This window comes from Zunongwangia mangrovi, from assembly GCF_900112105.1.
In the GTDB taxonomy this organism is placed as follows: Bacteria; Bacteroidota; Bacteroidia; order Flavobacteriales; family Flavobacteriaceae; genus Zunongwangia; species Zunongwangia mangrovi.
The window spans coordinates 115,343-173,013 of the sequence record NZ_FOKV01000007.1 but is presented as its reverse complement, the minus strand read 5'-3'; the positions used below and the strand labels follow the sequence as shown (position 1 = coordinate 173,013).

The following is a 57,671-nucleotide window of genomic DNA, read 5'->3' as shown; positions in this document are numbered from 1 at the left end:
GATAAATTGCTGAAGGAATTTGACTATTTAAAAGAAGTGAATTTCTACCAGATCGTTTATAAAAGTGATTCGTTGTTAATAAACGGTTTTATTGCTGAACCTAAAAAGAAAGGAAAGTTTCCCGTAATTATAGTAAACAGAGGTGGAAACAAAGAGGAAGGCGTTTCTTCACAAAGCAAAGGTTTTTATCCGCTTCTTCAATTTTCGAATTTAGTGAAAGAAGGTTATGTTTTAGTCGCCAGCTGCTATAGGGAAAATGATGAATTTGGCGGAAAAGACATCAACGATGTGCTTTATTTAACCCAAACAGTTAAGAAGATTGAAAAAGCCGACGCCAATAGAATTGGTATGATTGGTTGGTCACGAGGCGGGATAATGACTTACTTAGCGCTTAAGCATTCTAAAGACATCAAAACTGCTATTGTTGGAAACGGACCTTCAGATCTTTTTCCACTAATCGAAGAACATCCTGAAATGGAAAGCAGAGTTTGTGCAAAATTGATCCAAAATTATGAAGAAAGTAAACTATCTCGGGGCAAGCCCACGAGGCATTCACTAGAAACAATTTTTTAATTTCGAGGTAAGCCTAGGAGTATTATACCCTTTGGCGGCGCTAATAAAACTTCAGAATTAAAGAAACGTTCCGTTTATTATTGGCCTGAAGAATTAGATAAAAATGCCAGTCTTCTAATTTTATGCGGAACCAGAGACCAGCAGGTAAATCCTAACCAGGCTAAAAAAATTGCTCAGAAATTATCTAATATCGATTATGATTTTCAGCTAAAAGAATTTGATACAGATCATAGTTTCTCAGACAAGAAACAAGAATTACAGAAGCTTATGACCAAATGGTTTGATGATCGATTATAAGTCTATAATGCAGGGATATCTTATTGGTATCTGATATAAAAACTAAAAATCAAACTCTTATGTAACAAATCTTAGCTTTTTACGTCAGATAAATAACTAATCAAAAAAAATTATGGAAAACACATTTTTAATTTTCATTATTGGCTTTTTTGTAGGACTATTTGTGCTTCTCAAAATCTTTAAAAAGAAAGAGTAAAGATCTAAATTGCATAAGCTTTTCCAGATAACAAATTCGTACCATCAAGCCTTTAAACTAGATCGATATGTTAGAGTAAGATTCTACTTTGTAAGAAATTTGAAGCTTTTATAGATAATTTTTTCAGAATGGATTTTTTGTGTTTTAAGGCTTAACAAGTAAACTTACTCGGGACGTGCTCACAAAGATTGGTTGGAAAATAATTTTTAATTTCGAAGCAAGTTCCGGTGTACTATATCCTTTTGCGATACAAATAAAAATGTGAACCCTATGTAACGAATTTCAGTTATTTGCGTCTTACAATCAATCAATCAAGAAATTATGGATTATCAAACCAAGAAATGTCCCTATTGTGCAGAAACCATTAAATCTGAAGCGATTAAATGCTGGCATTGTGGTGAGCGTTTTGATGGCAGCCAAAACTATTCTTCACAACAGGCTCAGGCACCTGTAACCGTTATTAATAATTACCCAAAATGGAATGCAGGTTTGGCCATTTTACTTAGTGTATTTTTTCCTGGCGTTGGGCATATTTATAAAGGTGAAGTAGCTGCAGGAATTTTGTGGCTAATATTCGTTACTATAGGTTACTTTTTATTTATTTTCCCGGGACTTATTCTACACCTAATCTGCATTATTACTGCAGCCAGCGGCGATCCTTATAAATAAGGGTTTGTAATTAAGCAGCACAGAGTTTCAAAGAAAAATCTATCCAAAACCATCAAATTTCAGAATGAAAAATTTTTATTTTTTCTTCCTACTATTATTTGCTTTATCCAGCTGTCAATCGAACAAAAATGAACCAAAAACGATAAATCTGGAAGTTTCAAATTACGCTGAAAATTTTGCGTTATTATTGCAGTATACATCAGATTTCTCTCTAAACTCCAAATTAGATTCCATCAAAATACCGTCTGGAGAAAAGATTAGCTTAAACGAAGAACTTCTCGCGAATGCAAATTCAATTTTAAAATTTAAAGATGATGATCAATTTACTTTAGCATTTTCCAAATATATAAATCAACCTATTTCTATAAAATTAGATCTGCAAAAACCTGATTCTATAATTGTTGAAGGAAAACAGGCAAAATTTATCGAATATCAATTAGATCAAAATAAATATTGGTATAAAATATATTATGATTTCGATGAAAAATATTCAGGTCTCATGAAACTCGATAGCAAAGATTTTTTCTTAATTCAAGATTCCATAACGCAACTGAGATTACAGTTTTTAGATGATTATTTTAAAGACGCTGATCTTGAAAATCAAAAAGATTTTGTTGAGCTAGAAAGAAACAAGCTTATATATGTAAATTTATATGATAAAGTAAATACAGCGTCTCCTGAGTTTATAAAAAGGCTTGATATTTATGGGGATTCGCTTTCAGATACACCAATAACCTATTCAGAACATATAAATTTTTCAAATCCTATTTTATTTGAAAATGCTTATTACAACAAGTTTATCTACGCGTTTATTAAAAAGGATATCATGCTAACCAACCCAGATACAAAAATAACCTACGATTTCTTACTTAATAACGGCTTTCCAATAATAGATAAATGGTTTATTGATGCGGAAACCAATGCTATAGAAAAAACTATTTTCTTAAATACTTTGATAAACGATGCTAAGATTTTCAATGCAGAGATTGATGTTGAAGCCTTTAGAAACAAAATAGATGAGCTAGAAAAAAGTGAGTATTCTAAAGATTATGTTTCGATTTTAGATAAAAACTTAGATGATTTAGTTGAAATTTTATCGAAAGTAGCGGTTGGAAAAAGAGCTCCTGATTTCAGTTTAACAGATGAAAATGGTAAAATCTATAAGCTTTCCGAAATGCCTAACAAAACGATTGTTATTGATGTTTGGGCAAGTTGGTGCGCTCCCTGTATTGCTTCTTTCCCTAAGTGGAATGCATTAGCCGAAAAGTATAAGGATAATAAAAACTTTGAATTTTTGACGGTTTCTTTAGACAAGAAAACAGAATTATGGAAAAACGGACTCGAAAAACATCAATTAGAAGGTTTAAAATTATATGCAGGAGAGAAAGCTTTTAAAAGCGATTTTGCGGTTAATTATAATATTTCTGCTATTCCTTGTTACATCGTAATAGATGCAAATGGCAAGATTGCTTTATTAAATGCAAATTTTAAAGAGCTAGAAGAATATACAGAAAATCATCAGGTTAATAATTTGACATTTTTAAAGTAAAGGACTTCGGAATATTATAGCCTTTGGCGGTGCCAATAAAAAAACCCTGAAAATTGAATTTCAGGGCTCTTTCGTTCTCTAAGTTATTTTGGGATAGCTTAAATCTTTATATTTTTCAGGTTATTCTTTTTTGAATCGCTCTGTTCTTTTATCCTTTATCACTCCGTTCCAATCTAAACCGAAACCGAAATCATACGTATTTCCTTCTGAATCCTGATAAGGGATCATATCGAAAGGCACATCTTCCTGTTGTGCTTCAACTGTTTCCATATTTGCCGGCATTTGCAATGGCAATAACCCTGAAGGCTCTGCATTTCCTGAAACAATATCCATAACCGCCTGCGTTGAAACTCCGAAGTTGAGTACAATCCCATCAACTAGATTTTCAAATTCAGCAAAAATCATTGGTTTATCTGCCGTTACGGAAACGATCACTGGTTTATCTCCCATCAACATTTTAGTATCTTCAATGGTTCTTAAATCCATAATATTCGAAGCCGTTGAAGATTTCCCTTTATAGGAGCGATCTTTAATTTCAGGATCGATCACAGGATCTCCGGCCGCTATACTATGTTCTCTAGCCGTTGTAGCAGTATAAGTTTCATATTGAAGAGAAATTGGCACATAACCATTTCCGCCATTTTTACGATCTGTTTCACTGTAACCTGCTTCTTTAGACTGCGGATTTCTAACAAAAACCATCGCAAAATCTGCTTCAGCAGCATTATCAGTTACCTTGTAATATTTCTTGATCAATTCCAGATCTACCGGATATTCGAATTTCGCCGGAGTAGGAATTCCCCACCAGTCGGTTGAAACCGGTGTATAGATCTTCGGGATATAAACAGTTTTCTTTTCCTTGATTGGTAAAGCTGCTTCTTTATTTTTAAGCATCACCACAGATTTTACCTGTGCTTCATAACCCACTTTCATAAATTCAGCATTACCAACTATTTCTTTGGTTTTTTCAGTATCTAAATAAGGATTTTCGAATAATCCTGTTCTAAAGATGTTTTTAAGCAATCTTACTGCAGAACGCTCAAAACGCGCACGCATAAAATCCTCACCAAATTCTTCTACACCCATTTGGTAAGCTTCTAAAACTGGTGCTTTTTCATTATTCCCACCAAACTGATCTACACCAGCCATTAGCACTTTATAATGTCTTTCAGCAACACTCATAGCTTCAGTTCCCCAGGGTTTTCCGGCAAAAGTTCCCGGTGTTTCCCCTTCATCGGCAGTGATTAGCCAATCGGTGCACACCACACCATCATAACCATATTTATCGCGAAGCAGTTCAGTAATTATATATTTACTAAAACCATTACCAACATTTTCATTGTAAATATCATCACGATCAAAACTAATCGTGTAATAAGGCATTACCGCCGCTGCTTTTTTGGTTCCGCCATCTAATTTAAAAGCACCTTCTGTAAATGGTTTGATGTGATCTTTAAAATTATCACCCGGGTAAACTGCAAATTTCCCCATCGCCCAGTGTCCATCTCTTCCTCCTTCTTCAGGACCACCACCAGGCCAGTGTTTTACCATTGCATTTACACTTTCGTAACCCCATCCATCATTGATCTCGGCTTCTTTACCAGAGGTTTGGAAACCTTCAACATAGGCTTTACCCATCGCTTTTACCAATTCTGGAGATTCACTAAAAACATAAGCGATGCGGTACCATCGAGGTTCGGTTCCTAAATCTATTTGCGGTGAAAGTGCTGTAGTAATTCCCAAAGCGCGATATTCTTTAGCGGCCATTTCTCCAAATTGCTTTACCAATGCTGGATCGAAGGTTGCGCCCATTGCCAAACCATCTGGCCATAGAGAAATCGTCCCTCCTGCCCCGGCATTAAATTCTGAAGTTACCGTAGCGGTATTTCTAGGATCTGAACTATTATTTGCAGGAATTCCCAAACCTAAACCTTCTACATAAGCCTGGACGTTGTTATTCCATTTTGCGGCAACTTCAGGAGATTGTACCGCGGTTAATAGTACGTGACGAAGATCGTCTTCTTTTAAAAATTTCTTTTGCTGATCTGAAATTGCTGAAGCCTCTGCTCCACTTTCAGAAAAAGGTTTCTCATTGTAAGTCCCGGCGCCAAAACCAACTTCTCTAGCAGGAATAGATTGATGCTGACTATACAACATTAAACCTGCAATTTGCTCTACAGACATTTTAGAAGCCAGATCTTTTGCGCGCTCTTCTACCGGAAGTCTCCAATCTTCATAAGGATCTAGTTTTCCGTTTTGATTAAGATCTTTAAAAAAATGACCATCAACTTTTAAAATCTTAACTCCAGATTCTTTACTGTAACCAAGTATTGGTCCGTTTTCATTAGCAATATAATCCATATTTGTTTGCGCGGAAGATTGCAGGCCAAGCAGGCAAACCGAAAGTTTTAGAAAATTAGGAATATACTTTTTCATACCATTCTTCATCTTACATTTTGCCTTTCAAAAAAACGAAAGCTAAATGTTTAAGTATGAAGCAATGATAAATCTAAAAAATGAATTATGCAACTAATTTTTAATATTTAATAAAAATTAGCGCTAAATTTCGATAATATCGCAACTAAGCGAAACCTAGATTAAGATAAAATTAATGACAAGCTATTTGTAGAAATGAAATAAGAATTTTTTTATTGTTCTAAGGTTTGCACCTGGAAATCGGCTTCATAAGCAATCTCCCGAATTTCATCATTTCCAAGTTCTACATTCACATCTATATTCACATGATAAAGAGTCGAATTTAAACGTTCTCCAGATATCACTCCGTTCTCAATCGGGATAGCAACACGAGAAATCCATGCACTAACCGGCTTGAAATGCGCTTTTATTTCTGAAAGTTCTTCATCTTCATAACTAAACTCGTCGATTTCAGGATCAATTTGAAAAATCACATTTTCTCCATATTCATCGTCTGCAATATGATCACACTGCGCACCAATGAATGAATAAATAAATACAAGATCTTCCCCATCCTCTATAGCGTACTGCACAGGATCTGATTCTGAAACAGCGATGGAGCTATTTTCTAGGAAAAAACCAACATTCATTTCTGGATCGCAATCTTCGTTGCCGTTATCATCATCATTACTACAGGATAAAAAGCTAAGTAATAAAAATAAAATGTATAGTTTTTTCATTTGTTTATATTTACTGAATAATAGAAATTGAATGACTCATCCTCTTCTGAAATCGTTTATTCTTTAGATGTTATTTGTTCTAAAAGGTTGCGTAAAAAAGCATTCATTTTAATTATAAAAATTGCCATTATGAGCTTAAAATAATTTACATGAACCGAAAAAAGTTTTTAAAAGGATTAGCGGTGCTGGGCGGAATTTCTGCCATTCCCGGAATCTACGCCTGGCAGGTAGAGCCTTTTTGGTTAGAATTTGTAAAACATAAAATGTCCGTAAAAAATTTACCTAAACATCTAAATGGCAAAACCTTGATGCAAATAAGTGATGTGCATATAGGTGACTTTTTCGACTACCAGTACATTATCGATTCATTTTTAGAAGCGCAGGCATTTGATCCAGATTTTGTAGTCTACACCGGTGATTTTGTAACTTATCATGAACCAAAGAATCTGGAACAACTGGCTGAAGTTATTCCGCACTTCCCTACCGGAAAATTAGGCAGTGTAGGGATTTTAGGAAATCACGATTACGGTATTGGGTACAAAGAAGAACATGTAGCGCAAAATATCATAGATCAGTTAGCATCACGAGACATCAAAATTCTTCGGAATCAATCTCAGCAAATCGAAGGTTTAAACTTTTTAGGCATCGATGATTATTGGGGAATTAATTTTAATCCAGAAGAAGCCACAAAAAATTATGATCCAAAAATAGCGAATATCGCCCTATGCCATAATCCAGATGTTTGTGATCTTAATGTATGGAATGATTATAAAGGCTGGATCTTAAGTGGCCACACCCATGGCGGGCAATGTAAACCACCATTTTTAAGAGCTCCTATTTTACCGGTAGAAAATAAGCGTTACGATGCTGGGATTATCGATCTTTACGATGGTAGAATGCTTTACATAAATCGCGCTTTAGGTTGTTTGCGACAAATGCGTTTTAATGTGCGCCCAGAAATTACCATTTTCGAACTGGAATCGGTTTAACATGAAATCACCAAACCTAAGTCCCGTTAAAACAACAAACAGAATCGAAATTCTTGATATTTGGAGAGGTTTTGCGGTATTTGGGATCTTTATGGTGAATATCGAGATCATGAATTCGGTTTTTATCAACCAGGATTTGTATTACGAGGAAATGATAGGTCCTCTTGATTCTATAATTATACGACTTTCGCAGCTGTTTTTTTACAACAAATTCTTTCCCATTTTTTCCTTTTTGTTCGGGTTAGGAATTGCCATGCAGCTGGAAAAACTAAAATTAAAGAAAAAAAGCCGTTCTTTTATCCTTAAACGTATGCTTATTTTGTTCATTATTGGCATACTTCATATTACATTAATTTGGGGTGGCGATGTGATACATCTTTATGCAATTTTGGGTGTTTTAATAAGCATTTTATACAAGCTTTACAGTAGGTGTTTATTACTTTTAGCTTGTTATTTTTTGTTATTTCCTTTTTATGATATTGTTGCTGAATATATCTTTTCCTGGATAGGTTTCTCTCCTGAAAATATTTTGAAAACCTATAATTATGATACTGTAACTAAAGTTTTAAGAAATGGAAGTTATACTGAAGCTTTAAAATTTAGAATCCTGGAATATTTCTCTAATGTGCAGGTTTTATTTGTTTTTTTAGCACCAATGGCATTCTCTATGATGCTTTTGGGGACATCTTTCGTACGATCTGGAAAAATTTTAAAACTAAGAGAATTTATTCTAAAGAATAAAAATACATTTATCTGGTTAGCGATCATTACCAATGTATACCGAATAATTTTTCTCTTTATATTACCGAATTTCGATATTTATCGGGACGATTTTTTGGGTCCTATTTGGCTAAAATTAATGATAATCTGCGATACACTCTTTGGCTTATTTTATATGTGGTTTATTGCCTGGTTATGGTTTACGGGGAAACTAATCAAAGCTTTAAAACCATTGGCATCGGTGGGAAAAATGGCACTTAGCAATTACATCCTTCAAAGTTTTATTGGCGTGATCATTTTTAACGGAATTGGATTTTCGATGTATCAAAAACTGAATCTTGTACAATGTTTTTTTACAGTCATTAGTGTCTTTATATTTCAGTTGATCTTAAGCAAAATTTGGCTTCAGCATTTTAAATTTGGTCCGTTGGAATGGTGCTGGCGCTGTCTTAGCTACGGAAAACTATTCAGCATCAAAAAAGAAAAATCACAATGAAAATCGCTTTAGCACAACTAAAATCTGAATCGGGAAAAGTTGAAGTAAACATTCAAAAACACCTCAATTTTATTACAAAAGCGGCCAAAGCTAAAGCTAATATTGTCGTTTTTCCTGAGCTTTCTTTAACCAATTATGAACCTAGGCTAGCGAAAGAACTCGCATTTGAAAAAAATGATGCAAGGTTTGATATTTTTAAAGAATACAGCAAATAATATAAGTTGATGATCCTGCTAGGATTACCTTTAAAAATGGATCATGACCTACATATCGCGATGGCGATCTTTCAACCAGAAAAAGAAATTCAATATTACTGCAAACGGTATTTGCATGAAGATGAAGTTCCGTTTTTTCAGCCAAAAAAGAATGCTTCAATTATCCAATTTCAGCAAAAAACAATCAAACTGGCTGTTTGCTATGAAATTTCTGTAGATGAGCATTTAGAAGACCTTAATTCAGAAAAACCAGATCTTTTTATCGCTAGTGTAGCAAAGCATAAAAAAGGGATGAAAATTGCCGAAAATCGACTTCAGTATATTTCAAAAAACTATAAAATTCCGGTGCTGCTTGTTAACAATACAGGCTTGGCAGACGGTATGAATTGCTGCGGAAATAGTTTTGCATTTAATTCTTCCGCAAAAAAGATTGCGCAATTAAATACCGAAGAATCTCTTTTGATAATTAATCTCGAATAGTGGTAAGATGGATTAAATTTACTTACATTGCTTTTATTTTTATAACAGATGGAAGTACACATTAGGCAGGAAAAACCCGAGGATCACGAAGATGTCTTTAATCTTATTAAGGCAGCGTTTTTAAATGAATCAAATAGTGATCACCAGGAGCAGTTTCTTGTGGATCGACTTCGAAAATCCTATGCTTTTATTCCTGAACTTTCTATGGTTGCTGAAGTTGATCAAAAGCTCGTAGGTTATGTGCTGCTTAGTGAAATCACCATTCAAAACGATAAAAATAAATTCCCGGCGCTGGCTTTAGCTCCGGTTGCGGTTTTGCCCGAATTTCAATCAAATGGCATTGGCTCTCAGCTTTTAAATCGTGTACATCAAAAAGCTAAAGAAATGGGTTACGAACTTGTCGTTGTTTTAGGGCATGAAGAGTATTACCCAAGATTTGAATATGAGCCTGCAATTAATTTTGATATTCAGGCTCCTTTTGAAGTTCCGAAAAAGAATTTTATGCTGAAGGAATTAGTTCCTGATGCGGCAAAGCATATTTGTGGGATCGTGGTGTATCCTGAAGAATTTCACATTTAAAAAAGCCACCCAAAGTTGGATGGCTTTTGTAAAAAATCTAATTGAATTTTATCGAAAATCAGTTTTCTATTTTTCCGGGAAATTTGCGTCTTTCATTACCTCTTCGATCTGTAAAGTATGTCTTGCGGTATGACCGGCGATAAACAATAGTGATTGGTGAGCATCGACTGCACCAAATGGAGAATCTGAGATATAGTTGCGTAAATCCTCTTCAGAGGTGTCATCAATAAAGTCCATTATTTCCTCACGTTGCTCATCAAAAGCTTCTAAAGCGGCTTCAGGAGAATCATAGGTTCCGTTAGGCATTAAAGATTCGCTTGCCTGTGCTTTACTCGATCTATCGGTAATACCCGCGATAATATCTTCGTCGCTCATTTTCACTTCGTCTTTTCGCTCTGGATTAGGCTCACCTTCTAACGCAGTTTTGGTCATTCCAAACAACATTTCTTCGGTTTTAATGATGTGCTCTAAACACTGGCTAACCGACCAGACGTTTGGTGAAGGTTTAAAACTTAGCTGTTTATCAGAAAGTCCTTCGATATGATCTTCTAATGTTTCCCTGGTCTTTTTAAAATACTCTTTTAATTCTACCTTAATGGTTTCCTTAACGGATACTTCAGAAATCACTTCTTTAGAAACATCAGCTTCCGGAATAGTGGTAAAAGACATGGCGACCAAAGCACACATTGGTATAATCACTTTTTTCATAGTAGTAGTAGTTATTTATATAAATTTTAGTTTTTTATTATTCTGTCATATTTATTTTTTTCCGCAGAAAAAATTTAGCGATCTACAACATAAGAGGTCATTCGGCTGATCTTTAAATCTTCTGAATTTTCAAACTCATACACATCACAAAATGAAAAACTAATAGGATCACCCTTAGGACTCTTCATTTTCATATTTCCGTTTACACAACCTTTTTTACCATGTGTGATCACATCTACGATCTCGAGCTCGCTGGTTTCGTAACCTTCCATTTCCTTTAGTGTTTCAGCAAATTCCTCTTTACCTTTAACTTCTTTCTTCCCAATCATGATCCATTGAAAACTATCGGTCACCTGCTCTAGAATAAACTGACTATTACAATTGGCAAATGCTTTATTAAACTGTACTAAAAGTTTTTCCTTACTATTTTCCATCCTTTACTTTTTATGAGCATTCTTAAAAATAGTCATAATTTCTGAAAATACATTTGCTCGTGATCGCATAAAGCTTCACTATTATTAGTAAATTGCTAATCTAAGCATCGATCAATAAAATGGAAACAGCAAAAGTCGCGCCAGGAAGAAATTTAGATACCTATAGAATATTATTCATTATTAAAGGTGTTCTAAATTTACTTATTAGTTTATTTGGATTAGTGTATGTGGTAATGGGTTTTATAATTCCAGCTCCAACAATGACTGATTTTCCCGGCTATACGCCATTTAATATCATAAGCATTATATTGGTAATTTTTGGAAGTATATTTATACTCTTTGCCATTATTATGGCTGTACTTACGTTTTTAGCTGCTAAATATATTGGTGAACGTAGAAACGCTACTTTTATCATCGTAATATCGATAATAAATTGCTTAACCGGAGTGTTAGGGATCGTGCTTGGTATATTTGCGATCATTGAAATTCAGAAACCTGAAGTTAGGGCTCTTTTTGAGGCAAATAGAACTAAAAATAAATAAATGAAAAAATGGTTATTAATTAGCCTGGGAGTTATTTGTGTGCTTCTAATTCTGGTATTTTCTACCACAAATCTTGGTACACACATTTCAAATTTTACTGAAGTTTACGCCGATGATGCGTTGCATAAAGATGCTATTGCCTTAGCCAATAAAAATGAAGAGGTTTCTAATATCTTCGGAAAGATTAATTTGAAAGATAATTTATCACTGTTGAATGGAGACGTTCAGTATAGCGAAGATCACAAAAAGGTTGAGCTTACTTTTAAGTTTAAAGGTACAAAAGAAAATGGCGTTATGGATGTAATGGCGCATCGAAACGCTGAAATTTGGGAGTATGATCGAATTCATCTTAGAGGAAAGGATTCTTTAAGAATTGAAATTGAATAACGAACATTTCAAGATAAAAAAAGCCGGTTAAACCGGCTTTTTTATTCTATATTTTATTGAATTCTAAACACTATCGAGTTACAGAAACTTCAAGAAGTTCACAATCGTCAGAGCTAATTTCTACTTCTTTATTTTCAGCAGGAATTAGAAGAGTTTGCCCCTGCTCTATTTCTTCGGTATTACCAGCCACACCAACTGTAGCTTTACCGCTTACCGCCATATAAATAATAAAACTATCTATAGCCGAATAATCTTTGGTAATACTCCCTTTTACCGGTAAATAGTTGGTAGTAAAATATTCACAATCTGCAATATTTGAAGACTGATTTGGAGTTTTTTCATACTCCATTTTAAAATCATCTTTCTTCTCAAAATCTATTGCATCGATAGCGAGTGCGGTATGTAATTCACGTGAATTTCCCTGGTCGTCTACACGATCCCAGTCATAAATTCTATAGGTAATATCTGAAGTTTGCTGAATTTCAGCTAAAAGGACTCCGGCTCCAATGGCATGAACTTTCCCGGTATTGATAAAAAAGCTGTCGCCTTTTTTTACCTGCTCAAAATTTAAGACCTCAGTGATCTTGCCTTCTTCAAGGTGTTTTATATAATCTTCTTTGGTAATAGTCTCTTTAAAGCCAACATTGATGTCTGCATTTTCATCAGCTTGCATAATAAACCACATTTCAGTTTTCCCAAGGCTATTGTGGCGCTCTTTGGCAAGATCATCGTGAGGATGCAATTGTACAGAAAGTGCTGTTTTAGCATCGATATATTTTATAAGCAGTGGAAATTCAGCTCCAAAATCGGCATAGATCTTCTCTCCCAAAAACTTACCCTTATATTCTTCTAAAAGTTCGTTTAAGGTCTTTCCTTTAAGTGCTCCATTTTCTACAACAGAGATATCTCCTTTAACACCAGAGATTTCCCAGCTTTCGCCTAGATTTTTTGCATCTGATTCTTTATTTAAGATGCTTGCTAATTTTTCACCTCCCCAAATTTTTTCTTTTAGGATAGGTGTAAATTTGATTGGGTAATTGAGCATTTTAATTAATTGTTAGGATTAAAATTGAGGTTAAAAATAAGTAAAAACTTTAAGACGGCAGGTATCTCATGACTGCTGCTATTTATATTTTTTTTAAAGTTCAAAAAAACACTAAACTATTGCTTATCAGTATTTAAAAAATTAATAAAAAATAAAAACTCATTTTTCTTAAAAAAAGCCTTGTTTTAAAACAAAAAGAGATTATATTTGCAACCGCAAAAATGGTCGCGTAGCTCAGCTGGATAGAGCATCTGCCTTCTAAGCAGACGGTCACAGGTTCGAATCCTGTCGCGATCACAACATCAAACCTCGCTTTTAGCGGGGTTTTGTTGTTTTAGGGCCAAAATTAAAAAAGGGAAATCCAAAAAAGATTCCCCTAATCAAATTAACAAAAAACTAAGCGTATAAATTAATTATCGTTTCCTGTAAGAGCTTCAACCATTTCTGGATATAGAATTTCGCCAGTAGATCGCTCAAAAATGGCAAAACCGTTTTGTCCCTGATCTCCATTATCCCAATAAAAAGGTACTAGACCAGCAGACTGAGCAGATTCGGTTACATAATCTAAATAATATTCTCTATACTGCTCGTGCTCAGCTATGTTTGTTCTGGCTATTGCTCCATATTCTCCCAGAATAACAGCTATACCTTCATCTATAAAGTTGGTTTTCATTTTTTGAAATTGATCATCGACATAGCTTTCATTAGCCCAGTCTTCAGTTTTAGAAGGATCAGTAGCTATAGATCCCCATTGTGTTAGATCACTATCTGCATTTAGAGCGAAATTATAGGGGTCATAATAGTGAACTTCCATCATTAATCTTTGATCGACTACATCCTCGGGAATTTCAGCAAAATTTACAGTATGATTAATATTGGTATTAAAACCTTGAACAACTAAATATCTATAAACATTTTTTCCTCCTGTAGATCGAACAGCATCAACAAAAGTCTGATTAAAACTATTTTGAACACTATAGTACTCTTCTGTAGGCGTATCATAGTTACCTTCTACCATTACTTCGTTAGTCCCGGCAAATAATAATTTTGGGCCATAATCTCTAAAATTGGTAGCTATTTGAGTCCACATAGTATCTAAACGAGTATTAACTTCATCCTGCTCTTCATAAGTGGGTTGCATCCATCCACCATCCCAGTGAATGTTTACAATAGCATACATATCGTTCGACAAAACGTAGTTTACAACTTCTTCTACTCTATTTATCCAATCTTGCTGAATTACATAGTTTTCGGCGTCTGAAAATTTACTCCAGGCAACGGGAATTCTAATCGCATCGAAACCTGCTGCTTTAACCGAGTCTATTAATCGCTGAGTAACCATAGGATTACCCCATGCTGTTTCTCCACCGATAGCTTCAAGGGAATTTCCTAAATTCCAGCCTATATCCATTTGGGTTGCAAACTGCACCGCGCTTAGATCGCCCATATTTGTACTATCTGGCTCTATAGCAAATACAATTTCATCTGATGGTTCAGGAATCATTCCTGCCTGAGAAATGTTTACTTCATAAGATTGATCACCAGAATTTATTGTGATCGTAGTAGATCGAGCGATAGTATCCTGATTTGCTGAAGCCATAATATTCACCTTATCACTTCCTTCCGAGGCATTTTCAGAAAGATCGATCCAACCGCCTTCACCCTCGATAGTCCAGGGTTCACTGCTATTAACATTTAGAATATTATTTCCGCCTGAAGAACCGAAATCGATTTCGTTAGGATAGACAGAAAATTCTAAGTTTTTGGAAGCTATAACCTCCTCATCTTCTGAGCATGATATCGTCAAAAAAACGAAAAACATCATTAAAAAACTCAATGGTAATTTTAGTAATTGCATAAATAAAATTTTAGGTTTAGGTTAAAACCAATAACCAGATTTTAGTATCTGGTCATTGGTTTACTATTTATTAGTTCTCACTTGTAGTTATTTTTATTACCCACGCATTTTCATCAACAATTTCGGAGGGAGTTAAAATGCTTAAACCCTCAGCTTTTAACTCATAATTTGCTTTTTCATCACTCCCTAAAAACTCTACCTCAGTTATCGAAAATTGATTATTGGAAAAAGATTTTAGCAAAATCTCTTTACTCTCTCCGGGCCAACCAAGAAAAATAACGTAGATATTATTTCCTTTTTGCGTGTAACGAATATCCTGGGGCGTATAGGTTATTTTATCTAAAAACATCCCAGATTTTTCTTGTATCGTAGGGCCTTCTCCAAATACTTTCCAGGTATTTGTACCATAAATGGCTTCTCCATTAACTTCGAGCCACTTTCCTATTTCTAACAAAATCTTTTGCTGATCTTCAGGGATAATACCATTTGCTTTGGGAGAGACGTTGAGCATAAGAGCTCCATTTTTACTTACAATATCTACTAAAACATCTATAATTTCGTCGGCTGTTTTAAGTCCCAGATCATTTGTGTAACTCCAGCTACCTACAGATACTGTTTCATCAGTAAGCCAATATTCTTCGGTTTTGGTATTCATTCTTCCTTTTTCAAGATCTTCAAGACTAACAGATTTTGGTAGCTCACCTTCTTTATGGGTTATAACGACCTCTTTATCATTTTCTTCAGCATAATTAAAATAATCTGCTACAAATTTTGCTTTTATAGAATCTGGAATTTTATCCAGTTTACTGTCAAAATAAATAAGGTCTGGGCCATATTGATGTATTACTTCATGTAATTCTGAAAGCCAGTTTTCGTAAAATTTTTCCTTCGGAATATTACCATACAAAATACTTAATAAAGAGTCTGATGAGGAAGTTGGCATATCTGGATCATAAGGAAAATAAGAAGTATCATCCAACCATTTTGAAGAATCCTTTTGAAATACCTGTAATGTTCTTGCTTTATGAAATGAGGTTACAAATTTCATCCCTTTTTCATGAATAGCTTTTTCTAACTCGCCAACAATGTCACGATGGGGCCCCATATCTACAGAATTCCACGGGTTGGTTTTACTGTCCCAATTACTCCATCCATCATGATGCTCTGCAACGATACCCGCAAATTTTGCTCCCGATCGTTGAAATAAACTTGCCCAGTCCTCGGCATTGAATTTTTCAGCTTTAAACATTGGCACAAAATCGTGATAGCCAAATTCTGAAGGTTCACCATAAGTCTTTACATGATGCTGATATTCTTTACTGCCCTTTATATGCATATTTCTGGGATACCAGTCGTTGGCATAGGCAGGCACCGATAAAACACCCCAATGCGCATAGATACCAAACTTAGCTTCTTTAAACCAGTTTGCTGTTTCCTCGTATTTAGCAAGAGAATCCCAATTCGCTACATACTTTTGTTTTTTTGTTGTAGCCAAATCACTTTTTCCCTGTTGCTTACAGGATATCATAGAAACAAATAGAATAATTAAGAGATATGTAAGTTTATTAATTTTCATTATTCCTGAATTTGGATTTCTAGCTCGCTCATAATATTTCTAGAACTATTTCCTAATTTCAATTGGTATGTTCCGGGTTCTACCACCCATTGTTTAGAAGAAACCTTGTAATAAGCCAATTCTTTTATCGGTAATTCAATATCAACTGAAACAGATTCGCCTGTATTCACTTCAATCTTTTTAAAAGCTTTTAGTTCTTTATCAGCTCTTTCTACTTTACTATTAGGTTTGGATGCGTAGACTTGTATCACCTCTTTCCCTTCAAATTCACCGATATTGCTGACTTTCAGATTTAATTTTATAGTATCATTATCCGTAAAAGTTTTCTTATTCGTTTTTGCTTCAGAAATTGCAAAATCAGTGTAAGACAGGCCATAACCAAATGGATATAATGGTGCTATGTCTTTTGTATCAAACCATCGATATCCAACCAAAATTCCTTCATCATAACTAACCGTTTTGTCTCCTGGAAAGCTATTAGTCGCATGGGCGGGAGAATCTTCAAGTTTTTTAGGCATCGTCCAGGGAAGTTTTCCTGAAGGATTTACTTCACCTAAAAGAACATCTGCTAAAGCATTACCTCCTTCTGAGCCATTAAACCAACTCCATACTAAAGCAGAGGACTTCTCACTAATTTCATCTATTTCATAAGGAGCTCCCGCGATCATCACTACGATCGTATTAGGGTTCGCTTCTAATACTTTTTTGACAAGTTCTTCCTGGCCAAATGGTAATTCTAAACTTGCTCTATCTGATGCTTCAGTTTCATAATCTCGATTAGATCCTGCAAAAATAATTGCCGCATCTGCATTTTTCGCAGCTTCAACAGCTTCTTCAACTAGTTTTGGGTCTAACTCATCTATAGTAACAGGACCATTTAGAGTAACATCTCCTAGTTTGGCTTTTTCAGTCTTAGAATATTTTTCTTCGTAACCTTGAGCAAATTTGATATTTACAGATTCTGGAAGTCTGTTTTTTAAACCTTCAAGCGGAGTGATCTCTCGCTTCGTTTTAACTCCCGCGCCAAATCCACCGAGTGCATTTTTCTTAGTGGCATTATCGCCAATTACAGCAAGACTTTTTATTTCGCTGGGATCCAAAGGCAGTAAATTTTTATCATTCTTTAGCAACACTACAGATTCTGCTGCAATATTATAAGCATCTTTAAAATGTGCTTCAGTGCTAATACTTCCCTCCTTACGATCGCCTGGACCCATACTTTTTACAGAATACATCACTCGCAAAACTCGTTTTACGTGCTTATCAATTTCTGTTTCTGAAATTTTTCCTGCTTTAGCTGAATCAATAAGTGGCTGTGCCAAAAAGTATTCATCAAAATCTTTAGGAGTTCCCATTTCAATATCAAGTCCGCTTTTTAAAGAATTTACAGAACTATGAACTGCAGCCCAATCTGAAATTACAACTCCTTCAAACCCCCATTCTTCTTTTAGTAGTTGATTCAGCATAAAATCATTTTCACATAAATATTCTCCTCGAAACTTGTTATAAGCGCCCATCATTGCATAAGCATGCGCTTCTTTTACTGTAGCTTCAAAAGCAGGTAGGTAAATTTCGCGCAAAGGACGTTCGGCAATTTTAACGTTCACATAATCACGGTGCGTTTCCTGATTGTTCGCTGCAAAATGCTTTACGCATGCTGCAACATCATTATCCTGAATACCTACCACAAAAGGAACTGCCAGTTTTTTGTTTAGAAAAGGATCTTCTGTAAAGTATTCGTAAGTTCTTCCTCCTAACGGAGTTCTAATAATATTAATAGCGGGAGAAAGCAAAACATCTTTACCTCTAGCTCTTGTTTCTTCCCCTACACTGTTTCCAAAAGTATAAGCTAGATTAGGGTTCCAGGTAGCAGACAATCCTGCTCCTGCCGGGTAATACGTGGCATAATCGTCCTCTAATCCTAAAGGTGCCCATGAATCTTTTTCTAACTCTTCTCTTACTCCCAAAGGCCCATCGGCCATTTTCAACTCAGGAATGCCCAAACGTTCCACAGCTTTAGTAGCGAACATGCTATTACCATGCAGTAAGCCTGTTTTTTCTTCTAAGGTCATTTCAGCAATAAGGCTATCGATCTTGCTATCAAAATCTTTAGAGATTGGTTTGCCTTTATAGATTTTCTGCTTGGTATTTTGGCCAATATTATCGATTTCAGACTGCTTTTCTTTTTTACAGGAGCTAAGCCCGATAATAAGTATCAGGCATGCTAATGATACTATTTTTGATCTGATATTCATCTTTAGATTAGTTTTTTATGTTGAGAGGTTTGGTTAAGTAAATCCGATTGGAAGCACTTCCTATCTGAATTTCAATTTGATTTTCTTCCAGCTTAAATGAATTGCTTTTTGTATTCCAATACTCCAGATCTTCAGCCTTAAGACTCAATGTAATCTTTTTAGTTTCGCCAGGTCTAAGATCTATTCTTCGGAAGGCTTTAAGTTCTTTTAAAGGCCGATCTATTGCTGAATTTAGATGAGAGATATACAATTGAGCAACTTCTTCTCCTTGCCTATCGCTTTTATTCGTTAATTGAAAGTTTATATAAATAGTTTCTCCGTCACTTAAAGTTTCTCTTGAAATTTGAAGGTTTTTATATTCAAAATTAGAGTAGCTTAGTCCGTGACCAAAAACGTACAAAGGTTCTCCTTCAAAATAGCGGTAAGTACGTCCATTTCTTATATTGTAATCCATCAATGGAGGAAGATCAGTAACGTCTTTTACCCAGGTTTGTGTTAATCTTCCAGCAGGATTGTAATCGCCGAATAGAACATCTGTAAAGGCGGTCCCTAATTCCTGAGAATTCTGAGTTAGATGTAAAATTGCAGGCACATTCTCCTGCGTCCAGTTAATTGCATAAGGAAAACTACTAATTAGTCCTACGATTGTATTTGGATTTGCTTTATATACCAATTTTATAAGGTCTTCTTCCTGCAATTGCAATGATTGGCGATCTACGGCTTCTTTACCTTCACCGGCCACAGGGCAATCTGCCCAACCAGCACCACAAGTTGGTTCATTTCCAACAATTAACAGGGCTACATCTGCTTCACTTGCAATCTTTACTGCTTTTCCATCAGCATTATTTTTCGCGTAGGTTAGTTCTACTTTGTTTTTTAATCGGTCTTTTAAAGCTTGTAGTACAGAGATGGTGTAAGGAGGAGTACCGCTATACCAATCCAATAAAACTTTATCTGCTTTACTACCAATAACTGCGATTTTAGTGATCTCATTTTCATTTAAAGGTAACAGCTGCTTTTCTGAATCATTTTTCAATAACACAATAGATTTTCTAGTAGCTTCTAGAGCTAATTGACGATGTTCCTTCATTTTCCAGGGAGCTATGCTATCTTCGCCTGTACCTATTTCTGCATATGGATTTTGACTTTGATCACTATCCATTAAACCTAATTTGATCATGACACGATAATTCCCTCTAAGTACATTATCCAGATCTTTTTCAGTTAAATATCCATTAGCCAAAGCACCATAAACAGCTTCAGAGTATTCATCTAAAAACTGACTAATTCCAGCTTTAATAGCTGCTGCCGCTGCTTTATATTTATCTTCATAATATTTATGATCTGAAAGCAATAATTTGAAAGCACCCCCATCTGTACAGATAATTCCATTTTGTCCCCAAGTCTTCTGGCTAAGTTCTTCAAGAATAGGATGCACCATAGCAGGAACTCCATTTATTTTATTATAAGCTGCCATATATGCATTGCTTCCACCTTTGGTAATTCCCATTCTGAAGGGTACAGCATAATACTCATGCATCAATCGATCATCAAAGTCTGAAGATGTATAAGTTCTTCCATCTTCATTAGAATTTGCCAAGAAGTGTTTCATTAGTGAGGCAGTCTGCCAATATCCATTTTTTTCAGATTGCAGCCCTTTTGCAAATGCCACAGTTAAAGATCCTGTAAGAAATGGATCTTCACCAAAGCTTTCTTCAGTTCTTCCCCATCTCGGATCTCTAGCAAGATCTGCATTGGGAGCTCTTACCACTAAAGCACCACGATTAAAAAATTGTTTAGCAAACCTCGCTTCCTTTCCTTCTGCCCTTGCTACTCTTTCTAATAAATTAGTATCCCAGGTTTCTCCCAGTCCATAAGCCTGCGGAAAGGTGGTTGTGGGTAGTGGCGGCCTGTCTTTTCCTCCCCATTCTGCAGGACCACCAAGCGCTAACCCATGTAAACCTTCCACATGGCCTGTTCCTTCAACACCCAAACGTGGCACTTCTGGATTAGTACTCAGGGCATTTACCTTTTCCTCTAAGGTCATTGAGTTCAATAAATTATCAATGCGCTCCTCTAAAGATAATTTGCTGGATTTAAAAGCGGCTTTATTTGTTTCCTGAGCATGATTGAACTGAACATTAGAAACAAGCAGTAATAGGACTAAATATATTTTAGTGCAACTTAATTGCATACATTCATATTTATAATTTCTTGAAACGTATAGCAGCGCCTCCACTTTCTCCTAGCAAAAGACTAAGTGAATCTGTAGCGGTAACTTCTTTTTTAGAAATATCTACGGCTGTTGGATTATTTTCATGACCGGTTCCCGGAGCATCTGCGTAAATTTGAGCTTCATATGTAGCTCCATCATCCAAAAAGTCTAATTGAATATTGATATCTCTAGCTTTTTCGTTAGTAATAGCCCCCAGGTACCAGTCTTCACTTTCAATATCTTTTCTTACCGTCGTAATATATTTCCCTATTTCTCCATTTAGCACCTTAGTATCTTCCCAATCTGTAGGAACATCCTTCAGAAATTGAAAAGCTGGTTTATCCACATAATTTTCTGGTAGGTCTGCTAACATTTGTAAAGGAGAATACAATACAACCATTAGAGCAAGTTGCTTTGCAGTGGTAGTATGAACTCGTTTACCGGGATATCCTTCTTTTACCTCTACATCAAAAACAGCCGGAGTGAAATCCATTGGGCCAGCCAGTAATCTTGTAAAAGGTAAGGTTGCGGTATAATCTGGAGGATTTCCTTCACTCCAAGCATTATATTCCTGACCTCTTGCTCCTTCCCTTGCCATCATATTGGGATAAGTTCTACGCTCACCAGTATCTTTAATAGGCTCGTGGAAATAGATTTCTAATCCATATTCTGCTGCTTTTTTAACAACATACCTGTAATAATTTACACCAAATTGACCATGATGCCATTCCTTCATATTTAATTTAGAACCTACCTGCCCAATTTTCACAGTAGTGATTCCTCTCTTTTTGTAAAGTGCAAAAGCCGAATCAATTTGTTTCAAATAATTATGAAGATTGGAACCCGTTTCGTGATATCCTACGATTTCAACATCGTTTTCTGCAGCATAATCTGTAACTTCTTTCAGGCTAAAATTATCTGCTTCTTCAGTAAAGCTGAACTGGTGCATAGCGTTCTCGTACCATGCAGGTGTCCATCCTTTGTTCCAGCCTTCGATCAATAAATAATCTATACCCAAATCATTGGCATAATCGATATATTTCCGAGCATTTTTTGTAGTTGCTCCTTGTTTATCACCTTCCCAAAAAGTATATTTTCCTATGTGCATTCCCCACCAAATACCTAAATATTTAAACGTCTTGATCCAGCTGGTATCTTCAAGCTTATTAGGTTCATTTAAATTTAAAATTAGATATGAGGTGATTAAATCTGTAGGTTTATCTGCTATTTGTAATGTTCGCCAAGGTGTAGTAAAAGTATCAACAGTTCTAACTTTTACACCATCTGCCCAAGGCACTAAATCTGTTTTTAAAGTCGTGCCATTGGTATGAGCCAAAGTAGTACTGGCAAAATCTACTAAATTAGCTTCATGAAAACTTATCGCTAATCCATCATTACTTTCAATAGTTAACGGAGTATGCACGGTATCCAATGTGCTAACAGGGGAAGCAGTAAAAAGGTTTTCATAACGTTGTTCATCATAAGCTGGAATCCACCAGGCTTTACCATCTTTTGCCAGATTAAAAGTGGTTAGCTCGTCCATAATGAAAATACTATCTTTAATTCCCTGTTCTGGAAAAACATATCTAAATGCGATTCCATCATCATAGGCTCTAAATTGGATATCTAACTTTCGCTCTTTATTGGTTTTTTCTTTTAAATGAACTGTAAGCTGATTATAGTTATTTCTGATCTCTTTTTTTTCTCCCCAAACCTGCTCCCAGGTGGAGTCTTCAGATGATTCTTCAATATTAATTACTTCCAAGCCGTTTTGAAGAGTATCCTTATTTTTAAAGACAAACCCCATGCTTGATGGTAAAATCACTTTGGTATCTCCATGATTTACGGAATATTGTGGGGAACCTCCGTTAATATCAAATTCAATACTATTTTTTCCTTCAGGAGAACTTAAAGTATAGGACTCAGACTCTTTTTCAGAAGAACAACTGAAAATTAGCAGTTGCACAGCTACTAAAAGGGGTATTTTCTTATACATATTTTTAAAGTTGATTTATAATTCGAAGTGATGCGGGATTCCAAATAAAGAATCCCGAAATTCTATAATTTGGAGTTCAAATTTATTTTAAGGCAGTTTCAATTTTAAAACTCGTTTTTCCGCTTAGTGGATTGCCGTTTAGCTGAAATTCTTTTCCTTCTTTTTTGACTGAAATATTTTCAATTTTTTCACCGTCGGGAAGGTAAACCTTACCACTTGCGGTATTTGTATTTGAGTCTGCAAAAACCTGAAGTTCCAATTTTGTCCAATCCATATCCCGAGTAGACTGCGCTAGTTTAATATGCGGTATAAGGGTACCATTCTTAACTAAGGCGATAATAGGAATTTCTCCTGCCTCGATGGTATGCCAACCTTTTCCGTATACTTTATGCGTTTGATAGTCTATCCAGGTTCCTTCAGGTAAATAAACTTCGCGTGCGTTTTGTTCCTCAAACAATGGGGCGACAAGCATATTTTCACCAAAGAGATATTCATCATCGATTAGCCAGGATCCTTTATCATCAGGAAATTCTACGAATAAGGCACGCATCATTGGTAATCCTTTTTCTGAACTTTCCTTGGCCTGTGCATAGATATAAGGCATCAACTCATACCTCATATTATCAGCTTTTCTAAAGTCTTTCAAGAATTCTTTGCTGTATTCCCAAGGTTCTGTTGGTGGTTCCCCATGGCTTCTTACGTGTGAGGAAAGCATTCCGAACGGAGTCCATCTTCTATAAATATTTTCTGGAGATTTGGTTACGAAACCTCCAACATCATGACTCCAAAAACTAAAACCACTAAGCCCTAAAGATAATCCGCCGCGAAGTGTAGCAGACATAGCTGTATTGGTAGTTGCAGCATCGCCTCCCCAATGCAAAGGATAACGTTGGCTACCCGCCCAGGTACTTCTTGCCCAAATTAAAGTGTATCCTTTTTCTTTTTGTGTAATTTCAGCAACCGCTTTATTGTAACGTAGCGGGAATAGATTATGCTCATAGAAACCTGTTCTTCCAGAATGATAAATTCCGTTATAAGGTGCTGCTTCACCAAAATCTACTTTAAAAACGCCTACTCCATGGTCTAATAAATGTTTCAGTTTCCCCTGATACCATTCTACAGTTTCAGGATTCGAAAAATCGAGGACGGCATCTTCAAAAGGAATATTTCCCTTGCGATCTTTTACCGCATATTCATTATCAACGATCTCATTAAAAAGCGTGTTTTTTGGTGTGAAATAAGGCAATTGCCAAAGGCTAACATGAAAGCCATCTTCCTTCATATCTGCCATCATTCCTACAGGATCATCAAAACGTTCTTTTGCAAATTCATAATTGTTTCTCCAGTCGACTTCAAACCAGCCGGTATCAAAATGGATAACATCACTAGGTATCTTATAATCTCTTAGATTCTTTGCAATTTCGCGACCCTCTTTTTCAGAAAAATAAGTAATTCTACTCATCCAAAATCCGAATGACCAAAGTGGTGGCATTGCTGCTTTTCCGGTTAAATTGGTGTATTCATCCAAAATATCTTTGGGATCTCCCAAAAAGAAAAATAGATCTGCAACATCATCGCCGAGCATCATCTTGTTTGCAGCATTAAAATACTTTCCAAAATCTACGGTAATTGGTGAAGAGGTGTGCATAAATACACCGTAACCACGGTTACTCATATAAAAAGGTATAGGCTTATACATCGTTTCATTTTGAACACCGTTGGCATCGTCTGTATACAAGACTACTTTTTGCCCTCTTTTATTAAATTGAGTAAAGGATTCTCCACAACCAAAAATCTTTTCTCCAGGTTGTAAACTAAACACCGGACTAAAACTGCGGGAATAGTCACTATTTCGCCTTACGTATGAAAATGGAAGTACAGGCGTATAAGTATTTTGAACATCTGAGTTATGTAAAGTGCTTGTTAACAGTTTACCATTCTCGTCATAAATATTGACATGCCATGGATTAGAAATGATCTCTACCCTTCCATGATCACTACTGAATTGATGTCCGCCTTCAATTGTGGTATAATCCCATAACTCTGGATGATTAGGAGCTGTACCTTCAACCAGCATTAAGGATTCCTTAGGCTGATTGAACTGCGGACCCGATGTCATTTTTAATCGTATTGTTCTATCTGAAACAAACTGAATTTGAAAAGGAAGCTCAGGAGATTCAGCATATTCTGTAGCAGGAAATTCATTAGCAGGTACGTTATCTGGCTTCATCAGCATATTGTTAAATGCCTGCCTGGTCTGGTACTCGTAACGTTTATATTTAAGTGTTCCCTTACCTGTTTCAGGATCGAATGAAACAAGCTCATCGGCAAAGTAAAACGTATTTTCATAATTTTCGAAATCCTTGCTAATATCGATCGGCTCATTTAGCGTTTGGCTATTTTGAATTTGTGCGCTTATAGTCCAAAAGCTACCTAAGCCCAGAATAGCGAAAACAAGCTGAATTATTTTTAGTTTTTTCATATAGCTGGTCATCTGTGTTTAAAGTTTTTTGAATTCAAGAAGAAAAACGTCATTCTCACGAATGGAAATTTTCATCGAATGCGCTTCTGTTTTGTCAATTAATATAGTCTGAGTATTTTCTGGTTCTCCACTACTTAAAGATTTTAGTTGTTTTACCTGATCTTTAGATAACTGCTTTGGAGCTCCCATCTCTAAATATCTTGTGTAAGGATCATTTTTTTGAAAGCCGACCTGATATTTAGTCACTTCATAGTTTCCTTTCGGAATATGCTTCAGGTCTAGAATAATTTCTCCTTTTTCTTTAGCTGGTAGGCGTTGCGAATAATAGGTTTGGTTTAATTCTGAATCTTTTGGAAGCGTATAAGTGAAATCCCAAAATAGTACTTGAAAATCTCCATTTTCGTCTTTGGCTACATAAGACTGCTGGTCGTTATTAATTAATTCGGTTTCACCTAATTTGTTCAGAAATTCATAGGCGTAATAAGCTGATTTCTTGATTCCTTGAGTATTCATAAGCCCGAAACCACCATGAAACGGTTCGAATCTTGGACCGGCTTCTTCAAAAATATCAGTAAAAACCCAATAGGACATTGAATTTGCCGCATCACCAATTTGCTTTAGCTTTTGAAGAATATAAGCTGCCTGATGATAACTATCGTGAATAGGATCTGCAGGAGTATAAGAAGAACTCCATTCGGTGTAATGTAATTCTAAATTTTCTTTAGAAAGACTATCCATCTTTTTACGTACATCAATTACATCTCCACTAACACTCCACTCATCTTCATTCAGAATAGTACCAGAAGTGCCAAATTCATCTAAATACCCCTGTTTTACACCATAAGAATGAGTTGAAATATAATCGATAGGCACCTCATTTTTATCAGTAAATTCAATAGTCTCATCTACCCAGGCATTTCCCGCTGTCGCCGGACCTCCAATCCTATAATCTTTACTAACATTTTTAACTGCCTCTGCTGTATACTTATATAATTTGAAATATTCCTCTTGTGTTCCTGCCCAGAATCCATCTAAGTTAGGTTCGTTCCATACTTCGAAATACCAGGTTTTCAGCTCTTCTTCTCCATAGCGATCGGTCCAATGTCTTAAAAGATTCTCTACCAGATCTTTCCATTTATCATAATCATTAGGAGGTGTTATATTTCCCTTCCACCAAAAGATCGTCTCATCACCACTGGCTAAATAATTTGGCATAAAGCTAATCTCCACGAAGGGTTTCATCCCAATTTCTAAAATGTAATCGTATAGAGCATCGATATACTGATAATTGTATTGTGGATTTCCTTCATCATCTAATCTGTACACCCCCATATCGTCTGTCAACAAACCATGCATTCTTATGTATTTGAAATCACAATCTTTTTTTATTTCGGCTAATTGTTGTTGCCAATCTGCACGAAGTCCTTCGTTAGCTCTGCCAGCACCAATACATTCTTTAAACATGGTATTGAGTTCACCCAATTCTTTGTCATAATCGATATTGATCTTTCGATTTTGAGCTTGAAATGTTATGGCAAAACATCCAAAAACTATCGTAAATATGAATTCTAGCTTTCTCATTTTATCGTTGCTATTCTAATTGGATGTTAATACTGTGCTTTTACTTTCTAATCCTGCTGAACGAGCGGAAATTTTAATTTCTCCAGCCTGTTTTGTGGATTGAACAATTACCAAACATTTTCCATTAAGTGCACGATGTGATTTACCCTTGAAAGATTCATGATTAGTTGGATCACCACTGGCAACACCAACAATTTTTCCTGGGCCCTCGATTTCGAAATCAATTTGATTATTTGCTCTGGGCGCTAATATTCCTTTGCCATCAGTTATATTCACCATAACAAATGAAAGGTCTAATCCGTTTGCTTGAAGTTCTTTTCGATCTGGAGATAACTCTATTTTAGCAGGTTTTGAAGCTGTTTTTATTTCAGTCTCTTTTACAACTCTTCCGTTTTTTCTGGAAACCGCTTTTAAAGTTCCTGGTTGAAATGGAAATCGCCACATTACATGAAGCTCCTCACCTTTTTTAGATTTGGATCCCTTAGACTCTCCATTAAGAAATAATTCTACCTCATCTGCATTGTTATAATATGCCCAAACATCAACTGTTTGGCCTTGTTCCCAATTCCAGTGGGGTAAAAGGTGAAGCACATCTTCATCTGTCCATTCACTTTTGTACATATAATACACGTCTTTTGGAAAACCTGCCAAATCTACAATTCCGAAATACGAACTTCTTGAAGGCCATTCATATGGTGTTGGTTCTCCGATATAATCAAAACCGGTCCAGATAAAAAATCCAGATAGAAAGTCGTTCTTTTTAATGATCTTCCAGCTTGTTTCGTGTAATGATCCCCAAGGTGTTCTAACCTGATCGAATGCTGAAATTGTTTGATCTGGATTGCCGCCTGTAAAAACCTTATCCCAGCGTACCGGCCAGATCTTTGTAGTATCCGATGGAAACTCATAATAACCTCTGGTTTGTAGGCCAGAAGTAGTTTCTGTAGCAATAAAAGGGGTATTTGGAAAGTTTAACTGATGTTTTTCCCAGGTTTGATGGGCATAATTATAACCTATCAAATCTAAAGCACCAGATCCTGCTAACGAATTAGGTTTATCTGCAGTTTCTTCAAATTGAATTGTAACTTCTTTATCTGAAACATGAACTGGAGGATTCATCCCTGCGGTTACCGGACGAGTACTATCTAAGCCTTTAACGATATTAGATAATTCTACACCAATTTTTGCTCCTTTATTACTCCATTGTTCCTGAATTTCGTTCCCGATACTCCACATAAAAACACTGGGATGATTTCTATCTCTTTTGATTAGATCACTAAGATCCTGCTCATGCCATTTGTCCCAATATTGGCTATAATCGTGCTTTGTTTTGGCAGTAGTCCAGATATCAAAGGCTTCATCCATTACAATAAATCCCATTTGATCACATAGATCCAATAATTCTGGCGCTGGAGGGTTATGAGCTGTACGAATTCCGTTTACACCCATTTCTTTCAAAATCTCTAATTGTCTTTCTATTGCCCTAATATTAATTGCTGCTCCTAAAGGACCAAGATCATGATGCATGCAAACACCACGGATTTTTTGAGATTTTCCATTCAGTATAAATCCTTTTTCGAGATCGAATTCAAAATCACGAATACCAAAGCTGGTTTCGAAACGATCTATTCGGTTTTTATTCTGAATAATATCTATTTGAGCCTTATACAACAAAGGAGAATCTATTGACCATAGCTTGGGATTAAGGATTTTAAGCTCTTTATTAAAATTAATTGCTGAATTGGCGGTTATGCTTAAAGCTGAAGTTTCGGACTTAACTATTTCCTGGTCACCCTGAAATATAGTTACCTGAACTTCAATTTCTTTATCTTTAGCAAACTCATTTTTAATTTCAGCAGTAATATTTACCAGAGCTTTCTCCTCTGAAATATTAGGTGTTGTAATAAAAGTTCCCCAATTTGGTATATGAATTTTACTGAGTTTCTTTAACCATACATTTCGATAAATTCCACTTCCTGAATACCACCTGGAATTAGGCTGATCACTATTATCTGCTTTTACTACGATCGTATTATCTTTAGATCCGAAATTAAGATAAGGGGTAAGATCATATTCAAATCCTATATACCCATTAGGACGTTTTCCCAAATAACTGCCATTTATCCAAACTTCACTATTTTGATACACTCCGTCGAATTGAATCTTATGCAAATGAGTGCTGTCTTGAGCTGGAATCTTAAATGATTTTTTATAATAGCCTACACCACCAGAAAGCGCTCCTCCGCCTATCCCTGCCAAACTATTTTTATCAAATTCCTGATAAATACTCCAGTCATGAGGCAAATCTATAGCCTGCCAAGCATTAGCATTTAAAGCATCATTAAGGCTCTTAATTGTATCGTTCTTATAGAATTTCCAATTCTCAGTAAATAGTTGTTTACGATCTGATAATTTTGAAGCTTCCTCCTTTTTCTGGCAAGCAAAAAGAATAAAAGATAGTATAGCAACTATGCCAATGGATGACTTATTCATAATGTACTGTTTATAAGCAATCATGGGTGATGTATAAAAATGCCGGCAGCAATTTGCTACCGGCTAATATTCTTATTCTTTAGGTCTGTAATGAAAAACTATTTGGGCAACACCTTCTCCTGTTCTGGATTGATCTCTTATTACTGCAAGTCTCAAAGAGTTTTCTGAAATCTCTACAACATTTACAGATGTCCAATTACTAACGTCTCCATAATAATCACCTCCAAAAAGTACATCTACTCCTCCATTAAATCGGATAGTATGATTATCGATATTGTAATTAAAAGAACCAGTAGAAGTCGTTTGACTATCAGAGTTTATAGCGGTTTGGGTTACCTCAACATTATATCCTCCATCAAGGTCAAACGTCATTTCGCCCCAGTCTTTATTCTCCATTACCCACTCGTTTCCTGCATAATCAGGAAACCAGTTCCAGTAATCTGAACCACTTTCGTTGTATGGATAATCTAAGCCGGCCCATCCAACAGGGCTAGTCATATCTAAAACCCAAGTCTTACCTTCAACTCCGTTAGTAAGCATAGCCCACTCTTCTTCGCTAAAATATTCTTCATCATTTGAAGATACTTCTACACTTACAGGATCTGCCTCTACTGCTCCACCTTTGGTATATGCAGTGTAATAAACATTATAACTACCCGCGAAAGGTAAAGTGACTCTTAGACTATCTTCATTGGAGGTACCAATCTGGCTGCCATTGGCATCAGTATAGCTCCAGTAAGAAATGTAATCTGGTTCCATGCTTTGCAGAATAACTTCGTTATCATTCCCGTCAGCCTGGGTTACCATAAAGTTTAATTGATCGCCCTGCAATTCTACATCAGGGAAACTATATTCATCCTGGCAAGAAGTTAGCAACAGGCCAAACAAAGCTATAAGTATGTAATTTATATGTTTCATCTTTTATAAGTTTTAAGTTTGTATTACCAACCTGGGTTTTGTTCTATAGCCCCATTAGACAATAAAATCTGAGATTGAGGAATTGGAAACCATCCATTAGTTTCGGTTCTAAAGGTCACATCAAATTGCGAACCGTCGCCAGAGTTATCAATAGCCTCTTTAGCGCGTTGCAAACTCCAACGAATAAGATCGAAGTAACGTTTACCCTCTAAGGCAAGCTCAAGTCTTCTTTCTTCCATTATATTTTCTTTGGTGACAGCAATTGAATGTGCATCATCCTGAAATGCTCTTGCTCTAACACGATCCAGACATTCCTGAGCAAATCCCTGATCGCTGTCCATATTTAATTCTGCAGCCATTAATAATACTTCAGAAAAACGAATAACAGCATAATCTTCAAATCCATCGATCTGGATATCTCCACCATTTGCGGCAACTACTGCTTCACCTGCTTCGTTGGTTATAGGAGCGTATTTTTTCCATGATAATCCTGTGTGTTGACGTTGTCCTCTAGAATCATTGTCAAACTCTAATCCTTCTTCGTCGTAATTAATGATCGTAGCATCACGACGAGTATCGCCTACTGCATAGGCATTATATAGCTCTGGGTTTACAGGAGCTCCTCCCCATCCATAAGCGTATGGCCCTAAATTACTTCCACGAGTTGCTATATTTACCTGAAAACGGTTTCCTTCATTTAAATCCCAGTTTCCATTTCCTGAACTATTATATCGAATAGCCCAAACCATCTCGGCATTACCTTCACCTACATAATTTTCCATAGAAGCTGCAAGCCACAGTCTGGAGAAATCATCTATTAATTCGTGTCCGCTATTATTTACTACATCATTGATATATGCAGTTGCCTCTTGTCTAGAAACAACTCCGGCCAAATCTGAAGCCTCATAATAATCTGTATAGAAAAGAAATGCTTTTGCTAGGTATGCTTCTGCTGCCCACTTGGTTACTCTACCATAATCTGCGCTGTTATTTAAACTGTAATTTTCATCTCCCAAATTTTCTGCTGCGAACCTAAAGTCCTCAGCGATTAATGCATAAGTTTCCTCAGCTGGCGCTCTGGGACTTTCAAACTCTTCAGGACTTAAAGTATGATCTAAAGGAACAATATCACCAAACATCCTAGCCAATTCAAAATGATAATGAGCTCTTAAAAATTTAGCTTCAGCTTCATATTGCGTTCTAAGATCTTCGTTGCCTTCCCAATTGATACCTTCTAGATTCTCTAATAAAATATTTGCTCTATAGATCCCAGTATAACAAATCTCCCAAACAGGACGATTCATCTCTAGATCAGATCCAAACTGAAATCTATCCCATTCTAAGGAAACCTGGTTATCTGCAGTTCCAAAACCACCAAAGCAATTGTCTGATGCAATTTCAGAAGTAAGCAAAAACCCACCGTAACCTTCTCTTTGTAATATATCGTAAGCAGCTACCAAACCTTCAAAAGCATCTTCTGGGGTTTGATAGAAGTTATCTTCTGTTCTTTCTGTATAAGGATCGTTTTCAATAAAATCGTCTGTACAGGAGGCTACCAATCCTAAAGAAGCTATCCCGAGTATTTTTATATATTTTTTCATAATTCTTTTTTTAGAAATTTACATTTAGACCAACCATGTATGTTCTAGGCTGTGGATAGTATCCAACATCGATTCCTCGAGCCCAGGATTGATTTACGTTACCAAAACCAATTTCTGGATCCATTCCCTTGTAATTGGTAAAAGTGTAAAGGTTGTTACTGGTCACGTAGATTCTAAATCTTGAAAATGCATCAAGTTGATCGGTAAGCTTCGTTAGATCTACCCCAAGATTTACGGTTTTAATTCTTAAGAAATCTGCGTCTTCTATATATAAATCAGAAAAGCGAGTATAGTTACCATTCGAGGTTGTTCCCCATGTTGCTCTAGGTAAACTATTAGAACTACCTTCTGCAGTCCATCTTTTAACGATCTCTGTTGTATAGTTGTAAAAAGGTCTTGAATAATCTCTTACTCCGTAAACATTTTGGAAGCCGGCCATACCATAAGTGTAAACCGAGAAATCAAATGCTTTATACTGAAGTTGGATATTAAATCCGAAATTTAAGTTTGGATTTGGATTTCCAATTTCTGTCTTATCATCCTGATTAATTTGACCGTCGCCATTAAGGTCTACGAATCTTACATCCCCGGGTTGAGCATTAGGCTGGATAAGTTGACCGTTTTGCGAATACTGCTGAATTTCAGACTGATTTTGGAATATCCCATCAGTTTTTAATCCGTAGAAATATCCAATTGGATGCCCAACTTCAACTCTATTCATCTCGTCTAATCCCTGGAAAAGTAGATTACTTTCTCCGTGAATAATACCTTCGGAATTTGCAATTCTTAATACTTCATTCTTATTGTAAGATACATTCGCGTTTAAATTAAAGCTCCAATCTTCTCCAAAATCAGTGCTATAACCAGCATTAAATTCTACCCCTTCGTTACGAATATCACCTCCATTAATAAAAGGAGCATTGGCACCAGCAATTAATGGAACCGAAGCTTGTACAAGCCAGTCTTTAGTTTCTTTTCTATAGTAATCGAACGTAAGTGTAATGTCTGAAAAAATTCTGGCATCAAAACCAATATCAAACTGTTCTGAAGTTTCCCATTTTAGATCTGGGTTAGATAAATCGTCTGGACTGGATCCTACTTCCAAAGGCATTTCATTATCCCCCGTACCGAAGTGATAGTTTTTATTGTAAGAACTAATGGTAGAAATATAAGCGAATTGTTGACTAAACTGATCATTTCCGTTTTGTCCCCAACTTCCTCTTAATTTTAAGGAATTGATGAAGGAATCTTCTGGAAAGAAGTTTTCTCTATCGATATTCCAACCTACTGAAAATGCAGGAAAATAGGCATATTTATTATTGCTACCGAATTCTGATGACCCATCTCTTCTTAAAGTTGCAGTAAATAAATATTTACTATCATAGTCATAAAGCAATCTGGTGAAATAAGATTGAATACTATAATCTACTCTACTTCCACTTACGGTGTTTTGCGTAGGATCTGTAGCATTAGATAAATAAGCATGTTCAAAATCATTGAATATTAGATCTCTACCAGTGGCAGACTGATTTTCATATACATTTTGCCTAGCTGAAGTACCTAATAAAAAATCAATATTATGTACATCTGCAATCGTCGTTTTATAATTAAGCGTATTCTCCCAAATCCACGATACTGTTCTACTTGAACTTTGTGTTACCTGAGATGTGCTATTGTAGGCTACATTAGAAAGTTCGTAAAGTGGGTTAAAAGCACGATAATTGTTATCATTGATATCTACACCAAAACTAGTTCTAAAAGTAAAGTCGCTATGTGAAGCCTCAGCAAAAATATTTCCTACAGCACGATTTGTTTTACTTTCATTAAAATTTCCGTAATACAAAGACCCTAGAGGGTTAGTAATATCAGAACTTATATCTGAGCCTGCATAACTTCCATCTTCATTATATACCGGCATGCTTGGTGGAGCATTTAAAAAACCTCTAATATTGTTACTATAGATACCCGCATCAGAAACACCTTTATTATACTCGTTAGCAAAAGAAAAGTTTTCACCGATCTTTAAATGATCTTCGATAATATCGTAGGTGATATTGGTGTTAAAAGTTATACGATCGTATTGAGACTGATCTGTTTGACTACCAATTATACCTTCCTGTCCAAAATAAGAGAGTCCGGTAGAATAATTTACTTTATCTGTTCCTCCAGATATTAAAGCTGAGTAATTTTGTTTAATAGCTCCGTCATTAAAAAGCTCATCTTGCCAATCGGTATTTGGAAGATTTTCTAATTCCTGCTGAGAATAAAGAGGTGCGTAACCCGAGTTTACTCGGGCTTCATTCATTATAATACCATATTCACGACTATTCAATAAGTCTAAAGTTCTGGCAACTTCCTGAAAACCTATGTAACTGTTTATAGAAACACTGGTTACCCCTTTCTTTCCTTTTTTGGTAGTCACTAAAACAACACCATTCGCTGCTCTGGCCCCATAAATAGAAGCCGCTGAAGCATCTTTTAGAATATCTACTCGCTCGATAACGGACGGGTCTAAATATCCTATACCATTTTCAACTACAACTCCGTCTACAACATAAAGTGGAGAATTGTTACCAGCAGTTCCTACTCCACGGATGTTTACGGTCATGTTTGCACCTGGCTGCCCTGAAGTTGATGTGATATTAACTCCAGAAGTTTGTCCCTGTAGTGCACTTGTTGCATCGATACTGGCTGTTTGAATTAAATCATCAGATTCTACCATCGAAGTTGCTGCTGTAGATACCTTTTTACGCTGAGTACCGTAACCTACAACCACAATTTCATCAAGTTCTGCCGTAGAAACCTGTAGACTAATATTGATCTCATTTTGAGTGCCTACAGCAACGGTTTGTGTTTCGAAACCGATGTAGCTGAAAGACAAACTTTCTGAAGCTTCCGCTTCAATCAAATAATTACCATCAAAATCTGTCGTAGTTCCTCTACTTGTTCCTTCTACGATAACGCTAACTCCCGGAATTGGTAAACCATCATCTGCAGAGGTCACGGTTCCGCTAATTTCTTTTTGCTGTGCCCAACCGGTTACACCAAACACGCAAAAAATCATTGCTAATAAATAAGGTTTGATCCTCATTTTTAAAATAGTTTGTTGTTTCATATACATTTCTTTAATGAGGATTTAAAAATATAATCCTCGAAATTTTTTGATTTAAAAATTAAACACCCTTCAAAATGAATAGTAAATAATTCAAACGTTGTAGTAACAAGAACGAAATTATCAAATTGCACTCCTTAACAAGGGTATCAAATCGTTTTATAAAGGGATAAAATGTTTTTGTCTAGTCTGGTAGGCGCCAGTAACACTAGTCTCGCTGAATTTTAACATTAAAACCACATAGATAATTATAAAATCTAAAAAGTTTAGCTGTGAGCAAGAAAAATTGAATCGCTTTTTATCCAATTTTATAAACTAGGAATGCTTCTTCTTATAAGCAGAAGGAAGAATATCGTATTTCTTCTTGAAGTTTTTAGTAAAATACTTAGGGTTATTAAAGCCTGTTTTGAATGCAATTTCTGATATGGTTAACTGACTTTTTGCTAATAATTCCTTACCCTTTTCTAAACGAATATCAGTGATTAATTCTGAAGGTGTTTTCTCGAATAAACTCAAGGTTTTATTATATAAGAAAGATCGACTAACTCCTAGATCCACCGCTAAGCGTTCCACACCAAAATCTGGATTCTGGTAATTGCTTTTGATTATCTGAAGCACCTTTCTCATCAATTTTTCATCCTCTGTCTCGATCGTAACCTGATTCGTTACTTTAGGAACCTCAATTTTCTTTCTATAAGCTTCTTGGAAAGACTTTCTTTGTTCTATCAAATTATCGATTCTAGATTTTAAGACTTCTAACTTAAAAGGTTTTGTTATATAATCATTGGCTCCGGCTTTTAATCCAGCAAGTTTATTTTCTTCGCTTTGATTACCCGAAAGCAAAATAAATGGAATATGTTTAGTACGAGCATCATTTCTAATCTTAAGACAAAGGTCTGTACCTTTCATTCCCGGCATCTCCCAATCGCAAATTATTAGATCTGGTACAATAGAAAGTGTTTTCTTCCAACCGGCTTCACCGTCTACAGCAATAAATAAGTTATAGCTTTCTCTAAGTGTTTTTCCTAGATAATTTAAAAACTCTCTGGAATCATCAATTATTAGAACTGTAGGTAAAGAATCATTCTCACCCAGGATCTTATTAGAAATTTTTTCTTTATCAGAAGCAATCTTTATAGGCGGAATCTTTTGAAGTGGTAACTTAATTGTAAATAAGGAACCACTGCCTTCTTTACTATCAACATTTATCTCGCCAGAATACAATTTAACGTATTCCTGTACTAAAGCAAGACCAATCCCGCTACCAGTTTTATTTAAATCGTTGTCTAGATCTGCTTTATAAAATCTATCAAATATCTGTGGCCTGTCTTTCTCGGCAATTCCAACACCAGTATCCTTTACTTTAATGATAAAAATTTTCTTTTCGATATGGTCTTTAGGATCTAATATACTTTCTCCAACTTCTAGACTAACATGTATTTCCCCTCCCTCTGGTGTAAATTTTACCGCATTAGATAGTAAGTTGTAGACGATTTTGTCTAGTTTATCCATATCGAATATGGTAAAGAATTTCGATTCTTCACTAACAAAGAATAACTTCACTTCTTTACTTTCAGCATAGTCTTTAAAACCATTTACTATATCATTGATAAAATCAACAATATTAGCTTTTGACGAAGTTAATAAGGTATCATTTTTTACGTTACCCAAATCTAGCACTTGGTTAATTAAGTTCAGTAAGCGTTGGGCGTTATCGTTTATAATATTGATTTGTTCTTTAACATGTGGACCAAGATGCTGCTGATTTAATCTTGAAACCGGTGATAAGATCATAGACAGCGGAGTTTTAAACTCATGACTAATATTCGTAAAAAAACGAATCTTCATTAAATCCATTTTGTGCAAATGCGCTGCTTCTCTCTTTTCTTGTTGAATTTCAAAGTTTTTTCGTTGTTTCTGAATAATTCTTCTTCTTCCCAGGTAAAGCAGTCCTAGAATAAAGATCACATAGCCGATGTAGGCATAAATCGTTTTATAGAATGGCGGTAAAATTTCTATACTAAGCATCGCTCCTTCTCGATTCCAAACCTGATCATTATTAGAAGCCTGCACTCTAAAATTATATGTTCCAGGGTCTATATTCGTATATGAAGCAACTCTTTGTGAATTACTCAGGCTCTGCCACCCATAATCGACCCCTTCAAGTTTATATCGATAATTATTTTTTGAAGGCTGAAAAAAGTCCAAGGCGGCAAATTCAATTGAAAAGAAGTTTTGATCATGCTTTAAGGTGATCTTTTCAGTTTTATAAACTGGTTTATTTAGTAATATCTTATTTCCTATTTTCTCACCTACTGAAATATCTTCATTAAAAAGACTAAATTCAGTAAAAATGATTTTAGGCTTTTTTTGATTGTATTCAAATTCTTGTGGCTTAAATACATTAAATCCGTGTAATCCACCAACTAATATCTCTCCGTCTTTGTTTTTATAAATAGAATTTTCATTGAACAAATTCCCTTGCAAACCATCCAGATCATTATAAATCTTAAAATCTGGAGATATTCTTCCGTTCATTTCACCAATATCTCCTTTTTTAAATTGAGCTATTCCAAAGGAAGAGGTTATCCAAAGATCGCCCTCATCATCTTCTACAATTCCTATTATTTTTTCACCCGGTAAACCGTCTTCTTTTCCGTAGTGATAAAAAACATCATCATTCCCACTGTAAAGATTTAACCCTCTATGAGATCCAACCCACATATTTTCTTGTTTATCCTTATAGATAGCCAGAATGTTATCATCACTCAAACTTGTACTATCCTCAGGAATATGATAAAGATGCTTTACCACATTTTTTAAAGGATCTATGATATCTATCCCGTAAGAAGTTCCTATCCAGATTTTACCATTTTGGTCTTCATTTATAGAAGATATATAATTGGCATGAATAGGAAATTTACCGCCACCTTCAAAAGAATGTATAAACCTGTTATTTTCTTCATCATAGATATCTACACCTCCGGTTAAAGTTCCTATCCAAAGACGTCCCTTAGAATCTTCAAATAGTTCCCAAATATTATCACCTGCTATACTCGTGCTATCTTCGGGATTATGGCGAAAATGCTTAAAACCATCCTTAGTTAATAGATTTAAACCTCCTAAATAAGTTCCGGCCCATAATCGATTTTTACTATCAAAAAGCAGACTAACAATTACATCGCTCGAAATACTATTTGGATCTTCTGCATCGTGGAGGAACTGCTGATATTTTCCGGTTTCCTGATCTAATTTTAGAAGACCTCCACCATTAGTACCGATATATAAATTTCCTTTATTATCCTCTGTAAATACATTTACATCGTTAAAAGGTAAACTTTCAGGATTCGAAAGCACCTTTTTTTGTAACGGAAAACGTATAATATTAGGATGATAATAATCAATTCCGTTTTTAAAAGTTCCGATCCAAAGTATACCGTCCTGATCGGCATAAAGTGAAGTAATACTATTATGGGAAAGGGTATTACCTATTTCAGCATTATTTTTTATATATCTAACAGATAGATCGTTAACATCAACTACATTGATTCCGCCAAGATCAGATCCTATCCAGATATTTCCATTTACATCTTTCTCTATAGCACTTATTAGATTACTGCTTAATTGAAGTTCTGTAGACTCTTTAGTATAATTATTTAGTTGATCGTTTTCAATTTGATAATAGAAGACTCCGTAATCTTGAAATAGATGAATCCATAAATCACCGTTTTCATCAATAACTAACCTAAAATCATGCTCTTCTTCACCAAAACTTTCTTTTAATTGTTCGTATTCAGAAATAATTGAAAAAGAACTAATATCAAGTTTATGAATTAATCCGTTTGTATATATTACCCATAGCCCATTTTTATTTGAAACAACTACTGAAGCCGGTCTAAGACCTTTTTGCTTTAAATATGCATTATAGTCTTTCAGATCATCCTTACTGTTTTTTTCATTTACTCTTGTTACTGAAGCATCCTTATGGATCAATAAAAAATCATCTTCAATTGAAACAATATTTTCTACCGGACTATCAGAAATCTGAAAAGATCGCAGAATAGTATTTTGATCACTGGTAAAACTTTGATCTATAGGATCGAAAATATTTATTCCTTCTGGAGTTTCACACCAAATATTACCAAGAGGACCTTTAAAAACTCTTCTAAAATTTCTAGATTGAATTGCAGAAGGATTTGAAGATTTAGGACTGTAATGCTGGAATTCGTAACCATCGTAACGGTTAAGGCCAGAAGTAGTTGCGATCCATAGAAAACCGTTTTCTTCCTTATAAAAATCGTTAACAGCCCCAGGTGACAATCCATCTGCCACTCCTTTATGCGCAAAGCGGTATTCTGGATTTAATGCATTTATAGCACTATCCTCTTGCGAATAACTACAAAAAGAAAATATGATAAAAACATATAAGAAGTAAATACCTCTCATCTAAAATCCTTCCTTTTAATTAATATTTTAAATTGAACTTGATCTACACTGCCCCAATTAAAATAACTTCTATTCTTTAATCCTGAATTCACTAAGCGCTTCAATATGGAACTGATTACGTAATTTGAATTGATAACAACTAAAAAAACAAGACAAAAATTTTAGTGATTTTTCTTAGATTTTTGCCAAATTACTAATAGTTTTGATGACTACAAGTTTAAATTCAACTTATCTTGTGACCAAATTAAATGGAATTATTTTATCAATACATTAAAAATAGTGCTTTAGCATCTCAAATATATTTTAATAATTCATTTTACAAAAAATAATACTCTAACTATACAACATACAATGAAAAAACTTTTAATACTAATTTTAGCTTTTCCTCTATTGGTTCAGGCTCAATTCCAAAATGATCAGGTTAAAGAAGGTACTTTTGAGAACCCTATTTTTAAAGGAGATTATCCAGACCCAAGTTTACTAGTAGATGGCGAAGATTTTTATGTAGTTCATTCTTCATTTGAATATTATCCAGGCTTAACGATCTGGCATTCTAAAGATCTTATTAACTGGAAACCTGTTACCAATGCGCTTACCACTTATTTAGGATCAATATGGGCTCCAGACCTGGTGAAGTATAACGGAAAATACTATATCTATTTCCCAGCAAATGATACAAATTACGTAATCGTAGCAGATGATATTAATGGTCCTTGGAGTGAACCTATAGATTTAGAAATTGGAAATATTGATCCCGGACATATCGCAGATGATAAAGGCAATAGATACCTGTATTTTAGTAATGGGGGTTATGTTCCATTAGCCAAAGACGGACTCTCTATAACCGGCGAATTTGAAAAATCCTATGATGGCTGGCCTATCCCAGAAGATTGGACAATCGAATGTTTTTGCATGGAAGGGCCAAAATTATTCAAAAAAGGGGATTATTATTATCTAACCGTTGCAGAAGGAGGAACTGCTGGTCCAGCCACTGGTCATATGGTTGTTTCTGCAAGGTCCAAATCTCCTACCGGTCCTTGGGAAAACTCTCCTCATAATCCAATAAAAAGAGCCGAAAGTAAAGAGGACCAATGGTGGTCTGTAGGACATGCTACGGTTTTTGAAGCTAGCGACGATAATTGGTGGATGATCTTACATGCTTACGAAAAAGATTATTACAATAGAGGAAGACAATCTATTTTAGCTCCATTGGAGTGGACAGAAGACGGTTGGTTTAAAGTGCCAGAAGATTTCAATCTAACCGAAGCTTATAAACTTCCACTAGAAAAAGGACAAACTAATAATTATTCTTTGAACGATGATTTTTCTGCTAAAGAATTAGGAGCTCAATGGAAATTTTACAAAAAAATAGATAGCTCCAGATTCGAGTTTACAGGAAACTCATTGAACCTAAAAGCTAAAGGAAATTCACTGGCCGAGAGTTCTCCATTACTTACAGTTCCTTACAGCCATTCTTATGAAGCTGAAGTAGAAATGGAAATCGAAGGAGAAGCTAAAGGTGGCTTAGTTTTATTTTATAACGAAAAAGCAGGATCTGGAATTTTAAGTAGTTCGAAAGATATTTTGGCCAATTTACGAGGATGGCAGTTTGTTACTGAAGAAAATATAATAGATTCTCATGTCTTCTTGAAAATTAAAAACGTCAAGGGAACGGTAGATATGTATTACAGTAAAGATGGAGAAAACTGGAATAAAATAGAAAATTCTGCAGAAGTATCAGCTTACCACCATAATGTACTAAGTGGTTTCTTAAGCTTAAGAATAGGACTTGTATCTATGGGAGAAGGAATGGTGAAATTTAAAGATTTCAAATACACCCCAGTCGAAAATGATCAAGATAAGAACTAAATTTAATCAATTTTATACATTACAAATCGATCTTTTATCCAAAGGAGACAAATAGAGAAAATTGGTTATAATAGCTCAATTTACAGCTTAAATTATATTGATTACTAAAAATAAAACCTCGCTTTTAGCGGGGTTTATTAATTTTAGGTCGCTTTAAATTCTTCTGCAGTAAACTACCTCGGAGTATTATACCCTTTGGCGGTGCCAATAAATAAAACCTACAATCTCTTTTCATCAGCAAAACTGAAAAAATTTAGTAGAGACCGTATCGCAATAATTTATAACCGGCATCTAGCCTATATTCGATGTTTTTTAGATAAATTTATTGAAATTGTACTAATCCCTATACAAAACCGTTATAGTTATTTCCCAACCTAATAAGATCAGGATGTCACAAATAAAAGTTTACGGATTAAAAACAAACCTGAAAAATATCAAATCTCAACTATCAGATATTATTCATCAGTGTGTGGTTAAAACCTTGAGTTTTCCCAAAAACAAAAGGGCTCATAGATTTATAAATCTTGAAAAAGAAGATTTTTATTATCCCGAGGGAAGAACAGATAAATACATCATCATAGAAATAATGATGATTGCCGGAAGAACCGTCACAACCAAAAAGAATCTTATTAAAATGTTGTTTAAAGAAATCCATGAACAATTGAATATTTCTACAACAGATATTGAGATTGTTATACTAGAAAGTCCGGCATCAAATTGGGGATTTGGAGGAATGACGGGCGACGAGGTTTCTTTAAATTATAAAATTGAAGTCTAAATTAAACCGAATTTAAATTATATGATTATTAAAAGTGATCCTAAGAAAGAATTTGCAACAATACATGAAATCATAAACGATGCTTCAATAGCCTATAAAGGCGTAATCCCCAGCGATCGATGGAAAGAACCATACATGACTGAAGAAGAATTGCAAGAACAGATTATTGAAGGTGTAGAATTCTGGAACTTCGAAGAAAATAATAAGATATTGGGCGTTATGGGAATACAATTTAAAAACGAGGTCACTTTAATTAGGCATGCTTATGTTCGAACTTCAGAAAGACAAAAAGGGATAGGAGGTAAATTACTTAGACATCTCATCCAAATGTCTAAAATACCTATTTTGATTGGAACCTGGGCCAGTGCATCCTGGGCAATTAGTTTTTACACCAAGAACGGCTTTAAAGTTTTACCCGAAACCGAGAAGAATAAACTTTTAAAATTTTATTGGAATATTCCTGAGAGACAAGTAGAAACATCTATTGTCTTAGCAAGCGTGGTTGGTAATTGTTAAGCAATAATTCCCAACAGTAAACTACTTCGGGGTATTATAGCCTTTAGCGGTGCCAATAAAAAGAATAGCTGATATTCGATAAAAAAAACTTAATTTTTATCGAATATCAGCTGTATGATTCTGCTACTTTTTACAACTTCCCAAGCAAATCTTTATAAACGCTAATTTTAAAATTACTGATTAAAGTTGTTGAATTATGATTTTGGCGCAGCGGACTACTAATAAAGAAATGCTTTGCTTTCTCTCTGTTAAATAATTTTGTATCGGCTATCTTATTCCCATCTAAAAATATCTTTACCTTGTCTTGGTGCACTTCAATCGCTATATGCATTACCTGATTTGCATAGGTTTCTAAATCGTAATTTAAAGCCTGGTAAATATCTGCTGAAGGACTGCTAACAACAACATCATTATTATTCATATACTGCAATTCTGTATACCAAATATTATTTGAAGAAATCCATCTGCTTAAACTATTATCTTTAGTGAAACCAAAGTATAAAGACGAAAGATCATCTACTTTATCTGCTGCTACCAAAAGATCAAATTCTACCGTAAAATCTTCTGGATAGTATAAAGATTTATTTAATTTATATGATGTACGCTCAGACATTTTTAACCAGTTCCCTCCTATCTGGCTTACAGGAATTACAGATCCAGATCCTGTTGTTTTCCAGTCTTGCGGCATTGAACCTACTTTAGTTCTTGAAAAATTAGTAGCATAAATTATCGAATCTGCCGGATTAAAATCCATGACTTCTCCTAACTGAATTCTACCAGATCTAGACTTCGTATTTTTATTCTTTTTCCCAGCGTTTAGTCCTTCTTCTACAACTTCTGCTGCTTTATCTTCAATTTTACCTTTAATCTTATTGAATAATTGTGCCTGAAGACCACTGGAAATCATAAAAAAGCCAAGTACAAAAATATAAAGCTTTGTTTTCATGAGATATTTATTGCGATTCAAGTTCAAATATACATCTCAAAAAACACCTGTTCTTCAGAATTTAAAAGGCTTTAGTAACTGCAGCGTGTGTGTTAGAATTTACTGCTATTTGGTTAGAATTCGTTAAAAAAGTTGAGTAACAAATGCTTTTTATTTTGAGAAACCGGCACTTCTACCCCCTCGCTTAAAAGCACAAATTGCTTTTTTCGATTATAAGAAGCAATATGTGCACTATTTATTAGGTGTGATTGATGAACTCTTAAGAATCCATATTTTGAGAGTTCATTTTCAAATTTCTTTAGCGATTTAGAAACTAAAACATTTTTAGTATTCGCCAGATGAAATAAAGTATAATTGTTATCAGATTGTGCCTGGATAATATCTTTTAAGCTTACAATATGAATATCATCCTGCGTTTTCAAAACGATCTTTTTATTCTGTTTTTGCCTTTCGTTAAGAAATAAAGTTTCCAGCTGTTTTCTATAATTTTCAGCAGAAATATTTTTCAAGACCTTTTCTACAGATTTTATAAGGTTTTGTGGCGCTATGGGCTTCAGTAAAAAATCTAAAGCACTCAGTTTAAAAGCATCTACAGCGTAGTTGGCATAGGCAGTGGTAAAAATAACCTTAAATTCTGGATAACCCTGTTGATACAGGTTTTCAAGAAAATCTATAGAATTCCCGTCGGGTAAATTAATATCTAAAATCAGCAATTCTGGTAAAAAAGAAACCACTTTATCACTAGCTTCTTTTAAAGTACTTACAGCACAAATTTCGAAACCAAAATTTGTTTTAAGAATATCGCTAAGCATTGCCAAAGATGCATAGTTATCTTCTACAATAAGCACTCGTAAATAATCCTTTTTACTTTCTAAATCCATCTGCAGCATATTTAAACGTCAATAAAAGGGATAATAAGTTTCACCCTTGTTCCCGGGTATTTTTCATCTTTGGTAGCATTGCTAATTTCTAAATCTATTTTAATTTGATTTATTGTATTTAGCTCTTGCATTCTCTTTTTAAGAATATCCTGCCCCATAGATCGATGTAATTTATCATGCTGAATATTTCTTTGTTTTTGCTGAATTCCCAGGCCATTATCGATAATTTCAACGCTTATTTTATGCTTAGCTTCTGTTGTTTTAAATAAAACCTCAACTTTGGGATTATTTGGTCTTCCTTTAGCGCCATGAATAACCGCATTTTCTACAAATGGCTGCAATAGCATTGCGGGTATCCTTATTTCTTCCGCAGAAATTGCAGCATCACATTTAATTAGAAACGAAAAATCTGTTGCAATAGCATTTTCCTGTAAACTTAAATAATTATGAAGCATCGCAATTTCCTCACTTACTTTAATAAAATCTGAATCTGAATGTTCTAAAACCGATCTTATAAGTTTTCCAAAATTATCCAGATAATGCATAGACGTTTCACGCTCGTTTTTATAAATATAGAACTGAACCTGTTGCAGGGCATTAAACAAAAAATGAGGATTAAGCTGCAATCTTAAAAATTTACTTCTTAAATGAGATTGCTCTAACCTTTGCCGAATCTTAATATGTTTCATCCTAAAATAGCCACCAATCCCTAATACTAATAATAAAACGAGTCCGGTTATGATAATCCAAATCAATTCGCGTTTTCTAATCTTATTTTCGGCTTCCAGTAAGGCTATTTTTTTCTCTTTCTCTACGGTTTCATAAGCCGTCCTGATATCGGCAATTTTTTGTTCGTAGTTTTTACTGGCAGCAATATCCTTTACACTATCATATTGGTCGTAATATCGTAATGCTGTCTGGTAATCTCCCGCAGCAATATTTGCGCTTGTTAAATTGTATAAAAGCTGAATTTTTTCCTGCAAATTAGCATCCTTTAAAGCTTTATTGTAGTTTTTGATTCCGTCTTCTATATTTCCGCTATTTACCTGTGCATAGCCAAGATTATTTAAAGTAATTACTGAAACCGGCATTTTTAAGGAATCTCTTAAATGTAGACTTTTTTTTGCGCTTTCTTCCGCTTTTTTCCAGTTGCGTTCTTTAAGATAATAATTACTAAGATTGGTATAAACAATGGCTTCTACGCCGTATTCTTCAAGCTTTCTAGTGATTGCCAGTGCTTCGTTGTAAATTTTGCTTACCTGCTCTTTGTCAGCTTCCATAGAAACACTGCCAAGATTTACCAGGATTTTTAAACGATCTAAATCAGTTTCAGCATAATTTAAAGCTTCTTCAAAATTTATAATGGCATCTTCAAAATTCTGAGATTTAGAATATATAACTCCTACGCCTGAAAACAAATTGACTTTATCCTGAAGGCTTAAATAATTTTGATGTGCTTTAGCTTTAAAATATTCAGCAAGTGCTGTATCTATATTCCCGGTAAGTAATTCTATTTTGCCTAAATACAAATGCACTTTAGCGCTTAAAGAATCGTCATTTTGGGTTGTTAGCAGTTTAGAAACTTTAGTTTTAGCTAAGGCATAATTTTGCTCCTGTAATAAAGAATCTATAGTTTGAAATTCAAAAGACTTTTGAGACTGACTGCTAAGATTAAGCGAAAAAAGAATGCCTAAAAGCACTAATATTGTCCTTAAAGAAAGTTGCATGTTGATTAGTTGGGCGATGTACAAAATTATTAAAATTTTAAGCGAAGGCTTTAGAAATTAGATAAATTATCATTCAATTTTAATAGTGAAGCTTCTTAAGTTTCTGTTTCTAATTCTTATTTTTTATGACTTAAAAAACGATTTGGGTACTATAAAATCCTGAACTAGATCGTACAAGCAGTGGAAGATTAATCGGTAAAATATATTTAATGCAATAAGGTTGCTTTTAATTATAAAAACTGCTATTCTTGCACAAAAAAACAATGACCAAATTTTATTTTACCAGATTATGGCAACTAGCCATATTACTATTTTTAGTAAGCGCCTGCGATAGCTCTGATGATTTCATGATTGACACTGATGTAGAAGAAACACCTGAACCTCCACCAGAAATCGAGCCCACAGGTTATCTGGCCCCTATCACTTTACCAGATACGATTAAGCTAACTTATGGGGAAGACTTCTATGCTGAACTGCCAGAAGATTATAAAGATCAAAATGTAAGTTTTGAAATGCTATTTAACCATGAGAATATAAATATCACTGATAATAAAAACTTAGAGGATGTTTTAGATACAGGTATTGTTATAGACACATTGAATAACCAATTTTCAATTCAAAGTCAGGAACTATATCCCAATAATTTTAGCTCGTCCATAACTGGAAAAAGACTACCAGAAGCTTACGAAATTACACTTACCGCAAGTGCCTATCCAACATTCTTACCGGTAAGTAAAACATTCTTTGTAAAAATTGCTCCTGCACAAATTGATATAGACGAAATGGATAATGAATTACGTATTCCATTTGCATATCAAATGTACGGAACAAGTGATAGCATAACCTACCATCTTTCTACCCCAGATTTAGATCTTGAAAACACTCAGTGGGAATTACACCAAAACGGACGACCGGACGGGAAGGTTTTCATAGAAAATAACCAAATTTCATTTGATGAAAACGCAGGTGATCCCGATCAGGAGGCAGAATGGACCAATGATCTTATAGCCTCCTTAAGCAGAGATGGTTTCACTTTGGCAACAAGACAATTTCGTGTGCGATTTATCCCTGAAATCAAATTTCTGTATGGCACCTTTTATCCTGACCTTGATCTTACTATTCTAACAAACCGTTTGCATATCGCATTACATGAAAACTATCAATCACCAGCTCCTAACGTCTATCCTGCTCAATACAAAAAATCATTTTCAATTCTGAATATACAAAAAGATGGTGCAGCCTTTACGAATGAAGCCGGTACTATAAGTATCGACAAGAAAACAGGACAAATAGCTGTGGCCCATAACCATAGTCTTACAGCAGGAGAATATTTAATTAAAGTACAAGCGGAAACCACTGTAGGTTTAACTTTTGAAACCGATATTACTCTTGTAATGTCGCAGGCCTCGGAAGATGCACATGAACACTAATAAGTAGTTTTATTTTTTATATTTTTCATTTTTCAAATTTTGATTCGAAAGCAGGCTTTAATGGCCTGCTTTTAGTTTTAAACGAAAAATAGGTGATTTTTTAGTTTTTTTGATAAAGCTTACATTTACGTAATAAAAGGGAGGATTATGAAAACTACGGAGAGTAAAAAAACAAGAAACACAAAACATCAAAAAGCGGTTTTAGACCTCTTGAAAAATGCTGAAAAGGCTTTAACTGCTGATGAAATTAGAGAGCAATTAGAAGATCATATCAATAAAACAACAGTATATCGAATGTTAGATCGATTTGTTGAAGCCGGTAAAATTCATTTTGTAACGGGACAAAACGGCAAATCTTTTTTCGCGCTTTGTAAAACTTGTAATGAAGAGCCTCCGCAGCATATTCATAATCACTTACATTTTCAATGTGAAGTATGTGGTAATGTAGAGTGTTTACCAAATACTGTAAAAGTTCCTCAACTGCCCGGATATAATATTAGAGAAACCCAACTGCTTATCATTGGGACTTGTAAGCGTTGCATCAACTCAACTAATTAAATCTAAACTAGAAGCTTAGCTATTATTTTTTATTTTTAACGCAACTTTGTTGCTTTTATTAAAAAGCTTTTCATACTTTTGACGCATATCAAAATATAAAGATATGCGCAAACTTCCGGTTACCGTACTTAGTGGTTTTCTAGGAGCAGGAAAAACGACCTTGCTTAATCACCTTCTTCATAACAGAGAAGGAATGAAACTAGCTGTCATTGTAAACGATATGAGCGAAATTAATATCGATGCGCAATTTGTAGAAAATCAACATACCCTTTCAAAAACAGAAGAGAAATTAGTCGAAATGAGCAATGGTTGCATATGTTGCACATTACGTGAAGACCTCATGATAGAGGTACAACGACTTGCAAAAGAGAACCGCTTCGATTATCTAATTATTGAAAGTACTGGAATTTCTGAACCCATACCTGTAGCACAAACCTTTAGCTTTGAAGATTACGAAGGTTTGTATAATCTGAAAGATTTTAGCTATATCGACTGTATGTTAACTGTAGTCGACGCGTTTAATTTTTTGAATGATTTTTCTAGTGCAGAACTTCTTGAGGATCGTGAAATGGCTAATGATGAAGAAGATCATCGAAGTATAGTTAATTTACTTACAGACCAAATTGAATTTGCTAATGTTATCGTCCTGAATAAAACTGATCTGGTATCAAAACAGGAATTGCAACATGTTCAAAGGATTATAAAAGCGTTGAACCCTGAAGCTAAAATTCTAGAGACTCAGCATTCTAAAGTTGATTATAAGGAAGTAATCAATACCGGTTATTTTGATTTCCAAAAAGCTGAAGCATCAGCAGGATGGATCAAAGAATTGGAAAATAAACATACCCCAGAAACAGAAGAATATGGCATTAGTTCAATTACTTTTAAAGAAAAACTTCCATTTCATCCTGAACGTTTATTTCAATTCCTAATGGCAAACTTCCCTCACGGGATAATTAGAAGTAAGGGATTATTCTGGCTAGCCTCCCGTTCCGATCAGGCACTCATATGGAGTAGCGCAGGTGGATCTTTTAAGACAGATCCCGCCGGAGTATGGTGGGCGTCCATGCCCTTTAATCAACGCATCGATCATCCAGTTTTTTTAGAGAATCAAGACACTATAGAGCTACAGTGGGATCCTGAACTAGGAGATCGTAAGAATGAATTAGTCTTTATTGGAATAGATTACGATAAACGAAAGCTAAGAAATCAACTAAATGCCTGCTTGCTCAATAATTTGGAACTCCAAAAATGGCGTAATGGAAACCTAATCTTAGAAGATAACTGGCCCGTTTAAAATTAAGGTTTAACTGTAAAAGCATCCGAAAAATGAAATATAGAACATTATCAATTTATGGTCTTATAGCCCTAATAAGCTTTACTGCTTGTAAAAATCAAAATAAACAAGAAACACACGATTCTGATGAAGAAGTTGTTTCACAAGAAAATGAGGTTTCAGAAATAAGTATTGTAGCATTAACAGATTCTCCAGCCTATAAGGACGCTAAACTCAAATTAACTGCGCCGGTTGATAATCAATTCAGCGAAAACACTTTGGATTTTCAGTTTGAAGTAGAAAATTATGAACTGGGAGCTCAAACCACCAAAAACAATATCATCTCTTCATTGGCTAATTCAGGAAAAGGACAACATATTCATTTTATTGTGGACAATAAACCTTATTCGGCACACTACAATTCTGATTTTTCAAAAGAATTTACCGAAGGCACCCACCATATCGTAGCATTTTTAAGTAGATCGTATCACGAATCGGTAAAAAATGAAAATTCTTATGTCGCTAAGACGATCAAAGTGGGAGAATCAACCGCAGCACAAACCAATGTAGACTTTAACAAGCCTACCTTGATTTATAGCCGACCAAAAGGAGAATACTCAGGAGAAGATACTAAAAATGTAATGCTGGATTTTTTCTTATTGAATACAAAACTCTCTGAAAATGGAAACTATGTAAAAGCAACGATCAATGGAAATGTTTTTGAAATCAAAAAATGGCAACCATATATCATCAAAGGACTTCCAAAAGGAGAAGTAAGTATTAGGTTGCAACTTTTAGATTCCGAAGGAAACCCAATAGACGGAGAGTATAATGATGTTAAAAGGAGCGTTAAGCTCAAATAGTAAACTATCTCGGGGCTTATACCCTATGGCGGTGCCAATAAATAAATTTTAACAAGCCGGTAAAGTTTCATAATGGTTGGTTTTACAATTAATCACTTTTTACAGCCATCTTTACCGGTTATTTTATAAACAAAGAGGGGATTGAAAAATCCCCTCTTTGTTTATACATTTTTCTATAAAAAATCTGTCTAAAATTTATTTTCTACTTCTGCTACCTTCAACATAAAATTATGCAGTTCGTAATTCTTCACAAAAGGATTAAGCTGATCACTCCCAGGACCATAAGCTGCAAGTTCTACATAATCTCCGGAATGATTCATACTAATCCAACCTATAGAGGTATAATCCTTTTGCATTTCAGCAAGTGGACCAAATGGTAAATTGTTAGTATTATATAATCCCTCATTACTTTTTGTATAATAATTCATTAAGGTTTTAGCCTGATCTTTTGTAATGGTTTGATTCCCATTAACGTCTGCAATCAATTCCCTTATTGACCCAAAAGAGTTGGCCTCCGTTTTAATCTTATTTAATAGCCAGGCATTGGTATGGGTGAAGTGACTTAAATGATTAAAATTTTCATCTACCTCATGACTTTTTATTAAGCCTGGATTAGCATTTCCATGATCCGTAGTAATAATTACTAAAGTTTCCTGATCACTCTCTGCAAAATCGATGACCTCTTTGATCGCTTCGTCAAAAGCTATCTGATCGTAAAGTAATGCTGAAGCATCATTTGCATGGGCAGCCCAATCTACTTTTCCTCCCTCAATTTGTAAAACGAAACCATCATCGCTATTTGTAGAAAGATAGTCTATTGCTTTTTTGGACATTTCTGCAAGCGAAGGTATATTTTCACTTAAATCGCTATCATGAGCTCGATCTAGAGCATAGGGTAGCCCAACATCTGAAAAAACTCCTAACATAGGTTGTTTGCCCCTATAATTCATTAGTTCACCTCGGTTCTTAAAAACCTTATAATTTTTGGATTCAAACGCACTATAAAGATCACGGCCATCTCCTCGCTTGTCAGCAGCAAAATTCTCATTACCGCCACCCATCATCACATCAATTTCAATGTCTAAATAATCTAGAGCGATTTGATCCTGATCACCTCGATCTTTCTGCATCACACAAAAACCAGCTGGAGTAGCGTGGGTGATCGGAACCGTAGTGACACATCCTACCTTTTTACCAGATTGTTTAAATTTTTGCCATATTGGTAGGTGCTTCAATCCGCTTGCAGAAACATTTAATGATCCATTAGGGACACGCTTTCCACCACCCCATGAGGAACTGGCAGCGGCCGAATCGGTAACCATTGAATCTGCAGAGGCTGTATCCATAAGCGCCCTGTTTATTTTGCCTTCCCGATATAATTCTAACCAGTGACTATCTTTGCCATTTTTCAAATACAAGAGTCGATCTGCCATATTCAGCGTTCCGGTACTCATACCATCACTCACCATAAATATGATATTTCTAGCTTTCTTAGAGCCAAATTCGTCTTTATTATCAAGCCATAAATTAGAATGAAAATCACTTACTAGACCTCCAAAGGCAAAAAGACTACCATTCTTAAAAAAATCTCTTCTTTTCATTTAACGCATATTAGTTGCGTTAAAATTAATTTAATTAGACAAGTTTCACATTATTTAGATGTTAACTTTTTAAATAGTGAGAATTAATAATTAGCAAAGACTTAATCAGTCAGTTATATAAAATCAGAATCATAATAATTCTATCTAATCTTATTTTATGACTTAGCCTGAAAATAATTTAATAAAAAATTACGTTATTGCAACAAAGTTTAATTAGAGACTCAAAAAAGATTTATGAATACAAAAGTTTTTAATTATGAGCTCATTGCTCCCATTGATTTTGAAAACCCCTTTATTATAGATTCCATTATAAAAGAAAAAATGTTGAATCATCTCGATGGAAAATATAAAATTAAAACAGTGAACCTATCCCTCAATCGTAAAGATAATTACGTACTTATCGTACTAGTAGAACTTCTAAACTAATTGTAAAAGTACTATAAGCTTAGCCTTTGGTTCAGTGCTTTTACAACTCTGCACTCTTTAAAAATGGCTCATAAAATAAAAAGTACCTCAAAACGAATTCATTCTATTGATATCCTTCGTGGCCTGGTTATTTTACTAATGATAGTAGACCATGTTCGAGAACGTTTCTTTTATCATCATCAGGTAACAGATCCCATGGATATTCAACATACAGATCCCTCTTTATTCTTTACTCGATTAAGTGCTCATTTTTGTGCACCTATATTTGTATTTCTAACCGGGCTCTCTGCATATTTATACCAAAATCCGATTCAGAAACCAAAACGTGATCTTCAGTCGTTTTTATTGAAGCGCGGCTTATTTTTGATTGTTTTGGAAATCACCTTAATTAATTTTTCGTGGTTTGGGAACTATCAAAACTTATACCTACAGGTAATTTGGGCCATTGGCCTTAGCATGATCGTCTTGGCTTTAGTACTTAAATTACCAAAACGTATATTAGGTATTATAGGTTTGCTAATCATATTTGGTCATAATCTTTTATCCCCTGTAGAATTTCAACCTGGGGAAATAGCCTTCCCAGTATGGACAATACTACATGATCGTGGTTATCTTCTACAATCTGGGATTTTGAACATAAAAGTTTCTTATCCGGTACTTCCCTGGATAGGAGTAATTTTTTTAGGATATTATGCCGGGATGCTGTATACGAATACTAAACTTGCAAAAAATCGACATCGCTTCCTGCTAGCTAGTGCTTTTATATCTTTAACATTTCTAGGCCTACTACGTGGTTTCAATCTCTACGGAGAAACTAACCACTGGCAAATTCATTCCTCGCCAATAGAAAGTATAATGTCTTTCATTAATTTTACAAAGTACCCTCCATCCCTGGATTTTTTATTGTTAACGCTCGGCATAGGTTGTTTTCTCCTCTATTTCATTGAGCGCTTTGAGCGACCATGGATGCTCGTATTTAAAACTTTTGGTAGTGTTCCTATGTTTGTATACGTATCTCATTCATACATCCTACTTATCGCTTATCAAATATTGAACACGACATTTGGTGCTAATCAAGGTGCATACTTTGGTGTAAATCATATTGCATATGTATGGCTCATAGCCATTGCATTGAGCATGTTGCTTTACTGGCCGGCCAAAAAATTCGGCACATTTAAAAAAAGATCTACGAATCGAATTTTAAAATACTTTTAGTAAAAAGGATCAGGATACTTATTAATATTCTGTTTCTAATTCTTTCTATGTTTGCTGAAATTTATAAGCTATGAATTGGATACTTTTAATTATTGCCGGCTTGTTTGAAATGCTTTTTGCTATATGTCTGGGTAAGGCAAATCATACTCAAGGAATAATCTCTAAACTTTGGTTTGGCGGGTTTTTAATCTGCCTATTTCTAAGCATGACTTTGCTTGTAAAAGTAACAAAGGTACTTCCTATTGGTACAGCTTATGCAGTTTGGACTGGAATTGGTGCGGCCGGTACCGTGCTTTTAGGAATATTTGTTTTTAAAGAACCTGCTACTTTCTGGAGGTTATTCTTTATTACCACGTTAATCGGTTCGATTGTTGGTTTAAAGTTGGTATCACACTAACTATTAAAACTATATTTATCAAAGAGGTCATATAGTTAGTATATACCAAACTAGATGTTCTTAAAAACTGGCTTTAAAAATATCCAAGATCAGTATCATATATAGCTCATTTTATATAAAAAGCCTCTAATTTCTTAGAGGCTTCTACCAACATGTGAATTAAACACTGCAATCAAACAAACTTACTCTATTAATTTTAATTCGAAAATTATATTTCTTAACAAACTAACTCTGGGCAAGTCAGTGAAGCATCTCTTTGAAAATGGTCTTTAAATCAAGGTAAGATTCATAGCATTTAATCGCTATTATCGAGTATAATCACTTTTAAGCCTAACTGGCGTATCCGGAATTCTGTTTTTTAAAATTTTCTTGTTTCCAGCTTTAGTTAGATCAAATGCATCGTATAATGTACCTATAGGCGTATATGCTTCGTAGCTGAGTTTATTATTTTTAATAGTAATGATCTGAAATAATTGCGTAAACTCACCTCGCCTTTCTATCCATTTCTTATCTGTAGATTCATACATTTTAGGACCACTAACAGATACTGCATAAATGGTTCCTGCATCAGACATTAAAGTGACACCAGATTTTTTATTGCTAATTTGTCCCCTTGCATAAGTATGATCATGTCCTTGTAATACAAGATCCACTTTGTATTTATCTATTAAAGGCTTTAAATGTTCAATAAGAACCGCATTATCCTCTCTTTTTTGAGCCGGTGTGTATAGCGGAAAATGCATAGTTAATGCTGTCCATTTTTTAGTATTATTCTTTAAAATTGAATCTAACCATTGCACCTGTGCTTCTCTATGCTCATCTTTACGATCAAAATTAATACAGTCTATTGAAATTACTTTTAGATCCTGATAATCTACTGCATAAGTGGTTTCAGAAATCTCATTTATTCCTTTTGGTCCGTTTTTAGGTAAATTAAATTGTGGTTGCCATAAAGGCGTAAGTGTTGTGTCTTTATATTCATGATTACCGGGCGTCATAATACTTGGCACCGTAGCATGGATAAAACTACCAGAATAAAACCATTCTCCCCACTGTAAATTAGAATCATGATCGTTTATTAAATCTCCTGCATGTAACATAAAATCTACCGAAGGAAATTTTCTATACGAGTTTCTAATCACACGACTCCACATCGATTTAACCTGGTTTTGAGCATCTCCAAAATAGATAAAACTAAACTCTTCTCCAGTTTTATCTGATGCTGTTGTATATTGAAACCATTCGCTCCATAGCGTATCTCCCTCTAGTTCATTACTCCCTACACGGTAAACATAGGTCGTTTTAGGTTCTAAGCCCGTAATGGATGCCGAGTGATAATTAGTCTTTACCAAAGGTTCGTTATGCTTAACATGTTTATTTTCAAAAACTTCAGTTTTAGCATTTACACTTTTAATGTCTCCAAGTTGAAATTCTGGGCCATCTGTGGCAACAGCTACTTCTAATACCGCGTTATTAATTTGTTGATTGGTTCGCCAATTTACAGCAATCATTGTGGCGGCATCTTCAGGAACATTCGCGATAATACGATCTGGCACTTTACTAGGATATAAAAGTTTATGCGCAGGTATAGTATCATTAGCTTCATAATGCGTATGTGAATGACTATGCCCAGTACCATTTTCATCATGCGAATGAGAATGACCTTCTGTCTCTGTTTCAGTTTTCTTTTCTATATTATTACAAGAGAAAACAGAAAAAATAAGTCCAAGAAATATGGCTGATATTGTTGCTTTTTTGAATACTTTTTTCATTTAAATTGAATTAAATAGAGAGACGACTATGACCTACTTGACCAAGCCGTCTCATCTTTAATTATTGTACTATTGAAGCAACCACATCTCTGACCATTGATCATTTTCTGAAGGGCTTAAACCCGACTCAATGGCTTGCAACATATTGGCTTCATTATAAGTGTCTGAATAAATAAATCGAACAGGAGTATTTTGTCCCCGGGTTCCTGAAATGATATTTTGATCCAGGTTCGGATATCCTGTACGTCTCCAATCAAACCAGGATTCATAGGTTAACCACAAAGAGATCCATTTTTGATGCATTATATGCTGTAATGGATTTTCAGATTCTTCAAGAATACGGCGAGCATTCTCTAGATAACGTGCTTCGTTAAAAGCTACTGTCCTATCTTCTTCCACGTTATAAATGGCATTTTCAGCACCGTCATAGATTTCATATTGATCGAAGGATAACTGAATTCCTCTTTCATAATGCGCTGTTTCATCATCAGAGATCCAGCCTCTAAGGCTTGCTTCAGCTAATAAGAATTCAACCTCAGCAGCATTCATAAATACCGCTTTGACCAAATCGTTGGCATTTTCTGAATACATATCGGTTAGGTATGAGCTATGCGGATTTGCAGCTGCAGCCAGATAAACATCTGGTCTTTCATTTGCAATGGCATCTCCAAAATCGCTTAATGTAGCCGCTCCCATATTAAAATCATTGGGCGCACTTAAAGCAACCGGTAAACCAACATAAAGCGAGGTATTTAAATCATTTTCAAGATTATCATCAGAATTTATTTCAGCAATATCAATACTTGTAATTCTTCTTAATCGGCCATTCTCCAAAACAAGTCCGTCTGTTTCCCCTGCGGTTAATTGTACATCTACCGGACTTACCCACTTGGTTAATCTTGGATCTTCCAGAGCAATTAGATCGTTTACAATTGTTGCTGAAGGTTTTCTTCTGTAAAATTCAGATCTGTTGCTCCAGTTTAATGGACCACCAGGCCAGCTGTTGTTTTCATCTGTACCTATGTAACTAATAGAAGCATTATCATCGTTGCTAATTATGATTGGTAAATTACTCTGAACTATTTGCGAGAAATTAGAGCGTGCATCTATATCATCCTTTTCAGAAAGGCGCATATAGAATCTAAGTCTTAAAGAATTTGCAAAAGCCTGCCACTTCGCGCTATCGCCGCCATAAACTATATCAGCATCAGCTACTTCTGTTATAACCGCGCCATTACTTAACAGCTCATTTGCCTGTTCAAGATCAGATAAAATACCTAGGAAAACTTCTCTTTGTGAATCGTAAGAAGGCTGAAATGCTTCTCCTCCATTTTCTGCCATTAAAGCTTCACTGTAAGGGACATCACCAAATGCTGAGGTCAGGAAACCAAAACCATAAGCTTTCATGATTAAAGCTACACCCTGATAATAATTTCGCACTTCACCTTCTTTTTCGTTCTCCGCTCGTTCATAAATGTATTGCGCATTTTTAAGCGGACTATAGAAACTGCTGTAATCTACCGGTGACCATTGATAATTATTCTCTTCGTAACTGGTAAAATCTCTCTGTAGATATTGTGTTGCTGCTGAAAGTTCTCCCCAATCGTAGGATAATTGACTCTGCATTTGTGCTGAAGAACTTAATATTCCTGTTAGTACAAATTTGATGTCAACTTCAGTATCAGCTAAATTATTTGGGCTTACATTGATTTCTGTTAGCGAATCACTGCAGGCAATGTTAAAAGCAAGGATACTCAAAAAGCCAAGCTTTATTATATTCTTTTTAAAAGTTCTCATTTATATAATGATTAAAATCCAACATTTAGTCTAAATCCAACAGGCGCCGTCC

42 protein-coding genes, 1 tRNA gene and 1 pseudogene (2 of these 44 running past the window's edge) are annotated in these 57,671 nt (G+C 35.0%); 20 read left to right on the top strand and 24 right to left on the bottom strand.

Annotated features, from left to right (window positions below; translation table 11 throughout):
• The 4 genes from BM201_RS14590 to BM201_RS14580 all read left to right on the top strand — a co-directional run.
• On the top strand, nt 1-573 hold the 3' portion of the coding sequence (locus BM201_RS14590; RefSeq protein ID WP_245758658.1) for an alpha/beta hydrolase family protein. The gene continues 258 nt to the left of window position 1, outside the view; only the last 573 of its 831 coding nucleotides appear in the window; the start codon falls outside the window, past its left edge; its stop codon occupies nt 571-573.
• A gap of 21 nt (nt 574-594) precedes the next feature.
• Entirely contained in the window at nt 595-870 is a 276-nt protein-coding gene (locus BM201_RS18250; protein WP_317039152.1) for a prolyl oligopeptidase family serine peptidase, read from the top strand.
• Between the two features lie 517 nt (nt 871-1,387).
• Nucleotides 1,388-1,735, top strand: a complete 348-nt coding sequence (locus BM201_RS18195) for a zinc ribbon domain-containing protein (RefSeq protein ID WP_217643068.1) — start codon at nt 1,388-1,390, stop codon at nt 1,733-1,735.
• A 64-nt stretch (nt 1,736-1,799) separates the two neighbouring features.
• Nucleotides 1,800-3,284 (top strand): TlpA family protein disulfide reductase, encoded by a 1,485-nt coding sequence (locus tag BM201_RS14580; RefSeq protein WP_092543897.1) that lies wholly within the window; start codon nt 1,800-1,802, stop codon nt 3,282-3,284.
• Nucleotides 3,285-3,404: 120 nt separating this feature from the next.
• On the opposite strand, the gene BM201_RS14575 is transcribed toward BM201_RS14580, so the two are convergent.
• Both BM201_RS14575 and BM201_RS14570 read right to left on the bottom strand, forming a co-directional pair.
• Nucleotides 3,405-5,720, bottom strand: a complete 2,316-nt coding sequence (locus BM201_RS14575) for a glycoside hydrolase family 3 protein (protein ID WP_092543956.1) — start codon at nt 5,718-5,720, stop codon at nt 3,405-3,407.
• A gap of 212 nt (nt 5,721-5,932) precedes the next feature.
• On the bottom strand, nt 5,933-6,439 hold the full coding sequence (locus BM201_RS14570) for a hypothetical protein (protein ID WP_092543895.1): 507 nt from the start codon (nt 6,437-6,439) through the stop codon (nt 5,933-5,935).
• 149 nt (nt 6,440-6,588) lie between these two features.
• Here BM201_RS14570 and BM201_RS14565 point away from each other — a divergent pair, with 149 nt between their 5' ends.
• From BM201_RS14565 to BM201_RS14545, 4 genes and pseudogenes are all read left to right on the top strand, one after another.
• Nucleotides 6,589-7,428 (top strand): metallophosphoesterase, encoded by an 840-nt coding sequence (locus BM201_RS14565; RefSeq protein WP_092543893.1) that lies wholly within the window; start codon nt 6,589-6,591, stop codon nt 7,426-7,428.
• Nucleotides 7,385-8,644, top strand: a complete 1,260-nt coding sequence (locus BM201_RS14560) for a DUF418 domain-containing protein (RefSeq protein ID WP_245758657.1) — start codon at nt 7,385-7,387, stop codon at nt 8,642-8,644. Before BM201_RS14565 ends, BM201_RS14560 begins: the two co-directional genes overlap by 44 nt.
• A pseudogene (locus BM201_RS14550) lies at nt 8,641-9,339 on the top strand (carbon-nitrogen hydrolase family protein). The gene BM201_RS14560 and the pseudogene BM201_RS14550 overlap by 4 nt, the downstream one beginning before the upstream one ends.
• Nucleotides 9,340-9,387: 48 nt before the next feature.
• A complete protein-coding gene (locus BM201_RS14545; protein WP_092543885.1) occupies nt 9,388-9,918 on the top strand; it encodes a GNAT family N-acetyltransferase in 531 nt (176 codons plus the stop codon).
• Between the two features lie 66 nt (nt 9,919-9,984).
• On the opposite strand, the gene BM201_RS14540 is transcribed toward BM201_RS14545, so the two are convergent.
• Both BM201_RS14540 and BM201_RS14535 read right to left on the bottom strand, forming a co-directional pair.
• Entirely contained in the window at nt 9,985-10,626 is a 642-nt protein-coding gene (locus tag BM201_RS14540) for a DinB family protein (protein WP_092543883.1), read from the bottom strand.
• A gap of 74 nt (nt 10,627-10,700) precedes the next feature.
• On the bottom strand, nt 10,701-11,060 hold the full coding sequence (locus BM201_RS14535) for a nuclear transport factor 2 family protein (protein WP_092543881.1): 360 nt from the start codon (nt 11,058-11,060) through the stop codon (nt 10,701-10,703).
• A 119-nt stretch (nt 11,061-11,179) separates the two neighbouring features.
• On the opposite strand from BM201_RS14535, the gene BM201_RS14530 reads away from it, so the two are divergent.
• Together BM201_RS14530 and BM201_RS14525 are read left to right on the top strand one after the other, a co-directional pair.
• Nucleotides 11,180-11,602, top strand: a complete 423-nt coding sequence (locus BM201_RS14530) for a hypothetical protein (protein ID WP_092543879.1) — start codon at nt 11,180-11,182, stop codon at nt 11,600-11,602.
• Complete coding sequence (locus BM201_RS14525) at nt 11,603-11,989, top strand: cytochrome c oxidase assembly factor Coa1 family protein (protein ID WP_092543877.1); 387 nt, start codon at nt 11,603-11,605, stop codon at nt 11,987-11,989.
• Nucleotides 11,990-12,059: 70 nt separating this feature from the next.
• Here BM201_RS14525 and BM201_RS14520 read toward each other — a convergent pair whose 3' ends face one another.
• A complete protein-coding gene (locus BM201_RS14520; protein ID WP_092543875.1) occupies nt 12,060-13,034 on the bottom strand; it encodes a type I phosphomannose isomerase catalytic subunit in 975 nt (324 codons plus the stop codon).
• Between the two features lie 223 nt (nt 13,035-13,257).
• On the opposite strand from BM201_RS14520, the gene BM201_RS14515 reads away from it, so the two are divergent.
• A tRNA-Arg gene (locus tag BM201_RS14515) sits at nt 13,258-13,331 on the top strand.
• A gap of 112 nt (nt 13,332-13,443) precedes the next feature.
• Here the strand turns inward: BM201_RS14515 and BM201_RS14510 are convergent.
• The 12 genes from BM201_RS14510 to BM201_RS14455 form a co-directional block, all read right to left on the bottom strand.
• Nucleotides 13,444-14,892: a cellulase family glycosylhydrolase gene (locus tag BM201_RS14510; protein ID WP_217643067.1), complete on the bottom strand. Its 1,449-nt coding sequence runs from the start codon at nt 14,890-14,892 to the stop codon at nt 13,444-13,446.
• A 70-nt stretch (nt 14,893-14,962) separates the two neighbouring features.
• Nucleotides 14,963-16,468 carry an alpha-L-fucosidase gene (locus BM201_RS14505; protein ID WP_092543873.1) on the bottom strand — a complete coding sequence of 502 codons (1,506 nt, stop codon included), beginning with the start codon at nt 16,466-16,468 and terminating at the stop codon, nt 14,963-14,965.
• Complete coding sequence (locus tag BM201_RS14500; protein ID WP_245758656.1) at nt 16,468-18,723, bottom strand: beta-glucosidase family protein; 2,256 nt, start codon at nt 18,721-18,723, stop codon at nt 16,468-16,470. The genes BM201_RS14505 and BM201_RS14500 overlap by 1 nt, the downstream gene beginning before the upstream one ends.
• Before the next feature lie 7 nt (nt 18,724-18,730).
• Nucleotides 18,731-20,917: a glycoside hydrolase family 3 C-terminal domain-containing protein gene (locus BM201_RS14495; RefSeq protein ID WP_092543871.1), complete on the bottom strand. Its 2,187-nt coding sequence runs from the start codon at nt 20,915-20,917 to the stop codon at nt 18,731-18,733.
• 10 nt (nt 20,918-20,927) lie between these two features.
• A complete protein-coding gene (locus BM201_RS14490; RefSeq protein WP_092543869.1) occupies nt 20,928-22,934 on the bottom strand; it encodes a glycoside hydrolase family 97 protein in 2,007 nt (668 codons plus the stop codon).
• Nucleotides 22,935-23,016: 82 nt separating this feature from the next.
• The gene (locus BM201_RS14485; protein WP_092543950.1) at nt 23,017-25,416 is read right to left on the bottom strand and encodes a glycoside hydrolase family 31 protein; all 2,400 of its coding nucleotides are present in this window, start codon (nt 25,414-25,416) and stop codon (nt 23,017-23,019) included.
• A gap of 18 nt (nt 25,417-25,434) precedes the next feature.
• On the bottom strand, nt 25,435-26,997 hold the full coding sequence (locus tag BM201_RS14480) for a GH39 family glycosyl hydrolase (RefSeq protein ID WP_092543867.1): 1,563 nt from the start codon (nt 26,995-26,997) through the stop codon (nt 25,435-25,437).
• A gap of 15 nt (nt 26,998-27,012) precedes the next feature.
• Nucleotides 27,013-29,490 (bottom strand): beta-galactosidase GalB, encoded by a 2,478-nt coding sequence (gene galB, locus BM201_RS14475; RefSeq protein ID WP_245758655.1) that lies wholly within the window; start codon nt 29,488-29,490, stop codon nt 27,013-27,015.
• A gap of 72 nt (nt 29,491-29,562) precedes the next feature.
• Nucleotides 29,563-30,408 (bottom strand): hypothetical protein, encoded by an 846-nt coding sequence (locus tag BM201_RS14470; protein WP_092543863.1) that lies wholly within the window; start codon nt 30,406-30,408, stop codon nt 29,563-29,565.
• Between the two features lie 23 nt (nt 30,409-30,431).
• On the bottom strand, nt 30,432-32,009 hold the full coding sequence (locus BM201_RS14465) for a RagB/SusD family nutrient uptake outer membrane protein (protein ID WP_092543861.1): 1,578 nt from the start codon (nt 32,007-32,009) through the stop codon (nt 30,432-30,434).
• Nucleotides 32,010-32,019: 10 nt separating this feature from the next.
• A complete protein-coding gene (locus tag BM201_RS14460) occupies nt 32,020-35,124 on the bottom strand; it encodes a SusC/RagA family TonB-linked outer membrane protein (RefSeq protein WP_092543859.1) in 3,105 nt (1,034 codons plus the stop codon).
• A 312-nt stretch (nt 35,125-35,436) separates the two neighbouring features.
• Nucleotides 35,437-39,567, bottom strand: a complete 4,131-nt coding sequence (locus BM201_RS14455; protein WP_092543857.1) for a hybrid sensor histidine kinase/response regulator transcription factor — start codon at nt 39,565-39,567, stop codon at nt 35,437-35,439.
• A gap of 351 nt (nt 39,568-39,918) precedes the next feature.
• Between BM201_RS14455 and BM201_RS14450 the strand changes: the two genes are divergently transcribed.
• From BM201_RS14450 to BM201_RS14440, 3 genes are all read left to right on the top strand, one after another.
• The gene (locus BM201_RS14450; RefSeq protein WP_092543855.1) at nt 39,919-41,436 is read left to right on the top strand and encodes a family 43 glycosylhydrolase; all 1,518 of its coding nucleotides are present in this window, start codon (nt 39,919-39,921) and stop codon (nt 41,434-41,436) included.
• Nucleotides 41,437-41,824: 388 nt separating this feature from the next.
• Nucleotides 41,825-42,214, top strand: coding sequence for a tautomerase family protein (locus BM201_RS14445; protein ID WP_092543853.1), 390 nt, complete (start codon nt 41,825-41,827; stop codon nt 42,212-42,214).
• 21 nt (nt 42,215-42,235) lie between these two features.
• Nucleotides 42,236-42,730 (top strand): GNAT family N-acetyltransferase, encoded by a 495-nt coding sequence (locus tag BM201_RS14440; protein ID WP_175487056.1) that lies wholly within the window; start codon nt 42,236-42,238, stop codon nt 42,728-42,730.
• A gap of 130 nt (nt 42,731-42,860) precedes the next feature.
• On the opposite strand, the gene BM201_RS14435 is transcribed toward BM201_RS14440, so the two are convergent.
• The 3 genes from BM201_RS14435 to BM201_RS14425 all read right to left on the bottom strand — a co-directional run bounded on the left by BM201_RS14435 (nt 42,861) and on the right by BM201_RS14425 (nt 46,284).
• Nucleotides 42,861-43,676 (bottom strand): hypothetical protein, encoded by an 816-nt coding sequence (locus BM201_RS14435; RefSeq protein WP_092543851.1) that lies wholly within the window; start codon nt 43,674-43,676, stop codon nt 42,861-42,863.
• Between the two features lie 113 nt (nt 43,677-43,789).
• Complete coding sequence (locus BM201_RS14430; protein ID WP_175487055.1) at nt 43,790-44,557, bottom strand: LytR/AlgR family response regulator transcription factor; 768 nt, start codon at nt 44,555-44,557, stop codon at nt 43,790-43,792.
• Nucleotides 44,558-44,568: 11 nt separating this feature from the next.
• Nucleotides 44,569-46,284: a tetratricopeptide repeat-containing sensor histidine kinase gene (locus BM201_RS14425; protein WP_092543847.1), complete on the bottom strand. Its 1,716-nt coding sequence runs from the start codon at nt 46,282-46,284 to the stop codon at nt 44,569-44,571.
• A 263-nt stretch (nt 46,285-46,547) separates the two neighbouring features.
• On the opposite strand from BM201_RS14425, the gene BM201_RS14420 reads away from it, so the two are divergent.
• The 4 genes from BM201_RS14420 (at nt 46,548) to BM201_RS14405 (ending at nt 50,411) form a co-directional block, all read left to right on the top strand.
• On the top strand, nt 46,548-47,714 hold the full coding sequence (locus tag BM201_RS14420; protein ID WP_092543845.1) for a hypothetical protein: 1,167 nt from the start codon (nt 46,548-46,550) through the stop codon (nt 47,712-47,714).
• A 147-nt stretch (nt 47,715-47,861) separates the two neighbouring features.
• The gene (locus BM201_RS14415) at nt 47,862-48,272 is read left to right on the top strand and encodes a Fur family transcriptional regulator (protein ID WP_092543843.1); all 411 of its coding nucleotides are present in this window, start codon (nt 47,862-47,864) and stop codon (nt 48,270-48,272) included.
• A 103-nt stretch (nt 48,273-48,375) separates the two neighbouring features.
• A complete protein-coding gene (locus tag BM201_RS14410) occupies nt 48,376-49,569 on the top strand; it encodes a GTP-binding protein (RefSeq protein WP_092543841.1) in 1,194 nt (397 codons plus the stop codon).
• Between the two features lie 32 nt (nt 49,570-49,601).
• Nucleotides 49,602-50,411, top strand: coding sequence for a hypothetical protein (locus BM201_RS14405; protein WP_092543839.1), 810 nt, complete (start codon nt 49,602-49,604; stop codon nt 50,409-50,411).
• Nucleotides 50,412-50,599: 188 nt separating this feature from the next.
• On the opposite strand, the gene BM201_RS14400 is transcribed toward BM201_RS14405, so the two are convergent.
• A complete protein-coding gene (locus BM201_RS14400) occupies nt 50,600-52,012 on the bottom strand; it encodes an alkaline phosphatase (protein WP_092543837.1) in 1,413 nt (470 codons plus the stop codon).
• 489 nt (nt 52,013-52,501) lie between these two features.
• Here BM201_RS14400 and BM201_RS14390 point away from each other — a divergent pair, with 489 nt between their 5' ends.
• On the top strand, nt 52,502-53,653 hold the full coding sequence (locus tag BM201_RS14390) for an acetyltransferase domain-containing protein (protein ID WP_092543833.1): 1,152 nt from the start codon (nt 52,502-52,504) through the stop codon (nt 53,651-53,653).
• A 70-nt stretch (nt 53,654-53,723) separates the two neighbouring features.
• Entirely contained in the window at nt 53,724-54,050 is a 327-nt protein-coding gene (locus BM201_RS14385; RefSeq protein ID WP_092543831.1) for a DMT family transporter, read from the top strand.
• 305 nt (nt 54,051-54,355) lie between these two features.
• Here the strand turns inward: BM201_RS14385 and BM201_RS14380 are convergent, their stop codons facing one another.
• The 3 genes from BM201_RS14380 to BM201_RS14370 all read right to left on the bottom strand — a co-directional run.
• Nucleotides 54,356-55,822 (bottom strand): purple acid phosphatase family protein, encoded by a 1,467-nt coding sequence (locus BM201_RS14380; protein WP_092543829.1) that lies wholly within the window; start codon nt 55,820-55,822, stop codon nt 54,356-54,358.
• A gap of 69 nt (nt 55,823-55,891) precedes the next feature.
• A complete protein-coding gene (locus BM201_RS14375) occupies nt 55,892-57,619 on the bottom strand; it encodes a SusD/RagB family nutrient-binding outer membrane lipoprotein (protein ID WP_092543827.1) in 1,728 nt (575 codons plus the stop codon).
• An 11-nt stretch (nt 57,620-57,630) separates the two neighbouring features.
• Nucleotides 57,631-57,671, bottom strand: partial view of a SusC/RagA family TonB-linked outer membrane protein gene (locus BM201_RS14370; protein WP_092543825.1) — the 3' portion only. It continues 3,523 nt past the right edge of the window; the window shows 41 of its 3,564 coding nt (coding positions 3,524-3,564); the start codon falls outside the window, past its right edge — the gene reads right to left on this strand; the stop codon is at nt 57,631-57,633.

Excerpts from the sequence above, each read along its gene's own strand:
- BM201_RS14510 (WP_217643067.1), bottom strand. The coding sequence starts at position 14,892 with ATGCAATTACTAAAATTACCATTGAGTTTTTTAATGATGTTTTTCGTT.
- BM201_RS14430 (WP_175487055.1), bottom strand. The coding sequence starts at position 44,557 with ATGGATTTAGAAAGTAAAAAGGATTATTTACGAGTGCTTATTGTAGAA.
- BM201_RS14570 (WP_092543895.1), bottom strand. The coding sequence starts at position 6,439 with ATGAAAAAACTATACATTTTATTTTTATTACTTAGCTTTTTATCCTGT.
- BM201_RS14470 (WP_092543863.1), bottom strand. The coding sequence starts at position 30,408 with ATGAAACATATAAATTACATACTTATAGCTTTGTTTGGCCTGTTGCTA.
- BM201_RS14520 (WP_092543875.1), bottom strand. The coding sequence starts at position 13,034 with ATGCTCAATTACCCAATCAAATTTACACCTATCCTAAAAGAAAAAATT.
- BM201_RS14560 (WP_245758657.1), top strand. The coding sequence starts at position 7,385 with ATGTGCGCCCAGAAATTACCATTTTCGAACTGGAATCGGTTTAACATG.
- BM201_RS14375 (WP_092543827.1), bottom strand. The coding sequence starts at position 57,619 with ATGAGAACTTTTAAAAAGAATATAATAAAGCTTGGCTTTTTGAGTATC.
- BM201_RS14565 (WP_092543893.1), top strand. The coding sequence starts at position 6,589 with ATGAACCGAAAAAAGTTTTTAAAAGGATTAGCGGTGCTGGGCGGAATT.
- BM201_RS14485 (WP_092543950.1), bottom strand. The coding sequence starts at position 25,416 with ATGAAAAAACTAAAAATAATTCAGCTTGTTTTCGCTATTCTGGGCTTA.
- BM201_RS14545 (WP_092543885.1), top strand. The coding sequence starts at position 9,388 with ATGGAAGTACACATTAGGCAGGAAAAACCCGAGGATCACGAAGATGTC.
- BM201_RS14440 (WP_175487056.1), top strand. The coding sequence starts at position 42,236 with ATGATTATTAAAAGTGATCCTAAGAAAGAATTTGCAACAATACATGAA.
- BM201_RS14575 (WP_092543956.1), bottom strand. The coding sequence starts at position 5,720 with ATGAAAAAGTATATTCCTAATTTTCTAAAACTTTCGGTTTGCCTGCTT.
- BM201_RS14405 (WP_092543839.1), top strand. The coding sequence starts at position 49,602 with ATGAAATATAGAACATTATCAATTTATGGTCTTATAGCCCTAATAAGC.
- BM201_RS14450 (WP_092543855.1), top strand. The coding sequence starts at position 39,919 with ATGAAAAAACTTTTAATACTAATTTTAGCTTTTCCTCTATTGGTTCAG.
- BM201_RS14525 (WP_092543877.1), top strand. The coding sequence starts at position 11,603 with ATGAAAAAATGGTTATTAATTAGCCTGGGAGTTATTTGTGTGCTTCTA.
- BM201_RS14455 (WP_092543857.1), bottom strand. The coding sequence starts at position 39,567 with ATGAGAGGTATTTACTTCTTATATGTTTTTATCATATTTTCTTTTTGT.
- BM201_RS18195 (WP_217643068.1), top strand. The coding sequence starts at position 1,388 with ATGGATTATCAAACCAAGAAATGTCCCTATTGTGCAGAAACCATTAAA.
- BM201_RS14410 (WP_092543841.1), top strand. The coding sequence starts at position 48,376 with ATGCGCAAACTTCCGGTTACCGTACTTAGTGGTTTTCTAGGAGCAGGA.
- BM201_RS14465 (WP_092543861.1), bottom strand. The coding sequence starts at position 32,009 with ATGAAAAAATATATAAAAATACTCGGGATAGCTTCTTTAGGATTGGTA.
- BM201_RS14435 (WP_092543851.1), bottom strand. The coding sequence starts at position 43,676 with ATGAAAACAAAGCTTTATATTTTTGTACTTGGCTTTTTTATGATTTCC.
- BM201_RS14460 (WP_092543859.1), bottom strand. The coding sequence starts at position 35,124 with ATGAAACAACAAACTATTTTAAAAATGAGGATCAAACCTTATTTATTA.
- BM201_RS14400 (WP_092543837.1), bottom strand. The coding sequence starts at position 52,012 with ATGAAAAGAAGAGATTTTTTTAAGAATGGTAGTCTTTTTGCCTTTGGA.
- BM201_RS14505 (WP_092543873.1), bottom strand. The coding sequence starts at position 16,468 with ATGAAAATTAATAAACTTACATATCTCTTAATTATTCTATTTGTTTCT.
- BM201_RS14480 (WP_092543867.1), bottom strand. The coding sequence starts at position 26,997 with ATGAGAAAGCTAGAATTCATATTTACGATAGTTTTTGGATGTTTTGCC.
- BM201_RS14535 (WP_092543881.1), bottom strand. The coding sequence starts at position 11,060 with ATGGAAAATAGTAAGGAAAAACTTTTAGTACAGTTTAATAAAGCATTT.
- BM201_RS14500 (WP_245758656.1), bottom strand. The coding sequence starts at position 18,723 with ATGAATATCAGATCAAAAATAGTATCATTAGCATGCCTGATACTTATT.
- BM201_RS14580 (WP_092543897.1), top strand. The coding sequence starts at position 1,800 with ATGAAAAATTTTTATTTTTTCTTCCTACTATTATTTGCTTTATCCAGC.
- BM201_RS14385 (WP_092543831.1), top strand. The coding sequence starts at position 53,724 with ATGAATTGGATACTTTTAATTATTGCCGGCTTGTTTGAAATGCTTTTT.
- BM201_RS14380 (WP_092543829.1), bottom strand. The coding sequence starts at position 55,822 with ATGAAAAAAGTATTCAAAAAAGCAACAATATCAGCCATATTTCTTGGA.
- BM201_RS14490 (WP_092543869.1), bottom strand. The coding sequence starts at position 22,934 with ATGTATAAGAAAATACCCCTTTTAGTAGCTGTGCAACTGCTAATTTTC.
- BM201_RS14495 (WP_092543871.1), bottom strand. The coding sequence starts at position 20,917 with ATGCAATTAAGTTGCACTAAAATATATTTAGTCCTATTACTGCTTGTT.
- BM201_RS14420 (WP_092543845.1), top strand. The coding sequence starts at position 46,548 with ATGACCAAATTTTATTTTACCAGATTATGGCAACTAGCCATATTACTA.
- BM201_RS14540 (WP_092543883.1), bottom strand. The coding sequence starts at position 10,626 with ATGAAAAAAGTGATTATACCAATGTGTGCTTTGGTCGCCATGTCTTTT.
- BM201_RS14425 (WP_092543847.1), bottom strand. The coding sequence starts at position 46,284 with ATGCAACTTTCTTTAAGGACAATATTAGTGCTTTTAGGCATTCTTTTT.
- galB (WP_245758655.1), bottom strand. The coding sequence starts at position 29,490 with ATGAATAAGTCATCCATTGGCATAGTTGCTATACTATCTTTTATTCTT.
- BM201_RS14530 (WP_092543879.1), top strand. The coding sequence starts at position 11,180 with ATGGAAACAGCAAAAGTCGCGCCAGGAAGAAATTTAGATACCTATAGA.
- BM201_RS14415 (WP_092543843.1), top strand. The coding sequence starts at position 47,862 with ATGAAAACTACGGAGAGTAAAAAAACAAGAAACACAAAACATCAAAAA.
- BM201_RS14390 (WP_092543833.1), top strand. The coding sequence starts at position 52,502 with ATGGCTCATAAAATAAAAAGTACCTCAAAACGAATTCATTCTATTGAT.
- BM201_RS14445 (WP_092543853.1), top strand. The coding sequence starts at position 41,825 with ATGTCACAAATAAAAGTTTACGGATTAAAAACAAACCTGAAAAATATC.